General features: G+C 72.3%; 46 protein-coding genes, 1 tRNA gene and 1 riboswitch. Of the genes, 20 read left to right on the forward strand and 27 right to left on the reverse strand.

What is annotated here, in order from left to right; translation table 11 throughout:
* Positions 1 to 9: 9 nt before the first annotated feature.
* From ACWCPW_RS13010 to ACWCPW_RS13020, 3 genes are all read right to left on the reverse strand, one after another.
* Positions 10 to 987 (reverse strand): ribose-phosphate diphosphokinase, encoded by a 978-nt coding sequence (locus ACWCPW_RS13010; RefSeq protein WP_406298265.1) that lies wholly within the window; start codon positions 985 to 987, stop codon positions 10 to 12.
* A complete protein-coding gene (glmU, locus tag ACWCPW_RS13015) occupies positions 984 to 2,522 on the reverse strand; it encodes a bifunctional UDP-N-acetylglucosamine diphosphorylase/glucosamine-1-phosphate N-acetyltransferase GlmU (RefSeq protein ID WP_449761629.1) in 1,539 nt (512 codons plus the stop codon). The genes ACWCPW_RS13010 and glmU overlap by 4 nt, the downstream gene beginning before the upstream one ends.
* Positions 2,523 to 2,694: 172 nt before the next feature.
* A tRNA-Gln gene (locus tag ACWCPW_RS13020) sits at positions 2,695 to 2,767 on the reverse strand.
* Positions 2,768 to 3,111: 344 nt separating this feature from the next.
* On the opposite strand from ACWCPW_RS13020, the gene ACWCPW_RS13025 reads away from it, so the two are divergent.
* Positions 3,112 to 4,080, forward strand: a complete 969-nt coding sequence (locus tag ACWCPW_RS13025; protein ID WP_449761630.1) for an acyl-CoA desaturase — start codon at positions 3,112 to 3,114, stop codon at positions 4,078 to 4,080.
* 58 nt (positions 4,081 to 4,138) lie between these two features.
* On the forward strand, positions 4,139 to 4,741 hold the full coding sequence (locus ACWCPW_RS13030; protein WP_020554598.1) for a TetR/AcrR family transcriptional regulator: 603 nt from the start codon (positions 4,139 to 4,141) through the stop codon (positions 4,739 to 4,741).
* A gap of 176 nt (positions 4,742 to 4,917) precedes the next feature.
* On the opposite strand, the gene rocD is transcribed toward ACWCPW_RS13030, so the two are convergent.
* On the reverse strand, positions 4,918 to 6,186 hold the full coding sequence (rocD, locus tag ACWCPW_RS13035; protein ID WP_449761631.1) for an ornithine--oxo-acid transaminase: 1,269 nt from the start codon (positions 6,184 to 6,186) through the stop codon (positions 4,918 to 4,920).
* Positions 6,187 to 6,344: 158 nt separating this feature from the next.
* Positions 6,345 to 7,370 carry a dimethylarginine dimethylaminohydrolase family protein gene (locus ACWCPW_RS13040; protein WP_449761632.1) on the reverse strand — a complete coding sequence of 342 codons (1,026 nt, stop codon included), beginning with the start codon at positions 7,368 to 7,370 and terminating at the stop codon, positions 6,345 to 6,347.
* Positions 7,371 to 7,722: 352 nt separating this feature from the next.
* On the opposite strand from ACWCPW_RS13040, the gene trpS reads away from it, so the two are divergent.
* The 3 genes from trpS to ACWCPW_RS13055 all read left to right on the forward strand — a co-directional run bounded on the left by trpS (position 7,723) and on the right by ACWCPW_RS13055 (position 10,387).
* On the forward strand, positions 7,723 to 8,751 hold the full coding sequence (trpS, locus tag ACWCPW_RS13045) for a tryptophan--tRNA ligase (RefSeq protein ID WP_449761633.1): 1,029 nt from the start codon (positions 7,723 to 7,725) through the stop codon (positions 8,749 to 8,751).
* A 10-nt stretch (positions 8,752 to 8,761) separates the two neighbouring features.
* Positions 8,762 to 9,304: a 2'-5' RNA ligase family protein gene (locus ACWCPW_RS13050; RefSeq protein WP_406298259.1), complete on the forward strand. Its 543-nt coding sequence runs from the start codon at positions 8,762 to 8,764 to the stop codon at positions 9,302 to 9,304.
* 75 nt (positions 9,305 to 9,379) lie between these two features.
* Positions 9,380 to 10,387 (forward strand): YihY/virulence factor BrkB family protein, encoded by a 1,008-nt coding sequence (locus tag ACWCPW_RS13055; RefSeq protein WP_449761634.1) that lies wholly within the window; start codon positions 9,380 to 9,382, stop codon positions 10,385 to 10,387.
* Positions 10,388 to 10,488: 101 nt separating this feature from the next.
* On the opposite strand, the gene ACWCPW_RS13060 is transcribed toward ACWCPW_RS13055, so the two are convergent.
* Positions 10,489 to 11,571 carry a D-alanyl-D-alanine carboxypeptidase family protein gene (locus ACWCPW_RS13060; RefSeq protein WP_449761635.1) on the reverse strand — a complete coding sequence of 361 codons (1,083 nt, stop codon included), beginning with the start codon at positions 11,569 to 11,571 and terminating at the stop codon, positions 10,489 to 10,491.
* A gap of 236 nt (positions 11,572 to 11,807) precedes the next feature.
* Between ACWCPW_RS13060 and ACWCPW_RS13065 the strand changes: the two genes are divergently transcribed.
* Positions 11,808 to 12,041, forward strand: coding sequence for an SCO4848 family membrane protein (locus ACWCPW_RS13065; protein ID WP_449761636.1), 234 nt, complete (start codon positions 11,808 to 11,810; stop codon positions 12,039 to 12,041).
* Positions 12,038 to 13,297 carry a cytochrome P450 family protein gene (locus tag ACWCPW_RS13070; RefSeq protein WP_449761637.1) on the forward strand — a complete coding sequence of 420 codons (1,260 nt, stop codon included), beginning with the start codon at positions 12,038 to 12,040 and terminating at the stop codon, positions 13,295 to 13,297. The genes ACWCPW_RS13065 and ACWCPW_RS13070 overlap by 4 nt, the downstream gene beginning before the upstream one ends.
* Before the next feature lie 793 nt (positions 13,298 to 14,090).
* Here ACWCPW_RS13070 and ACWCPW_RS13075 read toward each other — a convergent pair.
* Complete coding sequence (locus ACWCPW_RS13075; protein ID WP_449761638.1) at positions 14,091 to 14,585, reverse strand: MarR family winged helix-turn-helix transcriptional regulator; 495 nt, start codon at positions 14,583 to 14,585, stop codon at positions 14,091 to 14,093.
* Between the two features lie 149 nt (positions 14,586 to 14,734).
* On the opposite strand from ACWCPW_RS13075, the gene ACWCPW_RS13080 reads away from it, so the two are divergent.
* The gene (locus ACWCPW_RS13080) at positions 14,735 to 15,709 is read left to right on the forward strand and encodes an ADP-ribosylglycohydrolase family protein (protein ID WP_449761639.1); all 975 of its coding nucleotides are present in this window, start codon (positions 14,735 to 14,737) and stop codon (positions 15,707 to 15,709) included.
* A gap of 149 nt (positions 15,710 to 15,858) precedes the next feature.
* Complete coding sequence (locus ACWCPW_RS13085; protein ID WP_449761640.1) at positions 15,859 to 16,335, forward strand: Lrp/AsnC family transcriptional regulator; 477 nt, start codon at positions 15,859 to 15,861, stop codon at positions 16,333 to 16,335.
* A gap of 71 nt (positions 16,336 to 16,406) precedes the next feature.
* Here the strand turns inward: ACWCPW_RS13085 and ACWCPW_RS13090 are convergent, their stop codons facing one another.
* Positions 16,407 to 17,396: a malate dehydrogenase gene (locus ACWCPW_RS13090; RefSeq protein ID WP_449761641.1), complete on the reverse strand. Its 990-nt coding sequence runs from the start codon at positions 17,394 to 17,396 to the stop codon at positions 16,407 to 16,409.
* Positions 17,397 to 17,627: 231 nt separating this feature from the next.
* Between ACWCPW_RS13090 and ACWCPW_RS13095 the strand changes: the two genes are divergently transcribed.
* A complete protein-coding gene (locus ACWCPW_RS13095; protein WP_449761642.1) occupies positions 17,628 to 19,001 on the forward strand; it encodes a glutamine synthetase in 1,374 nt (457 codons plus the stop codon).
* Positions 19,002 to 19,131: 130 nt separating this feature from the next.
* On the opposite strand, the gene ACWCPW_RS13100 is transcribed toward ACWCPW_RS13095, so the two are convergent.
* From ACWCPW_RS13100 to ACWCPW_RS13110, 3 genes are all read right to left on the reverse strand, one after another.
* Complete coding sequence (locus ACWCPW_RS13100) at positions 19,132 to 19,512, reverse strand: DUF3017 domain-containing protein (protein WP_449761643.1); 381 nt, start codon at positions 19,510 to 19,512, stop codon at positions 19,132 to 19,134.
* A 122-nt stretch (positions 19,513 to 19,634) separates the two neighbouring features.
* Complete coding sequence (locus tag ACWCPW_RS13105; RefSeq protein ID WP_449761644.1) at positions 19,635 to 20,492, reverse strand: bifunctional methylenetetrahydrofolate dehydrogenase/methenyltetrahydrofolate cyclohydrolase; 858 nt, start codon at positions 20,490 to 20,492, stop codon at positions 19,635 to 19,637.
* Entirely contained in the window at positions 20,489 to 22,678 is a 2,190-nt protein-coding gene (locus tag ACWCPW_RS13110; protein WP_449761645.1) for an FUSC family protein, read from the reverse strand. Before ACWCPW_RS13110 ends, ACWCPW_RS13105 begins: the two co-directional genes overlap by 4 nt.
* 236 nt (positions 22,679 to 22,914) lie before the next feature.
* Between ACWCPW_RS13110 and ACWCPW_RS13115 the strand changes: the two genes are divergently transcribed.
* Positions 22,915 to 23,571, forward strand: coding sequence for an RDD family protein (locus ACWCPW_RS13115; protein ID WP_449761646.1), 657 nt, complete (start codon positions 22,915 to 22,917; stop codon positions 23,569 to 23,571).
* 101 nt (positions 23,572 to 23,672) lie between these two features.
* Here ACWCPW_RS13115 and purH read toward each other — a convergent pair whose 3' ends face one another.
* Both purH and purN read right to left on the reverse strand, forming a co-directional pair.
* On the reverse strand, positions 23,673 to 25,262 hold the full coding sequence (gene purH, locus ACWCPW_RS13120; protein WP_449761647.1) for a bifunctional phosphoribosylaminoimidazolecarboxamide formyltransferase/IMP cyclohydrolase: 1,590 nt from the start codon (positions 25,260 to 25,262) through the stop codon (positions 23,673 to 23,675).
* Positions 25,259 to 25,903 (reverse strand): phosphoribosylglycinamide formyltransferase, encoded by a 645-nt coding sequence (gene purN / locus ACWCPW_RS13125; RefSeq protein ID WP_449761648.1) that lies wholly within the window; start codon positions 25,901 to 25,903, stop codon positions 25,259 to 25,261. Before purN ends, purH begins: the two co-directional genes overlap by 4 nt.
* Positions 25,904 to 26,225: 322 nt before the next feature.
* Here purN and ACWCPW_RS13130 point away from each other — a divergent pair, with 322 nt between their 5' ends.
* Positions 26,226 to 26,888: a hypothetical protein gene (locus tag ACWCPW_RS13130; protein ID WP_449761649.1), complete on the forward strand. Its 663-nt coding sequence runs from the start codon at positions 26,226 to 26,228 to the stop codon at positions 26,886 to 26,888.
* A 48-nt stretch (positions 26,889 to 26,936) separates the two neighbouring features.
* Here ACWCPW_RS13130 and ACWCPW_RS13135 read toward each other — a convergent pair whose 3' ends face one another.
* Positions 26,937 to 28,739 (reverse strand): cell division protein PerM, encoded by a 1,803-nt coding sequence (locus ACWCPW_RS13135; protein ID WP_449761778.1) that lies wholly within the window; start codon positions 28,737 to 28,739, stop codon positions 26,937 to 26,939.
* A gap of 139 nt (positions 28,740 to 28,878) precedes the next feature.
* Between ACWCPW_RS13135 and ACWCPW_RS13140 the strand changes: the two genes are divergently transcribed.
* On the forward strand, positions 28,879 to 30,039 hold the full coding sequence (locus ACWCPW_RS13140) for an RNA polymerase sigma factor (RefSeq protein WP_449761650.1): 1,161 nt from the start codon (positions 28,879 to 28,881) through the stop codon (positions 30,037 to 30,039).
* A 94-nt stretch (positions 30,040 to 30,133) separates the two neighbouring features.
* On the opposite strand, the gene sucD is transcribed toward ACWCPW_RS13140, so the two are convergent.
* From sucD to ACWCPW_RS13185, 9 genes are all read right to left on the reverse strand, one after another.
* Positions 30,134 to 31,018 (reverse strand): succinate--CoA ligase subunit alpha, encoded by an 885-nt coding sequence (sucD, locus tag ACWCPW_RS13145; RefSeq protein WP_126637535.1) that lies wholly within the window; start codon positions 31,016 to 31,018, stop codon positions 30,134 to 30,136.
* A gap of 16 nt (positions 31,019 to 31,034) precedes the next feature.
* The gene (gene sucC, locus ACWCPW_RS13150; protein WP_449761651.1) at positions 31,035 to 32,210 is read right to left on the reverse strand and encodes an ADP-forming succinate--CoA ligase subunit beta; all 1,176 of its coding nucleotides are present in this window, start codon (positions 32,208 to 32,210) and stop codon (positions 31,035 to 31,037) included.
* Between the two features lie 359 nt (positions 32,211 to 32,569).
* The gene (locus ACWCPW_RS13155) at positions 32,570 to 33,733 is read right to left on the reverse strand and encodes a VWA domain-containing protein (RefSeq protein ID WP_449761652.1); all 1,164 of its coding nucleotides are present in this window, start codon (positions 33,731 to 33,733) and stop codon (positions 32,570 to 32,572) included.
* Positions 33,730 to 36,027 (reverse strand): DUF5682 family protein, encoded by a 2,298-nt coding sequence (locus ACWCPW_RS13160; RefSeq protein WP_449761653.1) that lies wholly within the window; start codon positions 36,025 to 36,027, stop codon positions 33,730 to 33,732. Before ACWCPW_RS13160 ends, ACWCPW_RS13155 begins: the two co-directional genes overlap by 4 nt.
* A complete protein-coding gene (locus ACWCPW_RS13165; RefSeq protein WP_449761654.1) occupies positions 36,027 to 37,130 on the reverse strand; it encodes an ATP-binding protein in 1,104 nt (367 codons plus the stop codon). Before ACWCPW_RS13165 ends, ACWCPW_RS13160 begins: the two co-directional genes overlap by 1 nt.
* An 85-nt stretch (positions 37,131 to 37,215) precedes the next feature.
* Entirely contained in the window at positions 37,216 to 37,803 is a 588-nt protein-coding gene (locus tag ACWCPW_RS13170; RefSeq protein ID WP_449761655.1) for a Uma2 family endonuclease, read from the reverse strand.
* Between the two features lie 116 nt (positions 37,804 to 37,919).
* A complete protein-coding gene (locus ACWCPW_RS13175; RefSeq protein WP_449761656.1) occupies positions 37,920 to 39,398 on the reverse strand; it encodes a DUF5691 domain-containing protein in 1,479 nt (492 codons plus the stop codon).
* Positions 39,399 to 39,545: 147 nt separating this feature from the next.
* Positions 39,546 to 40,898 (reverse strand): SWIM zinc finger family protein, encoded by a 1,353-nt coding sequence (locus ACWCPW_RS13180; protein WP_449761657.1) that lies wholly within the window; start codon positions 40,896 to 40,898, stop codon positions 39,546 to 39,548.
* A gap of 89 nt (positions 40,899 to 40,987) precedes the next feature.
* Entirely contained in the window at positions 40,988 to 41,398 is a 411-nt protein-coding gene (locus ACWCPW_RS13185; protein ID WP_395869976.1) for a cobalamin B12-binding domain-containing protein, read from the reverse strand.
* A 275-nt stretch (positions 41,399 to 41,673) separates the two neighbouring features.
* Between ACWCPW_RS13185 and ACWCPW_RS13190 the strand changes: the two genes are divergently transcribed.
* From ACWCPW_RS13190 to ACWCPW_RS13200, 3 genes are all read left to right on the forward strand, one after another.
* On the forward strand, positions 41,674 to 42,543 hold the full coding sequence (locus ACWCPW_RS13190; protein ID WP_449761658.1) for an esterase/lipase family protein: 870 nt from the start codon (positions 41,674 to 41,676) through the stop codon (positions 42,541 to 42,543).
* Between the two features lie 89 nt (positions 42,544 to 42,632).
* On the forward strand, positions 42,633 to 44,327 hold the full coding sequence (locus ACWCPW_RS13195) for a peptidoglycan DD-metalloendopeptidase family protein (protein WP_449761659.1): 1,695 nt from the start codon (positions 42,633 to 42,635) through the stop codon (positions 44,325 to 44,327).
* 70 nt (positions 44,328 to 44,397) lie between these two features.
* Positions 44,398 to 45,315 (forward strand): glutathione S-transferase family protein, encoded by a 918-nt coding sequence (locus ACWCPW_RS13200; protein WP_449761660.1) that lies wholly within the window; start codon positions 44,398 to 44,400, stop codon positions 45,313 to 45,315.
* A 92-nt stretch (positions 45,316 to 45,407) separates the two neighbouring features.
* Here ACWCPW_RS13200 and ACWCPW_RS13205 read toward each other — a convergent pair whose 3' ends face one another.
* A complete protein-coding gene (locus ACWCPW_RS13205; protein ID WP_449761661.1) occupies positions 45,408 to 45,986 on the reverse strand; it encodes a hypothetical protein in 579 nt (192 codons plus the stop codon).
* A gap of 76 nt (positions 45,987 to 46,062) precedes the next feature.
* On the reverse strand, positions 46,063 to 47,340 hold the full coding sequence (locus ACWCPW_RS13210) for a PspC domain-containing protein (protein ID WP_449761662.1): 1,278 nt from the start codon (positions 47,338 to 47,340) through the stop codon (positions 46,063 to 46,065).
* A gap of 133 nt (positions 47,341 to 47,473) precedes the next feature.
* On the opposite strand from ACWCPW_RS13210, the gene ACWCPW_RS13215 reads away from it, so the two are divergent.
* Both ACWCPW_RS13215 and ACWCPW_RS13220 read left to right on the forward strand, forming a co-directional pair.
* Complete coding sequence (locus ACWCPW_RS13215) at positions 47,474 to 48,736, forward strand: ATP-binding protein (RefSeq protein WP_449761663.1); 1,263 nt, start codon at positions 47,474 to 47,476, stop codon at positions 48,734 to 48,736.
* Positions 48,733 to 49,410, forward strand: coding sequence for a LuxR C-terminal-related transcriptional regulator (locus tag ACWCPW_RS13220; RefSeq protein ID WP_449761664.1), 678 nt, complete (start codon positions 48,733 to 48,735; stop codon positions 49,408 to 49,410). The genes ACWCPW_RS13215 and ACWCPW_RS13220 overlap by 4 nt, the downstream gene beginning before the upstream one ends.
* A 94-nt stretch (positions 49,411 to 49,504) precedes the next feature.
* Here ACWCPW_RS13220 and ACWCPW_RS13225 read toward each other — a convergent pair whose 3' ends face one another.
* Positions 49,505 to 50,590: an NlpC/P60 family protein gene (locus ACWCPW_RS13225; protein ID WP_449761665.1), complete on the reverse strand. Its 1,086-nt coding sequence runs from the start codon at positions 50,588 to 50,590 to the stop codon at positions 49,505 to 49,507.
* Positions 50,591 to 50,599: 9 nt separating this feature from the next.
* Positions 50,600 to 50,737: riboswitch (cyclic di-AMP (ydaO/yuaA leader) on the reverse strand.
* Between the two features lie 345 nt (positions 50,738 to 51,082).
* Here ACWCPW_RS13225 and ACWCPW_RS13230 point away from each other — a divergent pair.
* Positions 51,083 to 51,439: a hypothetical protein gene (locus ACWCPW_RS13230; RefSeq protein ID WP_449761666.1), complete on the forward strand. Its 357-nt coding sequence runs from the start codon at positions 51,083 to 51,085 to the stop codon at positions 51,437 to 51,439.
* 50 nt (positions 51,440 to 51,489) lie between these two features.
* On the opposite strand, the gene ACWCPW_RS13235 is transcribed toward ACWCPW_RS13230, so the two are convergent.
* Positions 51,490 to 52,209, reverse strand: coding sequence for a PIG-L deacetylase family protein (locus tag ACWCPW_RS13235; RefSeq protein WP_449761667.1), 720 nt, complete (start codon positions 52,207 to 52,209; stop codon positions 51,490 to 51,492).
* Between the two features lie 158 nt (positions 52,210 to 52,367).
* Between ACWCPW_RS13235 and pcrA the strand changes: the two genes are divergently transcribed.
* Entirely contained in the window at positions 52,368 to 54,884 is a 2,517-nt protein-coding gene (pcrA, locus tag ACWCPW_RS13240; RefSeq protein ID WP_449761668.1) for a DNA helicase PcrA, read from the forward strand.
* Positions 54,885 to 54,944: the final 60 nt, after the last annotated feature.

Below are 54,944 nucleotides of genomic sequence, written 5' to 3' on the forward strand. Positions count from 1 at the left end.
TGCCGTGGGTCAGCTGTGGCCCTCGAAGAGGCTGGTGACCGAGCCGTCCTCGAAGACCTCGCGGATCGCCCGGCCGACCATCGGCGCGATCGACAGGACGGTCAGCTTGTCGAACTGACGCTCCTCCTCGATCGGCAGCGAATTGGTCACGATGACCTCGCTGATCCGCGAGTTCTTCAGCCGGTCCACGGCGGGGCCGGAGAGCACCGCGTGGGTGGCGGCCACGATCACGTCGGCGGCGCCGTTCTCGTACAGCGCGTCGGCGGCGGCGCAGATCGTGCCACCGGTGTCGATCATGTCGTCGACCAGCACACACGTACGGCCGGCGACGTCACCGACCACCTCGTGCACGGTGACCTCGTTGGCGATGTTGGGGTCGCGACGCTTGTGGATGATCGCCAGCGGCGCTCCGAGGCGGTCCGTCCACTGGTCGGCCACCCGCACGCGGCCGGCGTCCGGGGAGACCACCGTGAGCCGCTCGCGGTCCACCCGCTTGCCGACGTGGTCGGCCAGCAGCGGCAGCGCGAACAGGTGGTCCACCGGACCGTCGAAGAAGCCCTGGATCTGCGAGGTGTGCAGGTCCACGGCCATCAGCCGGTCGGCGCCGGCGGTCTTGAACAGGTCCGCCATCAGTCGGGCCGAGATCGGCTCGCGACCGCGGTGCTTCTTGTCCTGTCGGGCGTAGCCGTAGAACGGCACGATCACCGTGATGCGCTTGGCGGAGGCCCGCTTGAGCGCATCGATCATGATGAGCTGTTCCATGATCCACGTGTTGATCGGAGCCGTGTGGCTCTGGATCACGAACGCGTCGGCACCTCGTACGGAATCCTCGAAACGTACGTAGATCTCCCCGTTGGCGAACTCGAAGGCCTTGGTGGGAACGAGATCCGCACCGAGCTCCGAGGCCACCTCCTTCGCAAGTTCGGGGTGGGCCCTGCCCGTGAAGAGCATGAGCTTGCGCTCAGGCGTCACCTTGATCCCGCTCACAGCACCGTCTCCTTGCCATTCGCCTCGGCAGAACCGTCGTTCGGCCCGGCCGTTGTGTGCACGTCACCCGCGTCGCCCTGGCTCGACGCGAGCGCGCGTTCGGCGGCCTGCGCCGAGGCCGTTCCCGCGCGTTTGCGTGCGACCCACCCGTCGATGTTGCGCTGGCGCCCCCGCGCCACCGCCATCACACCGGGCGGGACATCTTCTGTGATCACCGATCCGGCGGCCGTGTAGGCACCGTCGCCGATCTCGATCGGGGCGACCAGCATGGTGTCGCTGCCCACTCGCACGTGGTCCCCGACCACCGTGTGGTGTTTGTTCACTCCGTCGTAGTTCACGAAGATCGTGGCCGCACCGATGTTGGTACCCACTCCGATGGTCGCATCCCCGACGTAGGTCAGATGCGGCACCTTGGATCCCTCGCCCACCACGGCGTTCTTCATCTCGACGAAACCGCCGGCCTTGGCCCCGCCCGCGAGCCGGGTGCCCGGCCGCAGGTAGGTGTACGGACCCACGGTCGCCTCGGGGCCGATCTCGGCGCCCTCGGTGGTGGCGTTGTACACGTGGGCCCGCTCGCCGACGACGGTGTCGCGCAGCGTGCAGTTGGGGCCCACCACGGCCCCGGCGGCGACGCTGGTGGTGCCGTGGAGCTGGGTGTTGGGGTGGATCACGGCGTCCGGCTCGAAGGTGACGTCCACGTCGACCCACGTGGTCGCGGGGTCGATCACGGTCACGCCGGAGCGCATCGCGGCGTCGAGCAGGCGGTCGTTGAACACCCGCCGTGCCTCGGCGAGCTGCACCCGGTCGTTGACGCCCAGGATCTCCCGGTGGTCCACGGCGGCCGCGGCGCCCACCCGGTGTCCGGCCTCGCGCAGCACGTGCAGGGTGTCGGTGAGGTACTCCTCGCCCTGGCTGTTGTGCGGGGTGATCCGGCCGAGCGCCTCGCGCAGCAGCTTGCCGTCGAACGCGTACACGCCGGAGTTGATCTCGGTGATCGCGCGCTGGGCGGCGGAGGCGTCCTTGTGCTCGACGATCGCGGTGACGGCGCCGCGCCCGTCGGGCGTGTTCTCCCGGACGATCCGGCCGTAGCCCGCCGGGTCCGGCACGACGGCGGAGAGCACGGTGACCGCGTTGCCCTCGCTCTCGTGCGTGTGGACCAGCGCGGCCAGGCTGTCCGAGGTGAGCAGCGGGGTGTCCCCGCACGTGACCAGGACCACTCCGTCCGGCACCCGGCCGGACTCGGCGAACCCGTCCAGGGCGACGCGCACGGCGTGGCCGGTGCCGTTCTGCTGTTCCTGGACCACCACCCGGGCGGTCGGGTCCAGCTCGGACAGATAGCTCGCGACCTGGTCGCGACCGTGGCCGACGACGACGATCAGGTCTTCGGGATCCAGCCGTCGCGCGGCCTCGACCACGTGCCCGACCATGGCCCTACCGGCCAGGGCGTGCAACACCTTCGGTGTGGTCTTGGAGCGCATGCGGGTGCCCTCACCCGCAGCGAGTACGACGACGGCAGCCGGGCGGATGGGGCTCACAGAGCAAGGCTCCTCGGCATCGCTGGCGGGGGATGCCCGACGACTCCGGAGGCCGACTCCGGAGAAACGAAATGACGGCACGACGAAGCCGAGCCGAACAAACCGGGCCCTACGAGGATAGCGCCGTCGGGAGAAGGCTCCACGCGCCGCTGCGGTCGGCACTGCCGAAAGGCTCCGCTACCAGGATTTGAACCTGGACCATGGGGACCAAAACCCCGTGTGCTGCCGAGTTACACCATAGCGGAATGAATCGGGCATTCCGCTTGGCAGGCGGGCTCATCCCGTTTTCACGGCACCTACTATGCCGGCCCCTCGACGCTTCGTGCGCGAATAACCCCCCGCCGACCCCATCGAACATCGCGGAAGCCGGCCGCGCGGCGGTCCCGAAAAGCCCGCCGGACGCCTCACGCATGCTCCCGGCCAGGCCGGGAAGCCGTCCGACACAAGGGTTTTGACCAAGGTGCCCGGAAAAATCGAAGGCCGTGCGGACACCTCACTTTCCGCTCATGACCTGCCATACTGGCGGAACTTACGGCCCCGTAGGTTACGTCGCCGTAGCATCGCCTGTCCCCGACCTGAGGGAATCCCTATGACCCCTTCCCCCGGCACCAGCGTGCTCGAAGCCGAACGGAAGCCCGCCGACGACGCGGCCCCGCGCGGCACGCTCGGCGGCGAGCGCAAGCACTTCGCCGAACAGATCGCACTGGCGCTCTTCATCGGCATCCCGTTCCTCGCGTTGGTGGCAGCGGTGCCGGCGGCATGGGGTTGGGGGCTGTCCTGGCACGACGTGGTGATCGGCGTGGTGATGTACGCCATCACCGGCCACGGGATCACGATCGGGTTCCATCGCTACTTCACCCACGGGTCGTTCAAGGCCAAGCGCCCGGTCCGGATCGCGCTCGCGATCGCGGGCAACATGGCCGTGCAGGGTCCGCTGGTGCGGTGGGTCGCCGACCACCGCAAGCACCACAAGTTCTCCGACAAGGAGGGCGACCCGCACTCGCCGTGGCGCTACGGCACCAGCGTCGGCGCGCTGGCCAAGGGCCTGTGGTGGGCGCACATGGGGTGGCTGTTCGACGTCGAGCAGACCTCGCAGGAGAAGTACGCGCCCGACCTGCTCAAGGACCGCGACATGATTCGCGTCTCCCGCCAGTTCCCGCTCTGGGTCGCCGTGTCTCTGGGGGCTCCGGCGCTGGTCGGCGGCCTGTGGGCGTGGTCGTGGCAGGGCGCGGTGACCGCCTTCTTCTGGGCCGGGCTGGTCCGGGTCGGGCTGCTGCACCACGTGACCTGGTCGATCAACTCGATCTGCCACGCGGTCGGCGACCACCCGTTCAAATCGCGCGACCGCTCGGGCAACGTGTGGTGGCTGGCGATCCCCTCGATGGGCGAGTCCTGGCACAACCTGCACCACGCGGATCAGACCAGCGCACGGCACGGCGTACTGCGTGGCCAGCTCGACAGCAGCGCCCGAGCGATCCGCTGGATGGAGAAGCTCGGCTGGGTCTGGGACGTGCGTTGGCCGGACCGGGAACGGGTCGCGGCACGCCGCGCGGCATGATGGGGCAGTGACCGAGAGCAGCAGGCGGAGTGCACCGCGCGGCGGCGGTCGTGTGCGCATGACCGGGAAAGAGCGACGGGAGCAGTTGATCGACATCGGTCGAACACTGTTCGCGGAGCGTGGCTACGACGCGACGAGTGTCGAGGAGATCGCCCACAAGGCGGGCGTCTCGAAGCCGGTGGTCTACGAACACTTCGGGGGCAAGGAAGGCCTGTACGCGGTCGTCGTGGACCGCGAGACCAGCGCGTTGTTGGACATGGTGACGAGCGCACTGACCGGCGGGCACCCCAGGGAACTGCTGGAGCAGGCCGCCTTCGCCCTCCTCGACTACATCGACCAGAACACGGACGGCTTCCGGATCCTGGTCCGGGACTCGCCGGTGGCCCAGTCCACCGGCACGTTCGCGTCGCTGATCAGCGACATCGCCTCGCAGGTCGAGGACGTGCTCGGGCTGGAGTTCAAGTCGCGCGGCTACGACCCGAAGCTCGCTCCGATGTACGCCCAGATGCTGGTCGGCATGGTCGCCCTGACCGGCCAGTGGTGGCTCGACGTCCGTCGCCCGAAGAAGGCGGACGTGGCCGCGCACCTGGTCAACCTGGCCTGGAACGGCCTCTCCGGCATCGAACCGAAGCCGAGACTGGTCGGCCGCCGCAGCTCGTGAGGACGATCTCGACGAACCCGTGAGGGGCCGGCCCGGCGGGCCGGCCCCTCACGGCCGTCACCGACCGTTCCGGTCGGGCCGGAACGGCGGATTCGGCCGATCCATCCGCCGCCGACCCGACATGCCGGCGGCCCCGACGCCCTCGCTCCGGAGCCGTCCTCGCCCGGAGCGCCGTGCTAGGCCAGCACCGCCCTCAGTTGCTCCAGGGACCACTCCAGGTCCTCCTCGGAGATGACCAACGGCGGGGCGATCCGGATCGTCTGGCCGTGGGTGTCCTTGACCAGGACGCCGCGGTCCATCAAGGCCTGGGAGATCTCGCGGGCGGTGCCGAAGGCCGGGTCGATGTCGACGCCGGCCCACAGGCCGCGACCGCGCACGGCGATCACCGAGTGGCCGAGCAGCGCGCCGAGTTCGCGGTGCAGGTGGTCGCCGAGGTCGGCGGAGCGCTGCTGGAACTCGCCCGAGCGCAGGATCTCCAGCACCTCCAGGCCCACCGCGCAGGCCAGTGGATTCCCGCCGAAGGTCGATCCGTGCTCGCCCGGCGCGAAGACCCCGAGCACCGCGCGCGAGGACACCACGGCCGAGATCGGCACGATGCCGCCGCCGAGCGCCTTGCCCAGGACGTACATGTCCGGCACCACGGCCTCGTGCTCGCACGCGAACGTGCGGCCGGTGCGGCCGAGCCCGGACTGGATCTCGTCCGCGATGAACAGCACGTCGCGCTCCCGGGTGATCCGGCGCACATCGGCCAGGTAGCCGAGCGGCGGGACCAGCACACCCGCCTCGCCCTGGATCGGCTCGATCAGCACCGCCACCGTGTCGTCGGTGATCGCCGCGCGCAGCGCCTCCGTGTCGCCGTAGGGCACCACGTCGAAGCCCGGGGTGTACGGGCCGAAGTGCCGGCGCGCCTCCTCGTCCGTGGAGAAGCTCACGATCGTGGTGGTGCGGCCGTGGAAGTTGCCGGCCGCGACGACGATCCTGGCCTGCCCGTCCGGCACGCCCTTGACCTCGTAGCCCCATTTGCGCGCGGTCTTGACCGCGGTCTCGACCGCCTCCGCGCCGGTGTTCATCACCAGCACCATCTCCATGCCGGCAAGCTGCGCGAGCTGCTCGCAGAACGGCGCGAACCGGTCGTTGTGGAACGCCCGGCTGGTGAGCGTGACCCGCTCCAACTGCCGCTTGGCCGCGTCGATCAAACGCGCGTTGCCGTGCCCGAAGTTGAGCGCGGAATACCCGGCCAGCATGTCCAGGTAGCGCCGCCCCTCGACATCGGTCATCCACGCACCGTGCGCCTGTGCGATCACGATCGGCAGCGGGTGGTAGTTGTGCGCGCTGAAGTCCTCGGCCAGCTCGATCAGTCGAGTGCTCTCGGCCCCGGGGCCGGCCGGGCGGCCGACACCGGTCTTGTTCTCGGAGGTGGGGACGGGCGAGTGCTGCGTGCTCATGACGTCCTTTCGCAACGGTGGAGATCGGTACGCGAACGATGGGGAGATCGATACGGCGACGGAGGACGGTACGAAGACGAAGAAATCCCGCAACAACGGCAAGATGTGCGAAACATACCCGGGCGGGCACATACGGGATACCCCGCGGGCACGCGTGGTCAACGGCCGGCGCGCAACTCCAGCACGCAACTGCGCACGCTCGCCCCGTGGGCCGCGAATGCCGACATGTCCAGTTCGATCGTACGGAATCCCCGGCCCGCGAGTCGGGCGGCCAGCGCCGGTGTCGTGTCGCCCAGCACCACACTGCGCCCGTCGGAGACCGCGTCCAGGCCGAGCGCGAGCGCGTCCGCCTCGTCGACCTCGATGCGTTCCGGGAAGACCCGGGCCAGTCGGCGCTGCGCGGTCGCGGTGAACGCCCCCGGGTAGTACGCCGCGGTGTGCTCGCCGAGCACGGTCAGCGCCGAGCCGAGCCGGGTGAAGCGCGGGTCGGCGAGTTCGAGCGCGAGCAGCGGCAGGCCGAAGAACGCCTGCGCCTCGGCATGCGCGGCCGGCTCCGTGAGCGGTCCCGCCGCGGCCAGCAGCCGCGGGCCGGCCGGGATCAAATCGCTCTCGCCCTCGTGCGCGAACACCGGTTCCAGACCCGCCCCGAATCCGTGCCGGTCGAACCACTCCAGGTAGGCCGGCGTCTCGGCGGAGCGGTCCGCCGAGCGCGGACGCGCGCCCAGCACCCGGCCGCCCACCACGGTCGCGGCCCGCCCGGCGAACACCATGCCGGGCAATCCCGGCCGACCCGCGACCAGGCTGACCCGGTGCCCCAGCGCGATCAGCGTCCCGCGCAACCGCTCCCACTGGCCCATCGCGGTCGTGGTCCGCGCCGCGAACCCGGTCTCGCCCGCGGGCACCCGCGCGTCCGACGCGGTCGCCTCCGACGCGGTCGCCTCCGACGAGACCACCGGCCCCCGCGAGCCGCGAAGCGCCTCCGCGCCCGGCACCGCCGCCGCGCTCGTGCGGGTGTCCAAGAACACCGGCGGGCACATCACGTAGTGCCGCGGCTCCGCGGCGCGCGGCGCGACGAACCCTCGGCGGCGCTGCCGGGGCAGCCGGCCCCGCTCGACTCCGGGCGATATGCGCTCCGACCGCAGGACGGAGCGGCCCGATCGACCGCAGCACGAGGTGAGGCGCACGCGATATCCCCTTCTCGCGGACGGCGGCGGCACCCGGGCGCGCGGGATTTCCGCGACCCACGTCGATGTGCCGTGCCGTCGGTGTAGCCGTGCTGGACGGCAGGCCGGTGCATGGCGGCAGGCCGAGAGCCGCACCCGGTCGTCACCGTGGATGTGCGGTCGACGACCCTCTGTATCGGCCCTGAACAGCCTAGGTCGCGCCCGAAGGGCGAGTAAAGGCGCCTGTGTTGTCCACTCCCGCACGATTGTTGCGTGTTCCCCGGGGCGCTCGCGCGCTTTGTTGTGCGCCCGGCGCGGGGGTCGCGTGGCTCCCCTGACCGGATCCGCCTCACACGCCTGAGAGAATGACGTCATGGCATCGACGCGTCCCCGTGTTCTGTCCGGAATCCAGCCCACCGCGGATTCGTTCCACCTGGGCAACTACCTGGGTGCGATCCGGCAGTGGGTGCCGCTCCAGGACAGCCACGATGCCTTCTACTGTGTGGTCGACCTGCACGCGATCACGGTTCCGCAGGACCCGAAGGAATTGCGCGAGCGCACCCGGGTCTCGGCCGCACAACTGCTCGCGGCCGGCCTCGACGCCGAGCGCTGCACCCTGTTCGTCCAGAGCCACGTGCCCGAGCACGCGCAGCTCGCCTGGATCATGAACTGCGTGACCGGCTTCGGCGAGGCCGCGCGGATGACCCAGTTCAAGGACAAGTCCGCGAAGCAGGGCAGCGACCGCACCACGGTCGGCCTGTTCACCTACCCGGTGCTCCAGGTCGCGGACATCCTGCTCTACCAGGCGGACGCGGTCCCGGTCGGCGAGGACCAGCGCCAGCACCTGGAGCTGACCCGCGACGTCGCGCAGCGCTTCAACACGACCTTCGGGGAGACGTATGTCATCCCCAAGCCGTTCATCGTCAAGGAGACAGCCAAGATCGTCGACCTCCAGGACCCGACGATCAAGATGAGCAAGTCGGCCTCGGCGCCCAAGGGCATCGTCAATCTGCTCGACGACGCCAAGGTCAGCGCCAAGAAGATCCGCAGCGCGGTCACCGACACCGGCACCGAGGTGCGCTTCGACGAGACCGACAAGCCGGGCGTGTCCAACCTGCTCACCATCCACTCGGCGCTGTCCGGCACCTCGATCGCCGCGTTGGAGGAGCGATTCGCGGGCAGGGGCTACGGCGACCTGAAGAAGGAGGTGGCCGAGGTGCTCGTCGAGTTCGTGACGCCCTTCCAGGAGCGTGTGCGCACGTACCTGGACGACCCGGGCGAGTTGGACGTGCTGCTCGCGCGAGGTGCCGAGAAGGCCCGCGCGGTGGCGTCCGAGACGCTGGCCAGAACCTACGACCGTGTCGGCTTCCTGCCTCCGGTGACCGGCCGGATGGGAGTCTGAGGCGCAACACATGGCGAAGCGCACCATCGGGGTATCGATCGCGATCCCCGAGCCCTACGGCAGCGAGCTCCAGGCTCGCCGCGCCGGGTTCGGAGATCCGCTGGCGAACGCCATCCCGACCCACGTGACCCTCCTGCCGCCCACCGAGGTGGCCGACGAGGCGATGGCCGAGGTCGAGGAACATCTACGCGCGGTCGCCGCCGGCGAGGCCCCGTTCGACATACACCTGCGCAGCACCGGTACCTTCCGGCCCACCTCGCCGGTGGTGTTCGTCCAGGTCGCGCGCGGCATCCCGGAGTGCGAGCGGATCGAGGCCGCGGTGCGGTCCGGGCCGCTGGAGCGCGAGTTGCACTTCCCGTACCACCCGCACGTGACCATCGCGCACCACCTGCCGGACCATATGCTCGACCTGGCCTTCGCGGAACTCGTCGACTACGACGCGGTCTTCCCGATCTGGGGCTTCAGCCTGTACGAGCACGGCGCCGACGGGGTGTGGCGTCCGCAACGTGACTTCGCGTTCGGCCAATCGTTGCCAGGTCCCCTGCCCGTGTGACGCCGTCTCGGCCACGCGGGACGTCACAGAGTGGAGTCGCGTGTGGGCCGGGCGTCGGTTGGGCAGCAGTCAGCCGTGGCGATCAAGGAACGGCTGGGCAGGATCCCGATCATCGGCCCCACGTGGCGGGCGTATTCGCGTTACGGCGACCGGCAGGGCAATCGGCTGGCCGCGGCGGTGACCTACTACGGGTTCCTGTCGCTGTTCCCGCTGATCACGCTGGCGGCGGCGGTGGTGGCCGCCGCGCTCGACCCCTCCCAGGTCCAGCGCCTGCAGAACAAGATCTCCGAGCAGATCCCCGGCATCGCGGACAAGCTCGACCTGGACGCGCTGGTGCGCAACGCCGGCGCGGTCGGGGCGATCGGCGGCGCGGTGCTGCTCGTGTCGGGGACCGGGTGGGTGGACGCGACCCGCTCGTCCATCCGGGCACTCTGGGACGTGGACGAGGAACCCGGCAACGTGGTCGTGCGCAAGATCGCCGACGTGGGGGTGCTGATCGGCCTGGGGCTGGCGCTCGCGCTGTCGGTGGGCGCGTCCACGTTCGCGACCATCGTGATCCGGGAGGTCTCCGACTCGATCGGGCTCGAACACCAGCCGGTGGGCCGGATCCTGCTCCAGATCGCCGCGTTCGCGGTCGCGGTCGGCGCGAGTGTGGTGCTGTTCCTGTATCTGCTGGTCGGCATGCCCCGGCTGACCATGGGCCGGTCGGTCGCGCTCAAGGGCGCGCTGATCGGCGCGATCGGCTTCGAACTGCTGAAGCTGCTGATGTCCTCGTACATCGCGGGCGTCGCGGGCAAGAGCGCGTACGGCGCGTTCGGGGTGCCGGTCGCGCTGCTCCTGTGGATCTACTTCGTGACCCGGCTGCTGCTGTTCTGCGCGGCGTGGACGGCCAACGCGCAAGAGGCCGCGGAGGCCGAGGAGAACGTCGAGGCCGCCGCCGGGAAGGCCGCGGCCGAACCGCCGTTGGAGCTGTCCCGCTACGGCGCGAAGCACTCGCACCCGGCCCGCGCCTACGGCCTGGCGATCGCCGGCACCGCCGCACTCGGCATCCTGCTCGAGCGCTTCACCCGAAACCGCCCCTGAACCCACCGCCCGGCCCGCCAGGCGTTCGAGGCCGCCTTTGCTCCCGGACCGAGCACTATCGGCCCGGGAAGGCCTTCGAGGCCGACCCAGGCCACCACCACCTACGGCAAATCCTCGAACCGAACTCCCGAATCCCCCTCGCGCCGCCGAAGGGCGAACAACACGCCGCCCCCCAGCACGAGTGCCGCCGGCACCCCTATGCCCGCCCACAGCCCCCAGGCGAACCCGCCGTCGTCCGACGAGGACGCCGCCTGCGTGGTCTTGGCATCGCCCGACTTGGCATCGGTCGACTTCGAGTCCTTGTCCTTCTTGTCACCCTTGTCGCCCGGGCTCGACAACGGGTCGACCAGCGCGCCGATCGGCTTCGCCTGGGCCAGCGCGGCGAAGCCCCAGTCGAGCAACTTGCCGGTGTCCTCGTAGGTCTTGCCCTTGCCCTCGACGTGCATGAGGCTCACCAGCAGGGTCTTCCCGTCGCGCTGCGCACCGCCGACGAACGTGTTGCCGGCGTTGGTGGTGAAGCCGTTCTTGACGCCGATCATGCCGGGATACTGGCCGAGCATCGTATTGGTGTTCTGGATCTGGAACTTGGCCCCCGCCACGCCCGGGAAGTCGGCGACCCTGGTGCTCGCGTAGGAGCGGAAGTCGTTGTTCTTGAGCCCCTCGCGGGCGAACAGCGCGAGGTCGTACGCGCTGGAGACCTGCCCGGGCGCGTCGTAGCCGTCCGGCGAGACCACGTTCGTGTCGCCCGCCCGGAGTTGCCTGGCCCGCTCGTTCATCTGCTGCACCGTCACGGCCACGCCGCCGTTCATCGCGCACAACACGTGCACCGCGTCGTTGCCCGAACGCAGGAACACGCCGCGCCACAGGTCCTCGACCTTGTAGGTCTCGTTCTCCTTTATCCCGACCAGGCTGCTGCCCTCGCCGAGGTTGCGCAGGTCGGCGGGCGTCACCTGGTAGGTGGTGTTCCGATCGATCTTGGGCAGCACGGTGTCGGCGAACAACATCTTGAGCGTGCTGGCCGGCGGCAGCTTCCAGTGCGGATTCTTCGCCGCCAGGATCTTGCCGCTGTCCGCGTCCGCGACCACCCACGCCCAGCCCTCGACGGCGGGCAACGGGGGTGCGCCCGGCGGCAGATCGCTCTGTACGCCCGGCTGGGCCAGCCGTGGGCCGCCGAGATCGGACATCGGTGACGGCGGTTGTGGTTCCGGGGTGCTCCCGGCGGCCCGAGCGGCCGGGGCAAGACCCAACGTGAAAACGAGCGCGGCAGCACAGAACACGGCCGGCTTGCGAGAAGCCCGGAACCAATCAGACATGTGATGAGCGTACTGGCGGCCCCCGGCTGCGGTTCGTCGACCGCGCCGCCGCATACTGAACCGGGACAAATTTGCTGAGGTTTTGACCGAGGAACGGGTGCTTCACGTTGAGGATCGGCCGAGGTGTTTCCACCTGTCTGGTGTTGTTCGGGATCTGGAGTTGGATCCTGTGGCCGAACTTCCTCAAGAACATCTGGGCGGACGACCGGTCCTGGAACGACGGCGCGACCGCGTTCTTCCTGATCCACCTGGCGCTGACGATCGTCTCGTTCGTGGCGGGCAACGCGATCGGCTGGCTCGGCGTCAAGGGCCTGCGCGCGGCGCGGACCCCGCAGCCGTGACCGACGACCCCACGGGCTGCCCGGCGCACGCGGTGCCGGCCGGACCCGAGTTGTTCTCCCGGGAATTCATCGCCGACCCCTACCCGGCGTACGCGCACCTGCGCGAGTACGCGCCCGTGCGGCGCACCACGCTGCCCAGCGGGGTCGAGGCCTGGTTGGTCACCCGGTACGCGGACGCCAAGCAGGCCCTCGCCGACCAGCGCCTGAGCAAGGACCCCCGACGCTCGGAGGCGGCCTGGAAGCAGGGCAAGGTCGGGGTGCCCGGCGAACAGCGCTCCGGCGTCGGCGCGCACCTGCTCAACCTCGACCCGCCGGACCACACCCGGCTGCGCCGACTGGTGTCCAAGGCGTTCACCCCGCGTCGGGCCGAGGAGTTCCGACCCCGGATCCAGGCCCTGACGGACCGGCTGCTCGACGACTTCGCCCGTACCGGCGAGGCCGACCTGATCCACGACTTCGCGTTCCCGCTGCCGATCTACGCGATCTGCGACCTGCTCGGAGTGCCCGAGGAGGATCAGGCGGACTTCCGGACCTGGGCCGGGATGATGATCCGGCACGGCTCCGGGCCGCGCGGCGGGGTGGCCCGGGCGGTGCGGCACATGCGTACGTACCTCGCCGAGTTGATCCACCGCAAGCGCGCGACGCTCACCGACGCGGACGACGACCTGATCTCGGGGCTGATCCGGGCGAGCGACCACGGCGAACACCTGACCGAGGACGAGGCCGCCGCGATGGCCTTCATCCTGCTCTTCGCCGGCTTCGAGACCACGGTCAACCTGATCGGCAACGGCCTGCTGACGCTGCTCACGCACGACGCCGAGCGGCTCGCGGTCCAGGCCGACCCCGCGCTGCTCGCGCCCACCGTCGAGGAACTGCTGCGCTACGACGGGCCGGTCGAGGTGGCCACGTGGCGCTTCAGCACCACCGAGGTGGAGATCGGCGGGACGCTCATCCCGGCGGGTGAACCGGTGCTCGTCGTACTCGCGGCGGCCGACCGGGACCCGCGCCGGTTCGCCGAGCCCGATCTGCTCGATCCGGCACGCGCGGACAACCAGCACCTCGCGTTCGGGCACGGCATCCACTACTGCATCGGCGCGCCGCTGGCCCGGCTCGAGGGCCAGATCGCGATCGGCACGCTGCTGGATCGGCTGCCGGACGTGCGGCTCGCGTTGCCGAAGGACGAACTGCGCTGGCGGGGTGGGCTGATCATGCGCGGGTTGCAGCGGCTGCCGGTGACGTTCACGCCGGAGGCGTAGTCGGGGACCTGGGAGATGTAGTGGAGGCGTAGTCGACATCGCCTCCGCCGCAGGTACGGACGACAGCGACGGCGGGCCGGTGGATCGTCATCCACCGGCCCGCCGTCGTGCGTGATCCCGGCTGCCTTTCTCCCCGAATCGCCCCCTGCGCGCGCTTCCCCGCCCGCTTCCCCGCCCTGTTCCCTCCCACTTTTCCGCCCCGGTTGTCCCCGCCCCGGTTCCCCCGCCCCACTTCCCCGGTTCCCCGCCCCGCTTCCCCTGCTGCCCCCCACGTCTCCCGCTGTTTCCCGCACCCCCACGCCCCCGGCGCGTCACTCCTCGACAGCCGCGTTCCGACCCGCTCCGGCGTTACTTCCCCAAGACGCCTTCGCGGATCGTGTGCGGAGTCGCTCCCCCTGACGAAGCCCCTCCCGACTCCTCCGCCCCCGAGCCCGACCCCCCGAGCCCGACCCCGAGCCCGACCCCCCGGCCGGACCCCCGAGTCCGACCCCGAGCCGAGCCCCCGGCCCGAGCCCCGGTCGACCGGGTCTAGTCGTGCCCGGTCAGTGCGGCGAGTTCGGCGGGAGTGGGTCGGTCGGTCCGGTCGGACGCGGAACGCCGCTCACGACGCGTACCGCCGACCGGGCGAATGATGGACGTCATGCGCTGCTCCTGTTCCCCGAGGCGAACCCTTGCGGTCCGCTTCCCAACAGGGACTTGTCTACAGGGAGCCGTTCCCGACACACAACGGGTCCTTGACACATTTGATCACCAAGAGTGAATCAAGGCCATGAAATGGTCAAAGAGGTTTGTTTCAGGAGTGGTTGTCGAACGGCGCGACGAGAGAACGCAAAAGCCCGGCCAGGGCCGCCTGTTGCTCGATCGTGAGACCGGCCAGGATGGCCCGCTCCTGGTCGAGCAGCTCGGCCATCGCCGCGTCGACGCGATCGCGGCCGTCGTCGGTCAGCCGGACCAGCACGCCGCGCCGATCGTCGGGATCGGGCAGCCGCAACACCAGGCCCTTGGCGGCGAGGCGGTCGATGCGATTGGTCATCGTCCCGGAGGTCACCAGGGTCTGGGTGAGCAGTTGGCCGGGCGAGAGCTGATACGGCGCGCCGTCGCGACGCAACGCGGAGAGCACGTCGAACTCCCACGGTTCGAGGTCGCGCGCGGAGAACGCGGTACGCCGGGCGCGGTCCAGGTGGCGCGCCAGTCGGGTGACCCGGCTCAGTACTTCGAGGGGTTCGACGTCGAGGTCCGGGCGCTCCCGCTTCCACGCCGCGACAAGCCGGTCGACCTCGTCTTTCATGAACTCATTCTAGCGAGTCGTTCGACACCGAGCCTCTTGATGTCGAGATAAGACTGAGCAATATCCGACACTTTTCTCCCGGAAGCGAGCGGCTTCGGGCGCGTCGGAAATGCCTGGTCCGGGTCGAGGCCGGCTGACAGGCTGAGCGTATGGACCGTACCCGACGCGTCGCCGACGCGGCACGCGCACTGCATGGCCTGGCCCTGGGGGACGCCTTCGGCGAACAGTGGTTCGTCGTCAGGCGCGGGCACTCCGACCTGACCGAACGTCAGGCGCGCCGGATCGCTCCGGACGCCGAGTTCTGGCAGTGGACGGACGACACCGCGATGGCGCTGTCCGTGCTGCGCGTCCTGCACCTGTGCGACGACGTGGATCAGGACGCGCTGGCCGCGCACTTCGCCGCGTCGTACGAGGCCGACCCGCGTCGCGGCTACGGCGCCTCGATGCACGGCGTGCTGCGCGCGATCCGCGAGGGTGAGCCGTGGCGCGAGGTGACACGCCGTCAATTCGAGGGCCAAGGGTCGTGGGGCAACGGCACCGCGATGCGGGTCGCGCCGTTGGGCGCGTGGCACGCGGACGCGGGACTCGCCCACGTCGCGGTCGAGGCCGAGCGCTCCGCCGCGACCACGCACGCCCACCCGGAGGCGGCGGCGGGCGCGATCGCGGTGGCGATCGCGGCGGCCCTGGCCACCCGGGGACGCCACGAACCGGCTCCCGGTCCGGTCGAGTTCCTGACCGAGGTGGCCGAGCACACGCCGGAGAGCGATGTGGCCTCGGGCATCCGGACCGCGTCCCGGCTGCCGGCCACGTCCTCGATCCCGCACGCGGTGGGCGTGCTGGGCAACGGCTCCCGGATGAGCGCACCCGACACGGTCCCGTTCGCGTTGTGGACGGCGGCACGCCACCTCGACGCGCTCCAGGACGCCCTGTGGGACACCGCGCGGGGCATGGGCGACGTGGACACCACGTGCGCGATCACGGCCGGCGTGGTCGCGGCGCGCACCGGCCTGCGCGACATCCCGCACACCTGGCTCGCCGCCCGCGAACCACTCCCGACCTGGGTCGACACCGGCGGCATACGCCCGGAGAACCGCCACCGCCCCCGGACGGCCCCGGCGCCGTAAGGCCGGCGAACCGGCCACGAGGACCGACCCGACCGACCCGACCGACCCGACCGGCCCGGCCGACGTCGACCCGCACGTCGACCCGCCCCAATTCGGGCAGTGCGAGCAAACCCGTCCGTAACCTCGCCGTTCGGGGTGACGATGGAGGCGTGCGACTGGACGGCCTGGACAAACGGATCGTGGCTCACCTCGTCCGCGACGCCCGGGCGAGCTTCGCCGGGATCGGGGCCGAGGTCGGCCTGTCGGCGCCCGCGGTCAAGCGCCGGGTGGACCGACTGCGCGAAGCCGGCGTGATTCGCGGCTTCCACGCCCGGGTGGATCCGCACGCGTTGGGCTGGACCACCGAGGCGCTCGTGCAGATCTCCTGCGCGCCGCGCACCTCTCCCGCGCAATTGCTCGTCTGTCTGCGCCGGCATCCCGAGGTGATCGGCGCGGACAGCGTGGCCGGCGACATGGACGCGGTGTTCCGGATCACCGCCACCGACGTACGGCACCTGGAGGAGGTGCTGGACCGGCTCCGGGACGAGCCCCTGGTGCTCGGCACCCGCAGCACGATCGTGCTCAGCAGGCTCCTGGAACACACCAAGGGCGGGCCGCTCGGCCCGCCCTTGGTCACCACCGACTAGCCGTCACCGGGAATCGGCGAACGGCTCCCGACCCGGGTTCGGCTCGGGGTCCGCTCGGATTCGGCTCGGGTTCAGATCAGGCCCAGCTCGCGCACCGCGTCGCGCTCCTCGGCCAGTTCCCGCACCGAGGCGTCGATCCGGCCGCGGGAGAACTCGTTGATGTCCAGGCCCTGGACGATCTCCCACTTGCCGTCCTTGCAGACCACCGGGAAGGACGAGATGAGGCCCTCGGGCACGCCGTAGGAGCCGTCCGAGACGACACCCATCGAGGTCCAGTCGCCGTCGGCGGTGCCGTTGACCCAGGTGTGCACGTGGTCGATCGCCGCGTTGGCCGCGGACGCCGCCGAGGACGCGCCGCGCGCCTCGATGATCGCCGCGCCGCGCTTGGCGACGGTCGGGATGAAGGTGTCCGCGAGCCAGGTCTGGTCGTCGACCACCTCGGCGGCGTTCTTGCCCGCGATCTGCGCGTGGAAGACGTCCGGGTACTGGGTGGCCGAGTGGTTGCCCCAGATGGTCAGCTTCGCGATGTCGGTGACCGCGACGCCGGTCTTCTTCGCGAGCTGGGTCAGCGCGCGGTTGTGGTCCAGGCGGGTCATCGCGGTGAAGCGCTCGGCCGGTACGTCCGGCGCGTGCCGCTGCGCGATCAGCGCGTTGGTGTTGGCCGGGTTGCCGACCACGAGCACCTTGATGTCGGACGCGGCACCGGCGTTGATCGCCTCGCCCTGCGGCTTGAAGATGCCGCCGTTGGCGGCCAGCAGGTCGCCGCGCTCCATGCCCGCGGTGCGCGGACGGGCGCCGACGAGCAGGGCCACGTTGGCGCCCGCGAAACCGTCGGTGGGGTTGTCGAAGATGTCGATCCCGTCGAGCAGCGGGAACGCGCAGTCGTCGAGTTCCATCGCGGTGCCCTCGGCGGCCTTGACCGCCTGCGGAATCTCCAGAAGGCGCAGGCGCACCGGGGTGTCGGGGCCGAGCAGGTGACCGGAGGCGATGCGGAACAGCAACGCGTAGCCGATCTGACCGGCCGCGCCCGTGACGGTGACGTTGACGGGGGTACGGGACATTGCGCGCGGGTCTCCTCTGCTGCGGCGGGATCCGACGCCGATGGCAGTCCGCCGGTAGCTCGGCATCGAGATACTTTTCGCCGCCACATTACTCCCGCCCCGGGGCGGCTCGGCCAACCACCGGTGTGAGGTTCGCCCCGAAGCCTATTGCACCGCCCGGTTTTCGTTTCCGGGGACCCGGCCGATAGGTTCGTGACTCACCGCAGCCACCCACACCCGGAGGGTGACCACATGCATCTGTCGGACCTCCCCGAGACGACCCGCGTGCCCACCCCCGGCCGGCTCGAGCCGCCGGTGCGGCCCGCCGCGCTCGAGACGATCGACGCGGTCGTGCTCGGCTGGGTCGACAACGCCGGCATCACCCGGGTCAAGGCGATCCCCTACTCGCGCCTGGACGCGGTCGCCACGCACGGCGTGGGCTTCTCCCCCGTGTTCGACGTCTTCCTCGCCGACGACTCGATCACCGCCGGCTCGCTGGTCGGCGGCCCGGCCGGCGATCTGCGGCTGATCCCCGACCTGGCGGCGCTGCGCCCGCTGGCCGCGCAGCCGGGCTGGGCCTGGGCGCCGGGTGACCGGTACACCCAGGACGGCGTGCCCTACCCGGGCTGCCAGCGTGCCTTCGCCCGGCGGATGACCGCGCGCGCCGGGCTGCGCGGGTTGTCGCTGCGGATGGGCTTCGAGGTCGAGTGGATCACCGGCACCGAGGGCCCGGACGGCTCCTTCGTCCCCGCGTTCCACAAGGCCGCGTACGGGATGACCCGGATGGTTCGGGTATCCGATCAACTGCGCGAGCTGATCCGCGCGCTCGCCGCCCAGGACGTGAGCGTGTTGCAGGTGCATCCGGAGTACGCGGCGGGCCAGTTGGAGGTCTCCGTCGCACCGGAGGACCCGGTCGGCGCGGCGGACACCACGGTGCTGGTGCGCGAGACGATCCGCGCGGTCGCCGCCCGGCACGGACACGCGGTCTCGTTCGCACCGTGCGTGCTGCCCGGCGAGGTCGGCAACGGCGCGCACCTGCACTTCTCGCCGTGGCGCGACGGGACGAACCTGTGCCACGGCGGCGAGGGACCGCGGGGGCTGACCCGCGAGGGTGAGGCGTTCCTGGCCGGGGTGCTCCGCGAGTTGCCCGCGCTGCTGGCGATCGGCGCCCCGGGCGCGGCCGGCCACCTGCGTCTGGTCCCGGACCGCTGGGCGGGCGCGTACCGCTGCTGGGGCCTGGAGAACCGGGAGGCGGCGCTGCGCCTGATCACCGGGATGGCGGGCGAGCGGCAACACACCGCGAACGCCGAACTCAAGTGCTTCGACGCGACGGCCAATCCCTACCTGGTGGTGGGCACGGTGATCGCGGCCGGGCTGGCCGGCGTCGAGGACGAGCTGCGGCTCCCGGTGGAGGTGGCGGGCAACCCGTCGGCCGCCGCCGGCGTGCCCCGCCTGCCGGAGTCGCCGGCCGCCGCGCTGGAGGCGCTGGAGGCGAGCGCGGTGCTGCGCGAGGCGCTCGGCGAGACCCTGTTCGACGCGATCACGGCGGTCCGCCGCGCCGAGATCGCCCGCTCGGCCGGGATGACCCCGAGCGAGATCGCGGCCGACGCGCGCCGGCTGTACTGACCCGCCCGCTGCCCACCGGCACGTCGAGGAGTCGCCCCCTCGACGCGCCGGGCGGACGCCGACGATGCCCGGGACGGGTCCGCGATCCCCCGTCGGGCGACCGAGGGCACCGAGAACGCCGAGGACGCCGCTAGGAGCCGGTGCGCTTGGGCACCCACGGCAGGTCGACGAGCGGATCGGGGATGCTCAGCCCGAGCAGCAGCACCGCGACGCCGAAGAACAGCAGCACGCCCACGTCCGTGAACCGGCTGCGGACCGCCAGCACGCCCACGTCGGCGACGAACAGCCGCAGTATCGCCGCGATCAGGAAGGTGCCGGCGATCAGGATCGCGGCGATCCGGAAGCCGTTCAGCGCGGCGGTCACCAGCGCGGCGAGCAGGCAGCCGAAGACCACCATCGCGGGCCACTCCCGCAACGGCCCCGGTCCGGCCGGCGAGGCACCGCCCTCGGGCGGGTAGGTGCCCGGCTCCTTCCTCCTGCCGTCCTTGCGTCGCCCCCGAGCGGTTGCCACAGGTCCCACCTCTCCTCATCTCGCCGGCGGCGGATCCGCGCCGGGCCCGGATGCGGCGGGCACGCGTCGCGGGCCCGTGCCCACGCCCGCGCGGCCCCCGCCCCGGGTCCGGCACGGTCCGATCACAGGCTCGTGACCTGCCGCTCGGCGGCCTCGATGACGTTGGTGAGCAACATCGCGCGGGTCATCGGACCCACCCCGCCGGGCATCGGGGCGACCCACGCGGCCTTCTCGTACGCCTCCGGGTGCACGTCGCCGACCAGGCCCTGCTCGGTGCGGGTGATACCCACGTCGAGCAGCACCGCGCCGGGCTTGACCATGTCGCCGCTGATCAGTCCGGGCACCCCGGCCGCGGCGATGACGATGTCCGCCTGGAGCACGTGGAACGGCAGTTCCTCGGTGCCGGTGTGGCACAGGGTCACCGTGGCGTTCTCGGTGCGGCGGGTGAGCAGCAGGCCGATCGGACGGCCGACGGTGACGCCTCGGCCGATCACGCACACCTCGGCGCCGTTGATCTCGATGTCGTGCCGGCGGAGCAGTTCGACGATGCCGCGCGGGGTGCACGGCAGCGGCGCCTCCTGGCCCAGCACCAGCCTGCCCAGGTTCATCGGGTGCAGGCCGTCGGCGTCCTTGTCCGGGTCCATCAGCTCCAGGACCCGGTTGGCGTCCAGGTGCTTGGGCAGCGGGAGCTGGACGATGTAGCCGGTACAGGCCGGGTCCGCGTTGAGCTCGCGCACCACGTCCTCGACCTGCTCCTGCGTCGCGTCCGCGGGCAGGTTGCGCTGGATGCTCGCGATGCCCACCTGGGCGCAGTCGCGGTGCTTGCCGCGCACGTACGAGTGGCTGCCGGGGTCGTCGCCCACGAGCACGGTGCCCAGACCCGGCGTGATGCCTCGGGCCTTCAGGGCCTCGGCCCGTACGGCCAGTTCGGCTTTGATGGCGGTGGCGGTGGCCTTGCCGTCGAGGATCTGCGCCTTCAAGTTCTGTCTCCTGGTCCACGGTTCCGGGCCGGTCGTTGAGATTGTCCCGTATCCGAGCCGGCCGCGCGGCGGGCCCCGTACAGAAGGCGTGCCGGCGGGGCCAGGATGCGCTGCTGGACGAACTCGGGCAGTTGCCACGTCGGCACCGGCTCGTTCGCCCGGGCGATCGCCTGGGCCAGCCGCTTGAGGTGTTGACGCGGCACCGGATGCCCCCACAGGTCCGGCAGTTCGGGCGGCGTCGGGGGACGGCGCTCCTCGGCGGCCGAGGCCAGTTCGTTGAGATAGGCGTCCAGGCGGGCCAGGTCGTCCTCGGGAATGGGTTCGGGCGGCGTACTGCGGTAGGTCTCGGGCGCGGTCATCAGCCGGTAGCCGAGCCGCTGGGCGGTCACGATCGCGGGCCACAGCCGTTCGGCGTCCAGTCGGCGGCCGGTGAACTCGCCCAGGGCGGCCTCGTACACGCTCCACAGGTCGAGCAGTTCGCGGCGGGCCGCCCGGCGGGTGCTGCCCCACGCGCGATCGTCCACGATCTGCCCGGTGACCGTGGCCCGCAGCAGCAGCCCCTCGGCGCGGATGGTCCGGCCCAGTTGTCGCGGCAGTCTGGTCGCGGACGCGCGCGGCCACAACACCAGGCTCGCGGTCAGGCCGACGGCCAGGCCCAGCACGGTGTCGATCAGGCGCGTGGCGGCCAGGTCGCCCACGTGCGCGCCGGGTTGGCCGGCGGCGGCCAGGAAGAGGCCGACGGGGGTCACGCACGCCGCGGCCACGGCGAGGTTGCGGGCGATCACCGTCTGCGTCGCGCCGAACAGCAGCGCGACCGCGATCACCACCAGCCATTGGTTGGGCATCAGGTCGTGGAAGAACAGCGCGATCACCGCGACGCCCACCAGCGTGCCGATCGCCCGCTGCAACACGCGGCCGAAGTCGAGCACGACATTGCCGCCCTGGAGCGCGGCACCCGCCGCGATGGCCACCCACACCGGGTGCACCACCGGCAACAACGCGGCGGCCAGCGTCGCCGAACCCACCCCGAGCCCGGTACGCAGCGCGGTCGGCGGGACCAGCGACGCGCGGTCGAACGCGGCGCGCATGCGCTCGCCGGCGGTGGGCCGCCGGCCGGGGATGATCTCGCCCTCCTTGACCGCCGGTTGACCGGCCGCCGCGGCGGCGGCCTTGAGCACGGTGCGCAGGAGGCGTTCCGCGGCGGTCTCGGTGTCGGCGAGCACCGCGGGCATGACCGGGACCAGCTTGGGCCGGCCGACCGCACCGGCCAGCGCCCGCACGGTGTCCGGGATCTCCGGCGGCAGCGGCCGGGTGCGCTCGACCGCGAGCAGTTGCGCGGCCTGGAACAGGTCGAGCGCACGCCGACACAGCACCCGCAGCCGACGTGCCTCACCGGTACGCCGGTTGCGCTTGGTGTCCGCGCGCAACACGGTCACCCACGCGCTGTGCACCGTCTCGGACGCACGGTGTCGGGCGGCGTCGCTGGGCTGGTCGCCGATCGCGGCGAAGAAGTCGGCGAGCGCCTCGAAACAGGCCGCGAGCGCCATGTGCTCCGGGTGGCGCGGGCGCGCCAGCCAGCCGGACATCGACACCAGCCACGCGCCGGCCGCGCCCGCGAGCACCAGCCCGGCCCGTTCGGGGACCATGTCGGGCTGGTGCGGCAGGAACGCGCCCATCGCGCAGACCAGGGTGAACATGTAGCCGCCCGGGCGGTCCACCTGCAACGCGCCGCACAGGAAGGTGGCGACGGTGGCGACCAGGGTGATCACCGGGACGTACAGGAGCGCGGTGCCGGCCGCGAGCGAGCCCAGGGTCAGCGACAGGGCCAGTCCCAGGCCGACCAGCGCGAGGGTGATCGCCCGGCGGGCGTACGGCTCCTTGGCGGCGTACAGGACGGTGTAGCCGCCGAGCGCGGCGAAGGTGGCCTGGCCCAGGCCCAGGGTCGCGGTGACGATCGCGAACGGGATGCCCACGCCGAGCGCGGCGCGTGCCCCGGACGCCCAGGTGAAGCCCTTGCCGGTGAGGGTGACCAGCGGCTTGATCTGATTCTGCGGACCCAGCTCGGGCGGGTGCACCGCCGGGAACGGCGGCAGCGTCGGCGGATCGGACGAGGTCGCCGAGGGCCCCGGCGGCAACGCGAGTGGTGCGCGTTTCGGCTGGGGTCCGGGTGTCGCCTGATCCTGCATCCTCCTATGCAACGCACCTTTCGGGCGGAATGCCAAGTCCCCCACCATGACCCCGGTCACGGCACTCGCCGCGGACCTACCGCGCGCCAACCGCCGAGGTGTAGGGTGCCGCCTCCAGCAGGCTCCGGGCGGTGGGGGCGACATCGCGGCCCGCTTCGGCGTTCGCGTGTCGACGAAACCCGGGACCATCGGCGCCGCGTATCGCGTGTACGCGCGTTCTCAGGGGAGAGTTCCGCATGTCCCAACCTCCGGGTCCGTACGGCCCGCCGTCCGGCTACGGCGCCGAGGGCCAAGGCCAGGGCTACGGTCAGCCCGCCTATGGCCAGCCGGCTTACGGTCAGCCGAGCTACGGTCAACCGGGCTATGCCCAGCCGGGCTACGGTCAGCCCGGTTACGGTCCACCCGCCGGCTACGGCCCGCCGCCGAACATCGGCGAATGGTGCGCGAGCTGGGGTCGTCGGGCGGGCGGGCTGCTGATCGACGCGCTCGTCAGCCTGCCGGTCTCGATACCTTATATCGGCGGCTACATCTGGTTCATGGACAAGACCACGGTCACCGAGAACCTCGACGGCAGCGAGACGACCGAGTACGACGGCGGTGCCGGTCCGGTCCTCCTGATCGTCATCGGCGGCCTGATCTCGCTGGCCTTCCAACTCTGGCAGTTGTACCGCCAGGGCAAGACCGGGCAGACAATCGGCAAGCGCGCCGTGGGCATCAAGGTGCTGCGCGAGAGCGACGGGATGCCGACCGGCTTCGGTATGGCGTTCGTTCGCGGGCTCGCCCACTTCCTGGACACGATCGCGTGCTTCCTGGGCTGGCTGTGGCCGCTGTGGGACGACAAGAAGCAGACGTTCGCGGACAAGGTCTGCTCGACGGTCGTGGTCAAGGTCTGAGCACCACCCTCATCACACGCGCGAGGCGCGACCCCGCCAGGGTCGCGCCTCGCGTGCCTTCACCGCGACCCGGTCACCCGGGTCGCGGTGAAGCGGTGGGATCAGTGGAAGAAGTGCCGGGTCCCGGTGAGGTACATGGTGATCCCGGCCGCGCGCGCCGCCTCGACCACCTCTTCGTCGCGCACCGACCCGCCGGGCTGGACCACCGCGCGCACACCGCCCGCGATCAGCACCTCCAGGCCGTCGGCGAACGGGAAGAACGCGTCGGACGCGGCGACCGAGCCGGCCGCCCGCTCGCCCGCTCGCGTGACCGCCAGCTTGGCCGAGTCGACCCGGTTGACCTGGCCCATGCCCACGCCCACGGTCGCGCCGCCGGACGCGAGCAGGATCGCGTTGGACTTGACCGCGCGCACCGCGCGCCAGGCGAACACCAGATCGCGCAGCGTCTCGGCGTCGGCGGGCTCGCCGGTGGCGAGCGTCCAGGCGGCGGCGTCGTCGCCGGGCGCCTGGTAGCGGTCCGCGTTCTGCAGCAGCAGGCCGCCGTCGATCTGGCGGAACTCGGCGGGCGTGCGCGGCGCCTCGGGGGCGCGCAGCACCCGGATGTTCTTCTTGCGGGCGAGCACCTCGACCGCGCCGTCCTCGTAGTCCGGCGCGACGATCACTTCGGTGAAGATCCCCGCGACCTGCTCGGCCATCGCGACGCTCACCGGTCGGTTGACCGCGATCACGCCGCCGTAGGCGGACACCGGGTCGCTCGCGTGTGCCCTCAGGTGCGCCTCGGCGACGTCCTCGCCGATCGCGATCCCGCACGGGTTGGCGTGCTTGATGATCGCCACGCACGGCTGCTCGTGGTCGTACGCGGCACGCCGGGCCGCGTCGGTGTCCATGTAGTTGTTGTAGGACATCTCCTTGCCGTGGAACTGCTCGGCGCCCGCGAGGCCGCCGGTGCCGTCCACGTACAGGGCCGCCGCCTGGTGCGGGTTCTCGCCGTAGCGGAGCACGTTCTCCCGCCGGCGGACCGAGCCGAGGAAGGCCGGGAACGGCTCGTCGTCGGCGGGCGCGTAGTCGGCCGAGAACCAGGACGCGACCGCGACGTCGTACGCGGCGGTGTGCCCGAAGGCCTCGCCCGCGAGCCGCTTGCGCTGCGCCAGGTCGAAGCCGCCCGCCTCGAGCGCGGCCAGCACGTCCGCGTAGCGGTCCGGGCTGGTCACCACCGCGACGGAGGGGTGGTTCTTGGCCGCGGCGCGGACCATCGACGGGCCGCCGATGTCGATCTGCTCGACGCACTCGTCCGGGGTCGCGCCCGACTCGACGGTCTGCGTGAACGGGTACAGGTTGACCACGACCAGGTCGAACGGCCGTACGTCCAGCTCCTCGAGCTGCGCGCGGTGCGACTCCAGGCGCAGGTCGGCCAGGATGCCGGCGTGCACGCGCGGGTGCAGGGTCTTGACCCGGCCGTCCAGACACTCCGGGAAGCCGGTCAGTTCCTCGACCTTGGTCACCGGCACGCCCGAGGCGGCGATCCGCCCGGCGGTGGAGCCGGTGGAGACCAGCTCGACGCCGGCCGCGTGCAGGCCCTGGGCCAGTTCCTCCAGGCCGCTCTTGTCGTACACGCTGATCAACGCGCGACGGATCGGGCGGCGTGCCTCGTCCTCGGTGGCGGGAGTGGGGGTGGGGGCGGCGGAAGTCATGCGGGGATCCGGACCTTTCTTCCTTCGATGCGGTAGCCCTCGCGGGCCAGCCGGCCCACGACCTCGACGAGCAGGGTGCGCTCGACAGTCTTGATGCGCTCGTGCAACGCGTCGCCGCCGTCGGCGTGATCGCCGTCCTCGACCGTGACGACGCCCTGAGCGATGATCGGCCCGGTGTCCACGCCGGCGTCCACGAGGTGGACCGTGCAGCCGGTCACCTTGGCGCCGTACGCGAGCGCGTCCCGGACGCCGTGCGCGCCGGGGAACGAGGGCAACAGTGCGGGGTGGGTGTTGACGGTGCGTCCCTCGAAGCGGGCCAGGAAGCGCGGGCCCAGGATCTTCATGAAGCCGGCCGACACCACCAGATCGGGTTCGTACCCGGCGACCGCCTCGGCCAGCGCGGCGTCCCAGCCCGCCCGGTCCCGGTGGTCGGCGACGCGTTCGACGAAGGTGGGCACGCCCGCCCGCTCGGCCCGGGCCAGCCCCGCGATGCCGTCGCGGTCGGCGCCCACGGCCACCACGCTCGCGCCGTACGCGGGATCCGCGCACGCGTCGAGCAGGGCCTGGAGGTTGGTGCCGGAGCCGGAGACGAGGACGACGAGCCGGGCCGGCCCGGGGGTGCGCGGGGCGTGAACGGCCACTGCTTTCAGGCTCTTTCCGGAAGGAAGGGCGGGAGAGGCACCACAGGGATTCGGGCTCTCGCCGGGATCTCGTACGGGGCCGGCGGGCGTTCCCCGACAGGAGGCGGGAACACGGAGCGACGCCCGTACGTCGGCAACGATAGCGTCAGGGGGTAGGCAGTACCGAACCGGCGGGGTGGGACGGCATCGGCGGACCCGGCGGCATCCGCCCTACGGGCCCTTGGGGCCACTTGGGCGCCGCCGCCCGGCTACGGTGCACCCCGCACACGTACGATCCTGGGAAGGGAATCCCGCGATCCGGCACGACGAGGGCAGGCAGAGGATGAGTACCGGCAACGAGACCGACGAGCGGGATCCCTACGCCCCGCCGCCGGAGGGTACGCCCGATCGCCCGCCGGCCGCCCCGTGGAACGTGCCCGGCAACGGGCGAGGGGACGGCGGCAACGGGGGCGATCGGCACGGTCGCGAGGACCGGCCGCAGCGGGCTCCGCGCGAACCGCGCGAACAGCCCGACCCGAAGGACATCCGGGTCCGCAACGGCCGACTGGCGCTGTGGTCGGGGGTGTGGGCGGTGTTCTTCGCGCTGTTCCTGCCGTCCGACCTGGGACTGGTGCTCGGCGTGGTGCTGGGCGTGGTCGCACTGGTGCTCGGCATCCGCACGGTGCGCGGAACGAAGCCGGCCACGGCCGGACCGCGGATCGAGGAGGGTCCCGGCGGCACCGCCCGGCACCCGGGGCACGCCCCGGGCGGGCCGGCGCATCGGCCGCGCGTTCGCCGACCGGCGGGCGCCCGCTCCGGCGCCGCGCTCGCGGGTCTGGTCACCGGCGCGATCGCGGTGGTCTACGTGCTGGGCGTGTGGACGTTCGAGGCGGTCAACAAGGACTACTACGACTGCATGGACAGCGCGCTCACCAAGACCGGCGAGCAGCGCTGCCTGGACAAGCTGCCCGAGCGCTACCACTGGGTCGTGGACGGCACGTTCTAGGCACCGCGCTCTCTCGGCGGTACCCGGCTTCGCTGGACACGCCCGGGGCTAGGACCGGCCGGTGGTTCCGAGGGCCGTCTCCGTTTCGGCGGGGACGGCCTTCGGGCTTTCCCGACCGCGCCACCAGGTCGCGGCCAGTGCGGTCGGGGCGGCGATCAGCGCGATCTCGACGGTCAGCGCGGCGGCGGTGCGCCACACGTTCGGGCCCAGGTCGGCGAGGTTGGCCAGGCCGGCGGTGCCGGAGGCGAGCCGGGCCGAGGCGAGGGTGAGCAGGCCGACGCCCAGGCCCGCGCCGGCGGCGTGCGAGGTGACCGCGAGCCAGGCCCGGGGCGGCTCGGCGCGGGCCGCGAAGAAGCCCGCCGCGACGCCCGCGAGCAGCGGGAGCACCGCGGGCGCCCACGCGGTGGAGGGCACCGTGGCCGGGCCGGGCAACGCGGCCAGCAGCGGCAGCGTGGGCAGCGTGCCCAGGGTGCTGCCGGTGGGCGCGATGGTGGTGGCCGCGCCGAGCGCGAACCCGGTGCCGGCCGCGTAGGACACCGCCCACACGATCGCGTTGGGCACCAGCGCGGCGCACAGTACGGCCAGCGCCGCGAAGCCGACCGGGTCGCGGGTGGTCAGCGCCAGCGCGACCCGGACCTGGCCCGCGTGCGCGAACAGGCACGCGAGCACCAGGAGCGCCCCGCCCGCCGCGAGCACCGCGGCCGAGGCCAGGCCGGCCCGGACGGCGGGCACCCGGACCAGCGCGGGCCCGAACGCGCCGAGCACCCCCGCCGCCAGGACCCCGAGCGCGGCCGGCGCGACCGTGTCGAACACGGGCCGCACGCTCGCCGTACCGACGCCGACGGCGACCGCGTACAGCAGGCCGGTGTACACCAGCACCTGGGACGCGAGCACGATCGCGGTCCCGGCCAGGCCGTCCGCGAGCCGCCGGCCGATCCGGCACAACACCCAGATCAGCGGCACGGTCAGACCCAGCGGGGCCAGCCGCAGCGGTACCACGGTCACGATCGGATCGACCGATCCGGTCGCCCGATGGCTGATCTCGACGAACTCGAAGCCCACGTGGTGCGCGGCGAGCCAGATGCCGCCGATCACCCGCAGCAGCGCCTGCGGGTGATCGAAGCCGCCCGAGGTGGCGCCGCACGTGGCCACGATCAGCACGAGCACCGCCACGCCGCCGAGCCCGGCCCCGACCGCGAGCAGCGCCGACACCACGCCTCGGGCCAGCGCCTGCGCGATCCGGGCGGTGTCGGGACGGCGGCCCGCGAAGGCGATCACGGCGGGCAGGCCCGGCAGGGCGGCCAGGACCGCCGCCGGCGAGCGACCGGGCACCGGTGGGCCCCACGGGCGATCGGCGCGCGACTCGGGCCCGCCGGGGGTCTCGACGGGGCTCGGCACCGGCAGCGCGGCGGGCGGGCGGTCCGGCTTGGGCGGGGCGACGATCGGCGGAGTCTCGGGACGAGGCGGGGCGGGGAGCGCCTCGGAGGGCTCGGAGGGCTCGGAGGGCTCGGTGGCCGCGGCTTCGGCGGACTCGACGGCCTCGGTGGACTCCGAGTGCTCGTCCGCGGGTTCGGAGGACTCGGCCGGGCGCTCCGGATCTCCCGGGCCTCCCGGGCCTCCCGGGGCCACCCGATCCACCTGCTCCGGCGGCCCGGACAATCCCGGTGTCTCGGCGGTCTCCGGGGGATCGACGACCGACCCGGGTTCCGCCTCCGGCAACGACCCGGGCGACTCCCCCAGAGCTTGGGGTGGGGACATCTCGGGGGTGGCCGGAAGGCGCTCGACGCCGGCCCGCGGGGTGGGCCCGGCCACCGTCCAGGGCACCGACGGGCCGCGTTCGCTTTCCGGCATTTCGGTCACAAGGTCATGCTGCCAACGCGGGTCGGATCCACGCCGCATATGGCCCCCGAGCGCGGCAAGACACCCCATTTGCTCGATTCAGGTCATTTAATCTGCATTATCAATCGCCCCTTGGGTACCTCATGCCCCTATGGGCATCGACGACGAGCGGAACACCTCCCGCGAGCGTGCCCCGGGCTGCGACGCCCTGCACGCGGCGATCGCATCCGACATCGCGCGCTACGCGTACCTGTTGACCGCGAGCCCCACCCGGGCCGCACGCGTGACCCGGCGCGCCTTCGCGCTGGTCTGGCGCGACCTGCCCGACGTCGCGAACACCCCGGCCGACGCCGGCCGCGTACGCACCCTCGCCGGCGACCTCGCGCTCGGCCACCGGTTCCTGTTGCGGCGCGCGATGTGGCGACTCGTACCGCATCCGGACCACACCGGCCGGGTCGTCCCGCACGCGGACGACGACGCGCGTCGCGAGCAGGACATCGCGCTCCTGCGTGCGCTCCAGCGGGTGCCCGGGCACCGTCGGCGGGTCTTCGTGCTGCGTCACCTGTTCGGGATGTCGCCGGAGCAGGTCGCGATCGAGACCGAGGCGACCACGGAGTCGACCCGGATGCGGCTCGTGCACGCGCACGAGGATCTGGCCGAGCTGGTCCCGGCGCTGACCGGACCGTCGCCGAACTGCCAGGAGGCGCACGACTTCCTGAGCACGATCACGTGCGACCTCGCGGCACGGTACGAACCGCGCGTGCCCGGGCCGCACGCGGCCAGGCGGCGCTGCAGGACCCGGACCTCGGTGCTGGTCGCGGTGGTCGCGGCGGCGGTCCTCGCACTCGTGATCACGTCGCTGCCCCGGCTGCTCGATCCGGCCACCTCGCGGGACTCGCGGGGCGGCTACCGGGTCGACCCGATCACCGGTCCCGAGGCGGCCCGACGCCTGCCACCGGTACCCGGCGAGGCGGAGGCCCCACCGGCGCCGGCCGCCGCCCCGCCCGCACCGGCCGCCGCTCCGCCGGCGCCGGAGGCGACCCCCCCGCCTGCCGCACCCGAGCCCGCGGAACCCGAGCCGGCACCCGCGGCGGAGCCGGCGGAGAGGACCGCCGCCCCGGAGCCGATCACGCCGCTGGTCCGGCCGGTGGTGCCCACCGTGCACCGAACGTTCGGGCCGACCCCGACCGGGGTGTTCACCCTCGCGTCGGCTGCCCCGAGCGCGCGGGAGACGATCCTGGCCCCGGAGAGCACGTTCGTGCTCGACACGAGCTGCGTGGACAACGGTCTGCGGCGCACGCCCCCGCACTGACCGGACCCCGACCGGGCCGGAGGAAACCACGACGCCCCGCGAACCGCCTGGAAAGCGGTTCGCGGGGCGTCGTCGGCCACGGGCGACCGGTGGGTCAGCCCGCCATGATCTCGCGCATCAGGCGCGCCGTCTCGGACGGCGTCTTGCCGACCTTGACGCCGACGGCCTCGAGCGCGTCCTGCTTGGCCTGCGCGGTGCCCGAGGAGCCCGAGACGATGGCGCCGGCGTGGCCCATGGTCTTGCCCTCGGGGGCGGTGAAGCCCGCGACGTAGCCGACGACCGGCTTGGTGATGTGCTCGGCGATGTAGGCCGCGGCACGCTCCTCGGCGTCGCCGCCGATCTCGCCGATCATCACGATCGCGTCGGTGTCCGGGTCGTCCTGGAACGCCTGGAGGCAGTCGATGTGCGTGGTGCCGATGATCGGGTCGCCACCGATGCCGACGGCGGTCGAGAAGCCGATGTCGGCCAGCTCGTACATCATCTGGTAGGTCAGGGTGCCCGACTTGGACACCAGACCGATCCGGCCCGGCTTGGTGATGCTGGCCGGGATGATGCCCGCGTTGGACTGACCCGGGGTGATCAGGCCGGGACAGTTCGGGCCGATGATCCGGGTCTTGTTGCCCTTGGCGCCGGCGAGCGCCCAGAACTGCGCGGTGTCGTGCACCGGCACGCCCTCGGTGATGACCACCGCGAGGCCGATCCCGGCCTCGATGGCCTCGACCACGGCGTCCTTGGTGAACTTCGGCGGCACGAAGACCACCGTGACGTCCGCGCCGGTGGCCTCCATGGCCTCGGCCACGGTGCCGAATACCGGTACCTCGGTGCCGTCCACGTCGACCGTGGTGCCGGCCTTGCGCGGGTTCACGCCACCGACGATGTTCGTCCCGGAGGCGAGCATCCGGTGGGTGTGCTTCATCCCCTCGGAGCCGGTCATGCCCTGGACGATGACCTTGCTGTCCTTGGTCAGGAAGATAGCCATGCTGGGTCGGTCTCCCTTACTTCGCGGCAGCGAGCTCGGCGGCCCGCTCGGCCGCGCCATCCATGGTGTCCACCTGCTGGACCAGCGGGTGGTTCGCGTCGGTCAGGATCTGCCGACCCAGCTCCGCGTTGTTCCCGTCCAGACGCACGACGAGCGGCTTGGTGACCGCCTCGCCCTTCTGCTCGAGCAGTTCGAGCGCCTGCACAATGCCGTTCGCGACCGCGTCGCACGCGGTGATGCCGCCGAAGACGTTGACGAACACCGACTTGACGTCGGTGTCGCCCAGGATGATCTCCAGGCCGTTCGCCATCACCTCGGCGGACGCGCCGCCGCCGATGTCGAGGAAGTTGGCCGGCTTCACGCCGCCGTGGTTCTCCCCGGCGTACGCGACCACGTCGAGCGTGGACATGACCAGGCCCGCGCCGTTGCCGATGATGCCGACCGAGCCGTCGAGCTTGACGTAGTTGAGGCCCTTGGCCTTGGCCGCCGCCTCCAGCGGGTCGGCCGCGTCCTTGTCCTCGAGCGCCGCGTGGTCGGGGTGCCGGAAGTCGGCGTTCTCGTCCAGCGAGACCTTGCCGTCCAGCGCGATGATCTTGCCCTCTTCGGACTTGATCAGCGGGTTGACCTCGACGAGCGTGGCGTCCTCTTCGACGAAGACGGTCCACAGCGTCCGCAGGGTCGCGACGATCTGGTCGTGCAGCTCGGCCGGGAACTTCGCCGCCTCGACGATCTCGCGGGCCTTGGCCTCGGTCACGCCCTCGATCGCGTCGACCGGGATCTTCGCGAGCGCGTCCGGGTTCTCCTCGGCGACGACCTCGATCTCGACGCCACCCTCGACCGACGCCATCGCGAGGAAGGTGCGGTTGGTGCGGTCGAGCAGGAACGAGACGTAGTACTCGTCCACCGGCTTGGCCAGCCCGGCCAGCATGACCTTCTTGACGATGTGGCCCTTGATGTCGAGGCCGAGGATCTGCTCGGTCTTCTCGACGACCTCGTCGGTGCTGAACGCCAGCTTGACGCCACCGGCCTTGCCGCGGCCACCGACCTTCACCTGCGCCTTGACGACGGCCTTGCCGCCCATGCGCTCGGCGGCGGCCCGTGCCTCCTCCGGCGTGAAGACGACTTCACCGGGCAGAACCGGCACACCGTGCTTAGCGAAGAGATCCCTCGCCTGGTACTCGAACAGGTCCACGCGGGTCCGTCCTTGTGATCGCGATCGGATATGCGGAACATGCGCAGCCGCGTCCGTCGTCGCGCAGGGTCCGGCAGGCTCGCCCCCAGACTCTGGTGGACGGCGTCCGCACGCGTAGCTGATCCGCCTGGCAGGTTATCGGGCAGGAGCGCGGGCCCCGAATCAGGGTCTTGATCACACTCCGCGAGCAAACCTCGAACCCGACCCCGCCGAGTGTCGAGATCCGCCCGTTTACGCCTGTTCCACCGTGACACAGAGAACACACCGAAACGGACCGTGATCGCGGCAATGTGTCCCATCCCACGCCGAAGCCCTGTTGCCCTCGTCTCGGGAACCGGCGGGACACGTCGGCCCGGACGCTACGGCTCCGGGACGGGGAGCGGCAGGCCCTGGATCGCCGCCGCCATCACCTCCGGGAACAGGTCGGGGGTGCACGCGAAGGCGGGGCTGCCGAGCGCGGCCAGGGCCGCCGCGTTGGTGTGGTCGTAGGCCGGGGCGCCCTCGTCGGAGAGGGCGAGCAGGGTGACGAACGAGGTGCCGGCCGCCTGCATGGCCGCCGCGCGACGCAACATCTCGTCGCGGACGCCGCCCTCGTACAGGTCGCTGATCAGTACGACGACCGTCTCCGCGGGGCGGGTGATCAGGGACTGGCAGTAGGCCAGCGCGCGGTTGATGTCGGTGCCGCCGCCGAGTTGGGTGCCGAACAGCACGTCCACCGGGTCGTCCAGGTGCCCGGTGAGGTCGACCACGTTCGTGTCGAAGACGACCAGCGAGGTCTCGAGCGAGCGCATCGAGCCCAGCACCGCGCCGAACACCGACGCGTAGACCACCGACGCCGCCATCGAGCCGGACTGGTCGACGCACAGGATCACGTCCTTGCGCACGCCGTGCCGCTGCCGGCCGTAGCCGACCAGGCGCTCCGGCACGATAGTGCGGTGCTCGGCCTGGTAGTGCTTGAGGTTGGCCTTGATCGTGGCGTTCCAGTCGATGTCGTGGTGTCGCGGCCGGTTGATCCGGGTCGCCCGGTCCAGCGCGCCCTGGACCAGGCTCGTGGTGCGCTGCGCGACCCGGCGCTCCAGGTCGTCGACGACGGTGCGGACCACCGCGCGGGCGGCCTCCTTGGTGGCCTCGGGCATCAGCTTGTTGAGCGCGAGCAGCGTGCCGACCAGGTGCACGTCCGGTTCGACGGCGGCCAGCATCTCCGGTTCCAGGAGCAGTCGGGTCAGGTCGAGCCGCTCGATCGCGTCCCGCTGCAGGATCTGTACGACGCCCGCCGGGAAGTGTTCGCGGATGTCGCCGAGCCAGCGGGCCACCGACGGCGCGGAGGCGCCCAGGCCGGCGGCGCGTGGGCCGGTGCCGCGCCTGCTGCCGCGCGGGGCCGGGTTTCCCGGGTGGTAGAGCGCGGCCAGGGCCCGGTCGATCCGGGTGTCCTCGCCGGTCAGGCCGTAGCCGGTGCCGTCCGCGTCGCCGCCCAGCACCAGGCGCCAGCGGCGCAGTCGCTCGTCGCTCGTGCTCTCGCTCATCGGGTGGCCGCCTCTCGGCGTTCGAGGCCGAGGATCTCGGCCAGCAACGGCAGTACGGCGTCGGCGCGCGCGGTGTCGAACAGGTCGGCGGTCGCGGCCTGTACGGCCGCGTGCGCGGGGGTGCGGACCCGCTCGCCCAGCATCCGCCGCTCGGCCGCGGCGAAGGTGGTGAAGGTGCGTCGCAGCAGCGGCAGGATCTCGGTGAACAGGTCGTCGGGGGTGCCGGTGATCCACTCGTCGACCAGCGCGAGCAGGCGTTCGTCGTGCACGAGCAGCATGCCGCCGCCGGCCAGGAAGCCCTCGATCCAGGCAGCCGATTCGCGATGCGGGACGCCTCGGGTCAGTGCCCGGGCCAGGCGCGGGGCGGCCGCCTCCGGGTCGAGCCGGCCCAGGTCCAGGAGCAGCCGGGTGGCTCGGCCGGTGAGCAGGCCGGGCAGGTTCTCCCGGTCGGCGAGCCGGTGAAGGGTGGCGTACCACTCGTACTGCTGCTCGTCGGGCAGCAGTTGCACGGCGGCGTGCACGTCGTCCAGGCGTCGGCGCATGGCCTTGGCGCCGTCCTCGTCCAGGCCCGCGCACGCGGGCGGCAGCCCGACGCAGATCCGGACCACCAGGCCGGCCACCACGGTGCCCAGCGCGGAGGTGTCGGTGCCGCGTACGTCGCCGTAGCGCAGCGCGCGCACCAGGCCCGGCAGCGCCTCGGCGAGTCGGCTCACGTCGGTGTCCAACGCGGCGCGTCGGTCCAGCACGCGCATGATCAGCGGCAGCGCGCCGGGCAGGTCGGCTCGCAGGCAGCGCTCGGCGACGTCGGTCACCTCGGCGAGCGATTCGGCCCGGATCGCCAGGTCGGCCGTGCGGGCCGCCGCGGCGGCGACCACGGTGGTCCCCCACACGCCCGCCTCGGCGACCCGGATCGCCAACTCCGGTTGCCAGTCCAGGCGCCAGGTCTCGCGAAAGGTCCCCTTGCCCTCCCGGGCCCGGGTCGGCACGCCCCACGGCACGTCCAGCAGCGCGAGTCGGTTGAGCAGTCGGCTGCGGTCGGCGTGCGAGGGTTTGCGCAGGTCGAGTTCGAGTTCGCGGGGCGAGGGCTCGGGCCGCAGCCGCAGTCGGCGCTGTTCGCGGGACAGGTCGCGCTGGAGCGGTACGGCGGGCACCGCGTCGGGCACCTCGCCGATCACGTCGCCCACCACGAGCGCGTCGTGGACCAGCGCGAGCGGCCCGGTGACGCCGTCGCACATCACCGCGCGGACCGCCTCGATCGTCTCGTCCAGGCCGGCCAGCGGCCGATCGCGCAGCGCGGCCAGCGCGCTCGCGTGCCGGGTGGCCTCGATCACGTGCGCCGAGGACACCGGGTGGCCCGCGTCGCGCAACAGCGACGCGATCCGCACGAACCAGCGTGGCAGCAGCTCGCGTTCGTCGGTGCTCGCGTACAGGTGTCGGTACCACCCGGGCGAGGCGACGCCCGCTCCGTAGCCGGAGCTCTGCGCGAGTCGGCGGTGCGTCCACGGCACCCACGTGCTCTCCACCTTGACCTTGGCCCGGTGCGGCGCGAGCAGCGCGCGGTCGGCGGCGGCCGAGACGGGCGCGGCGAGCGCGGGCAGGTGCCACGCGCCGCACACCACGGCGATCCGGCGATGTCCGGCACGGCGCGCGGACCGCACGCACTGGCGCATGTACGCCTCGCGCAGCCGCTCGACGTCGGGCTCGGCCCCGGAGACGGGGGCGGCCGCGGGTTCGTCCTCGCGCAGCGCGGCCATCGCGTCGGCGAGCGCCGCGAACGGGGTCAGCGCGTCCCCGCCGGTGGGCAGCCGGTGCTCGATCACGTCCTCCCACCAGCGCTCCGGGTCGTCCTGGCCGGCCAGTCGGGCCAGCTCCGCGATCGGGTCGACGCGCGGCGGCGCGGGCGCGGCCTCGGTGTCCTCGGGCGGGTCGTCGGCCGCGCGTTCGCGGCGGGCCCGGTCGAGCGTGAAGGACACCGCGACCGGCAGGTCGATGAACCGGACCGGTACGCCGTGTGCGCCGGCGTGGCGGATGGCCACCCACTCGGGGCTGAAGTCGGCGTAGGGCCAAAAGCCCGCCTGCGCCGGATCGTCGACGGCGTGTGCGAGCAGCGCGACCGGCGGTCGCATGTCGGGGTCGGCGGCGAAGGACAGCAGCACGTCCGCCTCGGGCGGGCCCTCGATCAGCACGATGTCCGGCTCGACCTGCGCGAGCGCCGCGGCGACGGCCCGGGCCGAACCGGGGCCGTGGTGCCGGACGCCGAGCAGGATCGGCGGTTCGGGCGCGCGGGTGGGCATCAGGCACGGTCCGCGTCGCGGCAGGCCCGGTAGAAGTCCTGCCAGTCGGCCCGCGGCCGCACGGCCGTCTCCAGGTACTCGCGCCAGACCAGGGTGTCCGCGGCCGGGTCCTTGACCACCGCGCCCACGATGCCCGCGGCCACGTCCGCCGAGCGCAGCACGCCGTCGCCGAAGTGCGCGGCCAGCGCGAGGCCGCCGGTCACCACCGAGATCGCCTCGGCGGTGGACAGCGTCCCGGACGGGGTCTTCAGCTTGGTCCGGCCGTCCTCGGTCAGGCCGCCGCGCAGTTCGCGGAACACCGTGACCACGCGCCGCAGTTCGGCCTCGGCGGCGGCCACCGGCGGCAGGTCGAGCGAGGAGCCGAGCTGGGCCACCCGGCGGCTGACGATGTCCACCTCGGCGTCGGCGGTCGCGGGCAACGGGAGGACCACGGTGTTGAATCGGCGGCGCAGCGCGGACGAGAGCTCGTTGACGCCCCGGTCGCGGTCGTTGGCGGTGGCGATCAGGTTGAACCCGCGCACGGCCTGGACCTCGTCGTTCAACTCCGGTACCGGCAGGGTCTTCTCGGACAGGATGGTGATCAGCGAGTCCTGTACGTCGGCCGGGATGCGGGTGAGTTCCTCGACCCGGGCGACCAGCCCGCGGCTCATCGCGCGCATCACCGGGCCGGCCACCATCGCTTCGCGGCTGGGCCCGTGCGCGAGCAGTTGTGCGTAGTTCCAGCCGTAGCGAATGGCCTCCTCGGGCGTGCCCGCGGTGCCCTGGACCAGCAGCGTGGAGTCGCCGCACACCGCGGCGGCCAGGTGCTCGGACACCCACGTCTTGGCCGTGCCCGGCACGCCGAGCAGCAGCAGCGCGCGGTCGGTGGCCAGCGTGGTGACGGCGACCTCGACGATCCGCCGGGGGCCGATGTACTTGGGCGAGATCACCGTGCCGTCCGCGAGCGTGCCGCCCAGCAGGTAGGTGGCCACCGCCCACGGCGAAAGCTTCCAGCGCGGCGGCCGGGGCCGCTCGTCGGCGGCGGCGAGCGCGGCCAGTTCGTCGGCGAACGCGTCCTCGGCGTGCGCCCGCAGGACACTGTGCTCAACCGGTGCGGCGGACATGGTCACAGCGCTCCCCCAGGGCTCGAACAAACCCGAACAGACCCCATCCTGCCGCCCGGGTCCGACACTTTCGGGGCCGCCGATCTCACAGGTGGTCGAGCAGGAACCCGGTCTCGACGGTCGCGTCGAACGGCTCGGGCAGGCGCACCGCGGCGCCCGCCCGCACTCGCTCGGTGAACGTGTAGCGCCCGTCGACCGGCTCGAAGTGCACGATCACCTCCTGCTTGTGCCGATCCACGATCAGCATCACCGGCACCTCGGCTCGTGCGTACTCGCCGGGCTTCTCCCGCACGTCGACGCGGCGCGTGCTGTCCGAGGTCACCTCGACGAACATCCAGACCCCGGACGCGGACAACGCGTGGCCGTCCCGGAACTCGGCCTTCTTTCGGGGATCGAGGACGACGAGGTCGGGTGTGCGCTCGGTGCCGACGCCCACCACGAAGGCAACGCCCTCCAGCACCAGGATCTCGGCCGGAAGCGAGGGTTCGAGCAGATGGCGCAGGCCCGTGAGGATCCGGGCATGCTCCCAGTCCGGCGACGCCTGCATGACCAGGCCGGCCGGAGACGCCTCCCACCGCACGCTCTCGGGAAACTCGCCGGAGTCGCGCAGCATCCGCAGGGCGGTGAGGCGCAGGTTCGCGAGTGGGTCGATCTGATCCGCGTCGTCGGTCACCCGCCCATCCTCTCGCGGCGAGGTCCGCCGAGGACGGGACGACGGGCGGTCCACCCGGACGGATGATTCGGCCGCCCGGTCGACCACCGGGCGTCCGGGCCGAGGGCGCCCGAGGTTCAGCCGCCCAGGAGTTCCGCGCGCATCGTGGCCCGGTAGCGCAGGGTGTCGGCCAGGGCGCGGAAGGCCTTGGGCCATTCGCCCTCTCCCTCGGCCAGGTGCTCCACCCGGTCGATCGTGGCCGGGTCCAGGCCGCGGCCGGCCACGTCGCGGGCGCCGCTGAAGCTCCAGGGGTAGCCGCCGCCCTCGGCCGCGCTCGCGAGCGCGTCCAGGACCGCGTCGCCCAGCGCGGCCGGCCATGGCGCCGGGCAGTTGGTCAGCAGTTGCAGGGCCTCGGAGAGCCCGTGCGCGGCGATGTGCCGGGCCACGTGTTCGGCGCACTCGGCCGCCGGCAGCACCGTCAGCAGCCGGGTGGGCGCGCCGCGCCCGGCCAGCGCCCGGGCCCAGGCGACGTCCCGCTGGAGCACGGCCGCGCGGGCCCAGCCCTCCCGGACGTCCTCCACGAAGCGGCGCGGCAGCGTGCGGGCCACGATCTCCTCGGGACTCGCCCCGAACACCTCCCGCCACACCCCGAGCGGCGTGGCCGCGACGATCTCGCCCAGCCACCACGAGTGGTCCTCGCGCCCGGTCGGCGAGGTCTCCGCGATGCCGTCCCGCCGCATCGCCTCGTCGCACTCGCTCGGCGGCACCACCAGCACCCGACCCGCGCCGCCGGGCCGCAGGCAGGCCAGCGCCCGCTCACGCATCCGGGCCACGAAGGCCGAACCGGGCAGTTCGGTGAGCAACCGCGCGGCGGCCACCCGCACCACCTTGGCCCGATCGTCCAGGGCCTGTTCCAGGAACGCCTCGTCGCCGCCCGACAACTTGGTCCGCAGCGCCGCCACCAGCACCGCGCGGTCCTCGGCCGGCTCGGCGTGCCACACCTGGGCCAACAACGCCCGGGCCGCGTCCGGATCGCCGCCGCGCAACACCTCGAACGCCGCGAGCCGCTCGCCGAACCGGCCGTGCCGCCACTGCTCGACCGGATCCTCGACGGCACCGGCCGCGATCCGGGTCAGCCACACCCACTCCGGGTTGAGCCCGGCCAGCCAGCGTCCCCGCGGTCCGGCCAGGTCGGCCACGGTCTCGCGCAGATCGGTCCGCGAGCGGGCGGCGGTCAACAGGGCCGGCAGTTCGGATTCGGGCGCGCGCAGTCCGGCCGCGCGGGCCAGCGCGAGCCACTCGGGCAGGAAGTCCATCCCGTCGCCCTCGAGCAGGATCCGCAGCCGTGCCCGGGCCGGCTCCGGCACGGCCGGCCGGGGGTCCACCTCGGTGCACGGAGCCGGCGGCGCACCCGCGGGGGCTCGCCGGCCCGCGCGCCGATGCACCATCACGATCGCGGCCAGGTCGAGCAGCCGTACCGCCTCGTCCGCCCGGTCCACCCGCGCGGCCAGCGTGCCCAGCGCGTCCCGTGCGGGCAGGTCCGCGGCCGGTCGCCGTCCGGTGCCCACCAATGCCGCCGACACCAGGTCGTCCCACACCGGATCCGCCACCCGCATCCGAACTCCCCTTCCGCACACGACGATCGGCACGCCGACCGACACACCGCCGATGGTCTTTCGGGCCCTCCCGGGCCGATCTCGCCCGCCCGGGCGCCGCCGTCCGCCGAGGCGCCGCCACGGGCCCGGGCCGGGCGGCGCGACCGGCTACAACTGCACGGCCCGGCCCTCGTGCCACGCGGTCACCGGGACGAATCCGCGCGCGCCGTACTCGCCGAACACGGTCAGCCCGGCGCCGCCGGACATCGCGGACAGCCGCCACAGCGCCTGTTCGCCGGTCCGCGCGCGGTCCACCGGCAGCCAGAAGCCGTCCGCCCCCGCGATCCGCCAGCCCATCGGCTCCGGCACCGCGACCACGTCGGCCAGTACCACCGGCCAGGCCTCCAGCCACGGTTCGCTGCGCAGCGCCTCGGCGTAGCCCAGGGTGGCCTCCTCCGGCCCGACCCCCGCGGGCTCCGCGCCCTCCAACGACGTGCCGCTCCGCTCGCCCAACGCCGCCCGCAGCGGCACCGCGTCGTCGTGGAAGGCGGCGTCGGCCTCGATCGATCGGCCCACCGGCAGCGCCAGTTGCGGCGCGCGGCCCTGCGGCCCGAAGGCCAGCACCAGCGCCGGCCGACCGGACTCCGTACCGCGCAGCCAGATCCGACGCTCCGTCAGATTGCCGTCCACGCTGTCCCGGCTGCCCAGCACCAGCCAGCGATCCCGCACCACCGTGCCCGCCTCCCGGGCCTTGCGCAGCACGTCCTCCGCGTCCACGGTCCAGCCGATCCGCGCCCGCAGCCCGGCCGCCAGGGACGGGTCCAGGTCGTCGGCGTGTTCGTGGGCGCGCAGCAGCAGCCACAACTCGGCGTAGTCCTCGAGCAGTCGGCCGGGCCAGCCCTCCGCCCCGGACGCCGGTATCGCGCCGGCCGCGCGCAACCGGGCCGCCAACCCCGGCGCCTTGGCGTCGACCATGCGCTCGGCGATGCCGTCCCACATGGCGTATCCCTCACGCTCGGTGCCCGCCAGGCCCTGATGGACCCGGTCGGCCAGCCAGCGGCGCAACCGCTCGGCCCCCTCGGCCACCTGCGCCGCGCGCTGTTCGGCCCGCCGGCGGGCCGCCGCGGGGTCGGCCGGCGCGGATCCGGCCGACGCGGCCTTCCCGGCCCGCTCCCGCCGCCCGGTCACCCACACCTCCGCCCAGTCCGGGGCGCTCGCGTCGGCGGGCACCGCCGTCGGGTCGGCCGCCCACAGGAGCAGCAGCCCGAGCACGTGCTTGCACGGGAACTTGCGGCTGGGACACGAGCATTGCGACGCGGGTCCGCTCGGGTCGACCACCGTGCGGTAGGGCGTCGACCCGCTTCCCGCGCACACACCCCACACCGCGCCGCCCCCGCCGGCGAAGGTCGTGGCACCCGCGGCCGACCACGGGCGTGGTGTCGCCAGCTTGCTCCCGGCCTCGCGTGACGCCGCGTCGGGAGCGAGAGCCAGCACCTGTTCCGCGGTCCACCGTTCCAGCATGACGGTCACGGTACGGGCCCGCACCGACACGTGTGCACGAGCCGGCCGAACCCGACCACCGGTTGTCCCGATCCGGGCGAAGTGCCCGGTCAGGCAGGCGTGGTCGCCACGTGCGCGCGCACCCAGTCGACGATGTCGGTGGTCGGTGCGCCCGGCGTGAAGACCGCCGCGACGCCGATCCGCTCGAGTTCCGGGACGTCCTCCTCCGGGATGATCCCGCCGCCGAAGACCAGGATGTCCTCCGCCTCGCGCTCCTTGAGCAACTCGATGACCTTGGCGAACAGCGTCATGTGCGCGCCGGAGAGCACGGAGAGGCCGATCGCGTCGGCGTCCTCCTGGATGGCCGTCTCCACGATCTGGACCGGGGTCTGGTGCAGTCCGGTGTAGACCACCTCGAAGCCCGCGTCGCGCAGCGCGCGGGCGACCACCTTGACGCCGCGATCGTGCCCGTCCAGTCCGGGCTTGGCCACCACGATCCTGATCGGTCCGGGAACACCCATCACTGCCTCCATCATGTACCTCGCGAAGCCCTCGCCCGGAGCGTAACCCCCGACCGGGGCGGGCCGCCCGGGGCGGTCCCCGGGACGATCACCCGCCGGATGAAGTCCCTTTGGCGGCACTGACGCTGAATGACCGTCATGTAGATGAACCCGCCGTTTCGTCCGCGTGTCGTCGGGGATACCCACCAGTAGGCGGTTCGCGACCGTCGGTAGGCGCCTCGCGACCGCGCCACACCCGCCGGGCCCGCCCCGCGTCGCCACCCGGGAGGCCCGCAATGGCGCTCGCGTCCCCCTCTCCCGACCGCCGCGCCCCCGCGCTGCCGCCCGCCGCGATCCTGCGCGGCGCGGCGCGCGAGGTCGCGCTGATCGCCGGACACCTCGCCCGCTACCCCGGCGGCCTGCTCCCGACCCGCCCGACCGCCCGTCGCGGGACCGACGGGCGCGGCGACCCCGCGCCGATCGGGGCCGGCGAGCGGCTCCCGGTGGTGCTCGTGCACGGGCTGGCCGACAACCGTTCGATCTTCGGCCCGCTGCGCGGGTCGCTGCTGCGCGCGGGCGCGAACGTGCACGCGGTCAACCACAATCCGGTCGGCGGCGACGTGGCGGGCAAGGCGGCGTTGCTGGGCCGGTACATCGAGCGGGTGTGCGCGCGTGACGGCGCGACCGGTGTGCATGTGATCGGCCACAGCCTCGGTGGCCTGATCGCCCGCTACCACGCCCAGTTGCTCGGCGGCGACGCGCTGGTGCGCACCGTGGTGACCCTGGGCACCCCGCACCGCGGCACCCGCACCGCGCGGTTGCTCAGCGCGCACCCGCTGGTCCGGGAACTGCTCCCGGACAGCCCGCCGATCGCCGCGCTGGCCGGGCCGGCGCCCGGTTGCGCGACGCGTTTCGTGGCCTACTGGGGCGACCTGGACCCGTTCGTACTGCCGTTGTGGTCGGGCGCGATCGACCACCCGGACCTGGACGCGGTCAACGTCCTGGTTCCCGGCGCCGGGCATGTCACGCTGACCGTGCACGCGCCCGTGTTGGCACAGATCACCCGATTGCTCGGCACCGTGCGCCCGATCGGGTACGACGCCGTGCCGACGGCCGCCCGACCGGCTTCGACGCCGCCGGACCTCGTCACCCGCTCGGCGGCCTGACCTGCGGTTCTCATCGCGAGGATTGTCCTGCGAACGTCAAGAGCACTACAGTCCGATTCCGACCAGCCCCCGAAACGAAGGCGACGTAGGTGACGGACGTTCGCTATCCGAGCGAGGATCAGCAGGGTCGCTACGTTCCGGACGCCGAGGGTGCGTACTCCCCCTACGGTCCGTCCGGCTCGTTCCAGGGCGGCTACGACCAGGGATACGGCCAGACCTCCGGGTACGACGCGAGCGCGTACCCGGCCGGTACGAACGGCGGTTACCCGGCGGTCGACTCCTCGGGCGGCTGGGGCGCGCAGGCTCCGTCGTACGACGGTTACGACGCGACGGCGACGTACGCCGGCACGAACCACGACCCCGCCGGCGGCACGCCCGGCTACGACGGCTCGGCCCACGGCTCCTCGGGCTACGACGCGTCCGGGTACCAACCCGCCTACGACGCCTCGGGATACACCTCGGCGCCGGGCTACGACGCGTACGGCCGGGCGATCCCGGGCGGGTCGTCGGACGGGTACGACAGCGGCGCGCACGCCGCCGTCTCGGGCGGCTACGACGCCGTGACCGGCTACGACGCCTCGGGCACGTACGGCTACGCCGCGGTCCCGGACAGCGGCGGGTACGCCGCCTACGGCGTGCAGACGCAGACCCAGACCTGGGCGGTCGCCGACACCGCGGTCCAGGACGCGCCGGCCGCGCCGTACGTCGACCCGTCCTGGGACAACGGCTCGAACACCGGTATGTGGTACGCCGCTTCGGACACCGCCGCGTGGGAGTCCGACACCTGGTTCTCCCCCGTCCCGGTGCGCGACGACGCCGACATGTGGTCCGGTGGCAACCGCTCGACGACGGACCTGTTCGACGACGGCACGACGCCCGCGCCGATCGAGCCCGCCTTCGACCTCGGTGACCACGGCGACAGCGTGCCGGCCCGCACCGACAACGAGGCCGAGCCGGACGACGACGCGGCCGACGAGCCGGTGGAGCGGAGCCGGCGACAGGACCGGCCGGCCGCGGACGCGCGGCCGAAGAAGAGCCCGGCCAAGGCCGCGGTCAAGCGCAAACGCGCGCTCCCGCTCACCGCCGGCGCGCCGCTCGCGGTGATGGGTGCCGCGGCGATGGCCGTCGCCGCGATCGGCGGCCTGCACACCGCGGGTGCCGAGACCAAGGACGCGGACCCGGTGGCGGGCGGCGAGGATCTGCCGCTGATGTCGCCGATGGACAAGCAACTGGTGGATCTCCAGGTCGGCGCCGAGGACTTCGCCGAGCGCGCCAGCCGCGCGCAGACCCGGATCTCGCTCCAGGAGCGCCAGGACGAGACCCGGCGGGCCCAGGAGGAGGCTCAGCGGGCCCAGGAAGCCGAGCGCCAGCGCAAGGAGTCCCTGAGGCCCAAGTACTTCCTCCCGGTCACTCAGCGCGGCCTCAGCGCCTATTTCGGCTCGTCCGGCTCGCGCTGGGCGCACACCCACACCGGCATCGACTTCCCGGTGGACCTGGGCACCTCGGTGTTCGCGGTGATGGACGGCGTGGTGCGCACCGAGGTGAACTCGGCCTACGGCAACATGGTGATCCTGACCGCCAAGGACGGCACCGAGTTCTGGTACTGCCACCTGACTCGCGCCAAGATCCGCTCCGGCCCGGTCAAGGCGGGCGACGTGATCGCCTACAGCGGCGACACCGGCAACAGCACCGGCCCGCACCTGCACTTCGAGGTGCGCCCGGGCGGCGGCGCCCCGATCAACCCGCTCCCCTGGCTCCGCGCGAACGGCCTCGACCCGACCTGACGGCGGGCACCTCGGACCGGCGTCGGCTCGCCGACCCCCGGTCCGGGCCCCGGCGATCTACCGTGGACGCATGACCACTTCCGAGCCGCAGTTCGCGGCCGAGACGGGAAAGCGCGGGGAGTTCGTCCGGCAGGCCAATCGGTTCACCGGACGTCCCGACCCGGAGGCCGGCCGATACCAGCTGGTCGTGTCGTTGGCGTGTCCCTGGGCGCACCGGGCGGTGATCGTGCGGCGCCTGCTCGGGTTGGAGGACGCGCTCGGGATGTCCGTGGTGGACCCGATCCGGGACGAGACCGGCTGGCGGTTCACCAATCACCCCGACGGGCGCGACCCGGTCACCGGGCTGGCCTTCCTGGCCGACGCCTACCGGGCCGGTGACCCGACCTACGCCGGCCGGGTGACCGTGCCCGCGATCATCGACCTGCGCACCGGGCAGGTGGTCACCAACGACTACCCGCAGATCACCCTGGACCTCTCCACCCGCTGGACCGCGCTGCACCGCGCCGGCGCGCCGGACCTGTACCCGCGGCCGCTGCGCGCGGAGATCGACGCGATCAACGCGGACGTCTTCCGGGACGTCAACAACGGCGTGTACCGCTGCGGGTTCGCCACCACGCAGGAGGCCTACGAGGCCGCGTTCGACGCGCTGTTCGCCCGCCTGGACGCGCTGGAGAAGCGGCTGGCCGGGCGGCGCTACCTGGTCGGCGAGACGATCACCGAGGCGGACATCCGGCTGTTCACCACGCTGGTCCGCTTCGACGCGGTCTACCACGGGCACTTCAAGACCAACCTGCGCAAGCTGACCGAGTATCCGGTCCTGTGGGCCTACGCCCGCGACCTGTTCCAGACCGAGGGCTTCGGCGACACGGTCGACTTCGACCACATCAAGCGGCACTACTACGTCACCCACGACATGATCAACCCGACCGGCGTCGTGCCCAAGGGGCCGGACGCGGCGCTGTGGCTCACGCCGCACGGACGCGGCTGAGCACGGGCACAAGGACACACACGGACACACGGACACGACGCGTGCCGCGGGTGGGCCGTCGGCCCACCCGCGGCACGCCCACCCTCCGGCGCCTACTTGGTCAGGTCCACGGTCGGCGGCTCCGGGTCGGGACGGTCGTCCTCGCTGCCGGCCCCGCCCTCGGCGTCGCCCGCCGCCTCGGCCGCGTGTCCGGTCTCGGCCACGTCGTCGGCGTACGGCTCGGCGACGTCCTCGCTCACATCGTGGACCGCGAGCGAAGCGGTCGACCCGAGCGCGGCCGTCGGCTCGGGCACAGCCGTCGATTCGGGCGAAGCCGTCGGCTCGAGCGAAGCCGTCGAGTCGAACGACGTAGTCGAGTCGAACGACGCGGTCGGCTCCGACGAGGTCCCCGGCTCGAACGGTGCGACCGACTCCGGCGAAGTCGCGGAAGCCATCGGGCGCATCGGCGGCATCGGCGCCGCCACCGGCGCCGGCCCGCCCTTGGGCAGCAGCGCCCACAGCGCCCCCGCCAGGCCGGCCAGCCCCACCCCGATCGCCGCGGTGGCCAGGACCCACGGCGGGCTCACCGACACGGCGCCGGTCGCCCGCAGCAGGTAGGCGACCGCGATGCCGGTGAAGACCACGCCCGCGATCAGGGCCATCGGGTCGAAGCGGTACCTGTCGAGCCTCATCGGAAATCGCCCTCCATCCGGGTCGTGGTGCGCTGTCGGGTCCTGCGGCCGTCGACCGGGTCGACCGTCGGCGCGCTCATCGGGGCTCCCGGCCGTCGTCGCCGTTCAGCAGTTCGACCTCGCCCAGGCCGACCTTCAGGTCGAGCGTGATCGTCCCGCGCCCCGGCCCCGCCTCCGGAGCCGTGGTCTCCGCGCGCCGGGGACGATAGCCTTCGTCCCGACCCGCCGGCGTGCGCACCTGGCCGACGTCGGCGCCGCCCCGGAAGACCACCGTGACGTCCTTGGGCACCCAGACCTGGATCTGCCCGGCGCCGATCCGGGCCTTGACCGTCGCGCTGCCGCCGGCCCCGAGGTCGAGCCGACGCAGGTCGATGTCCATCGTGCCCATGCCCAACTCGTACGAGGTCGGCAGGGCCGAGACCGAGGTGGGCGTGTAGGTGCGCTCACCCGACGGGCCGGTCAGCGGCACGGTGATCGCGGTGACCGCGGCGAGCAGGCCGGTGAGCACCACCGCGGGCACGATCAGCAGCCGGGCCCGGCCGAACCAGGAGCCCGCGAGCAGGCCCAGGCCGACGATGCCGAGCAGGGTCGCGAGCGCGACGGTGAACGTCACGTCCGCGGCCCCCGTGTGGTCCAGGACCCACAGCAGACCGCCGGCGGCGGTGGCCGCGGACAGCGTGGCCAGTCGCAGCCACGAGCGCGGGCGCTTGGGCCGCACCGGCTCCGGAGCCGACGCGGGCCGGTTCTCCTGCGCGGCCCCCGAACCCGGCACCTGCCACCACATCGGCGGCCCGGGCACCGTCGCGCCGTCCGGCCCGGCGTCCACCTGGGTGGGAGCCGGCGCCATCGCCGCGACCCCGGCCGTGCGGACGGCGGCCTCGTGCTTCCTCTTCGTATCGGACCACACCATGAACAACACCACGGCGGTGATCATCAGCAACGGAACGGACGGGCCGAAGCCCGAGTCCAGGTAGGTGAAGAACAAGGCGACCCCCATGACGGCGACCACGGCGGCGGCCGATGCCCCGTAGTCGAACTTCCCGGAGAGGATCCGCCGCAGCAGCGGCTGCTCCTCGCCCCGAGCCGGGATCAACAGCCAGCCCAGGCTGTACACCAGTACGCCCACCCCGCCGAAGAGCGACAGCACCGCGAACACGATGCGGAAGATCACGGGGTCGAGGCCGAAGTGCTCGCCGAGGCCGCCACACACGCCCGAGACCATCCGGTCCTCGGTGCTGCGCAGGAGCTGCGGGCGAATCGTCGTCGTGGGCGCCGCGGACGACCCCGCAGGGCCGCCCGGGACGTCGCCGGCCCGGTCGCCGGCCGAGATACCGGGTTTCATGTCGTCGTTCATGGGTCCATCGTGGCGTTCCCACCGCGCCGTTCCCATCGGGCTCCGCCCTGGCCCACCCCTGGTTCGACCCTGAGGGCGAATCAGGGTCGGGCCCTGATGCGTCGGGGCTTGCCGGCGTGTGACGATCGGTCGTGTGACCGCCGTCCACCCCCCGCCCGCCGCGCCCGTCCGGCCCGCGCCCTCGACCCCCCGGCTCCGCCGCGCCGCCTCCCACCGGTTCGCCGGCGGCGTCGCGCGCGGTCTGTCCGAGCACCTCGGTGTCGAGGTGCTGCTGCTGCGGGTCGCCTTCGTCGCGCTCGCGTTCTTCGCGGGTCTGGGGATCGCGCTCTACGCGGCCTTTTGGATCTTCGTACCGCAGGGCGCGGGGGCCACCACCCCGCCGCCGCGCGAACGCGGTCGGGAGCGGCACCAGGCGCTCGCCCTGATCGTCGTGCTGATCGCCGCGACCATGCTCACCGGCGTGGGCGCGACCACCAGCGGAAGCAAGGTCGGGGACTGGATCTGGCCGTTGCTGGTGGCCGGTCCCGGGGTGATCCTGCTGTGGCGCCAGGCGGACGAGTCGCAGCGCAACCGGTGGTTCTCGCTCGACGGGCGCAGCCGGGTGGCCGGCGCGCTGCGCACCTTCGTCGGCGCCACGCTGGTGCTGGCCGGTCTGGTGTTCTTCTCGTTCGGCCGGGGCGGCCTCGGCGACGCGCTGGTCGCGATGCGCGGCGCCGGGCTGCTCCTGGTCGGGCTGCTGGTCATCTTCGGCCCGTATCTGCTGCGGCAGACCCGCGAGCTCGGCGCCGAGCGTCGGGCCCGGATCCGGGCCCAGGAACGGGCCGAGGTGGCCGCGCACGTGCACGACTCGGTGCTGCACACGCTGACCCTGATCCAGCGTCAGGTCGACGACCCGCGCGAGGTGGCCCGGCTGGCCCGCGCGCAGGAGCGCGAGTTGCGCGCGTGGTTGTACCGCCCCGACGGCGAGGAACCGGATCGCACCTTCGCCGCCGCGCTGCGCTCGACCGCCGCCGAGGTCGAGGACGCGCACGGCGTGTCGATCGAGGTGGTGTCCGTGGGCGACTGCCCGGTGGACGACAAACTGGCCGCCCTGCTGGCCGCCGCGCGCGAGGCGATGGTCAACGCGGCGAAGTACGCGGGCGGCGCGGCGATCTCGGTGTTCGGCGAGGCCGACGAGGACATGGTCACCGTCTTCGTCCGCGACCGCGGACCCGGCTTCGACCCGGACGCGGTGCCCGCCGACCGGCTCGGTGTGCGAGAGTCCGTTCTCGGGCGCATGCGCCGCAACGGGGGCGCCGCGAACATCCGCAGCGAACCCGGCGAGGGCACCGAGGTCGAGCTGGAGATGCGCCGAGCCGAGGCCGGCCGGGCCGCTGTGGGAAGGACGAACACGTGAACGCCACCGAGACGAGCACCGAGCACCCCGAGGACGCGCCCCGTACCCGGGTGGTCCTGGTCGACGACCACCGGATGTTCCGGACCGGCGTGCGCGCCGAGATCGGCGAGGCGGTCGAGGTGGTCGGCGAGGCCGACGACGTCGCGAGCGCGGTGGCCGTGGTCACCGAGACCCGTCCCGAGGTGGTCCTGCTCGACGTGCACCTGCCCGGCGGCGGCGGGGTCGAGGTGCTGCGCCGGTGCGCGTCGTTGATCCCGGCCGTGCGCTTTTTGGCGCTTTCCGTCTCGGACGCGGCCGAGGACGTGATCGGGGTGATCCGCGGCGGCGCCCGGGGGTATGTGACCAAGTCGATCACCGGCGACGAGTTGATCCGCGCGATCGGCCGGGTCGGCGAGGGCGACGCGGTGTTCTCGCCGCGTCTGGCGGGCTTCGTGCTGGACGCGTTCGCGGCCACCGACGTGCCGCCGATCGACGAGGACCTGGACCGGCTCACCCAGCGCGAGCGCGAGGTGCTGCGGCTGATCGCGCGCGGCTACGCGTACAAGGAGATCGCCCGGCGGCTGGTCATCTCGGTCAAGACGGTGGAGACCCATGTGTCCGCCGTACTGCGCAAGTTGCAGCTTTCCAACCGGCACGAACTGACCCGCTGGGCGACCGACCGTCGGCTGGTCTGACCCGGACCGCGGCACCCGGCACACACGACGGCGCCCGTCCTCGGAACGAATCCGAGGACGGGCGCCGTCGAGGTGTCGCCGGTGTCCGGTGGGCCTAGCCGGGTCGAATGGCCGCGAGGAACGGCATCGAGTCCAGCGGCGCCTTGGTCACGGTCTTGCCCGGGCGCGGGGCGTGCACGATCTGGCCGTTGCCGATGTACATGCCCACGTGCCGGTTGTCCGAGTAGAAGAACACCAGGTCGCCCGGCTGGAGGGCGCTCTTGGCGATCTTGGGACCGTCGTTGATCTGGGTCCAGGTGGTGCGGCTGAGCGAGACGTTCGCCGCCTTCCAGGACGCCTGGGTCAGGCCCGAGCAGTCGTACGAGCCGGGGCCCTCGGCGCCGGAGACGTACGGCTTGCCGATCTGCGCCAACGCGAAGCTGATCGCGGCCTGGGCCCGACCGGAGGCCGGGATGTTGGTCGCCGGCGGCGGTGTGTCCGGCTTGTCCCGCGAACTGCGGTCCGGCGTACGCGAGGTGTCGTTCGCGTGCTCGTCCGAGTCGAGGACTTCCTTCTTCTGCTGCTCGGTGAGCGTGTTCAGCAGCCGCTGGGCCTCGGAGAGCTTGGCCTGGATGTCGGCCTTGTTCTTGTTCAGCTCGGTGCGCAGCTTCTCCAGTTCCGCGAGCTGCGAGGAGGCCTCGGTGCGGTCCTGCTGGAGAACTCGGGCCTGCGCCGCGATCTGCTTCAGCTTCGCGGCCTGCTGGCCGTCGAGCTGGGACATCATCTGCGACTTCTGCAGGTAACCCTCGGGGTCGCCGCTGAGCGCGAGCGAGAGCGACGGCGGCAGGCCGCCGCTGCGGTACTGGTTCGCCGCCAGGACACCGATCTGGTCGCGCAGGGCGTTCAGCGCGGTCTGTTCCTCGGTGATCCGGGCCTGCGTCTGGTTCGCGGTGCCCTGCTGCTTGGTGATCTGCTCCTCGACGCCGTTGGCGGCGTCGGTGGCCTTGACCACGTCGCTGTGCAACTGGTTGACGCGTTCCTTGGTCTGCTGGAACGACTGCGCGGGATCCGCGCTCGCGGTGCCGGCGAAGGTCATCACGCCGGTCATCGTCGCGGCGGCCGTGACGACGGTCGCTGCGGTACGCACGGCGGTGCGCGGCTTGGGCTTGCGGTGCTGCCCGGGTCGACGTTGGGACGCCACTGGTGGCGGGTCTCCTTCCTCGGCCGCCTACCGGGTTAGCTGACGGGTTCGGGCGGAAGAAGGCGCCCTACGGTGCCGGAGCACCGATTCACCCCAGGGACTGCGAGGGTCCCCGGTTCCGGCTTCTCGTCGCGACGACGATGGTCACCCACCGTCACCGAAACGCGTCCCCGAATTCGGCGGAGGCGATCGTGTCGACCGGGTGGCCGACGTCGAGCCGATCGCCTGTCGCAGAACACTAGCCACAGGCGTGTCAAGGTCATCACCATTGGCCTCTGCATTACCAAAACTTTACCAATGTCGCCGTTTCCTTCTCCCCGTATCACGGGAAAAGCGCCCGGATTCCCGAAAGTCGATCTTGGGCCGTTTTGGCGAGCATTGCCGGCGTATGACCAGCCGGAAGGTCCCTTATCGGGTGCCGGCTAAGCTGCGACCCGCAACGACGGCGGCGTCCCGGGCGCCGCGCGAGGAGCCGACGAGGAGTTGTACGACGTGGATGTTCTGCGCCAGATCCTGCTGGTCTTGCACATCGTGGGCATCGCGTCCCTGCTCGGCGGCGTTCTCACCCAGATGTCCGGGCTGCGCGCCGGCGACGTGCGGATCGTGCCCGCGATGACGCACGGTGCGCTGACCATGCTCGTCACCGGCCTGGCGCTGGTCGGGGTGGTCCAGGCGGGCCTGGACCGGGACGTGGACAACGCCAAGATCGGCACCAAGCTGGTGATCCTGCTGGCGATCCTGCTGCTGGTCTGGGGCAACCGCGCCGCGGACCGGGTCTCCCCCAAGGTCCTCGGCGCGATCGGCCTGCTGACCGTGGCGAACATCGCCATCGCCGTGATGTGGACCTGAGCCGGCGCCGAACCCGCCGGCCCACCTCCCGGGCGGGTCGCCGACGCGCCCTAGCGGGTGTCCACCACCCGGAACACCTCGGCCATCCGCCCCGCGCCCAGCCCGAATCGCAGGGCATTGCGACCGAGCATGCGGGTGACCTCCTCACGCAGCCCGGACAGGTGACTCGTCTGACTCGCGTGCGACAACAACGCCGCCATCTTGCGCTCGAACACCGCGCTCACCTCGACCGCGTGGTCCGGGTCCCCTGTCGGCGACAACCACGTCTCCGGCACGGTCCACTCCTCCAGTCCCTCCGCGTCCAGCAGCTCGGGGTGCGCGAACGGATTCCGGGCGTCCGGATAGATCGCCCGCATCGCCGCCTCGCCCGCCTCCAGATGATCCGGATGGCTGGGCGCGAGCCGCGACCAGTCCCGCTCGGGGCTGGGGATCACCATGCGCTGCGGCCGCACCTGCCGAATCACCCGGGTGATGTCGCGGCGCAGCTCGAAGGTCGCGGCCAACCGCCCGTCCGGGTAGCCGAGCCAGTAGAGCCGCTTCACCCCCACGTGCGCCGCCGCCGCGGTCTGCTCGGCCCGCCGGATCCCGCCGATCTCGGATCGCGGCACCGCCGGGTCGAAGCCGCCCGCGTCCCCGTCGGTGACCAGGCAGTAGCTCACCTCGATGCCGGCCTCGGTCCAGGTCGCCACCGTCCCCGCCGCCCCGTAGTCGATGTCGTCCGGATGCGCGGCCAGCACCAGCACCCGTTCCACGTCACGATCGTCCAGCACGATGTACTCCCTTGATCGGATCGATCCCCGACCGGTGATCCACCGATCCCGATCGACGTGATGCCGGCGGCGAAAATCCCGTCGTCGGCGCAATGATCTCCGCTCTGTACAAAGGGCCGAGCACGACTCGCTTGTTACCCACCTAGACTCGGGGAACGATGAGCAGCCTCTTCGACGACATCCCCCTGCCCGGTTTCGAGACCGCGGCCAAGAAGTCCCCCACGAGCCCCGCGGACGACATTCCGCTGCCGCCCGAGCCGGACGAGAACCACGTGTACGGCCTTCCGGAGGACTATCCGGACGACCTGTACGAAGGGCAGTACGCACCGCCGCCCGAGCCGCGCGACGCCTACTACCGCAACGGCGCGCCGCGCCCGGTGGTGGATCCGACCCGGCTGCTGGACGGGATGAACCCGCAGCAGCGCGCCGCGGTCGTGCACGAGGGCTCTCCGCTGCTCATCGTGGCCGGCGCGGGCTCCGGCAAGACGCGCGTGCTGACCCACCGGATCGCGTACCTGCTCGCGGCCCGGGACGTGCACCCCGGCGAGATCCTGGCGATCACATTCACCAACAAGGCCGCCGCCGAGATGCGCGAACGGGTCGAGGCGCTGGTCGGGCCGCGCACCCGGGCCATGTGGGTGTCCACCTTCCACTCGGCGTGCGTACGCATCCTGCGGCAGCAGTACAAGAAGCTCGGCATGAGCTCGTCGTTCTCCATCTACGACTCGGCCGACCAGCAGCGGCTGATGGCGATGGTCTGCCGCGACCTGGACCTGGACCCGAAGAAGTTCCCGCCGCGCAAGTTCAACGCGCAGGTCTCCAACCTCAAGAACGAGCTGGTCGACCACGAGGACTTCGCGGCGAAGGCGATCAACGAGACCGAGCGCATACTCGCTCAGGCGTACACGATGTACCAGGAGCGACTGCGCCAGGCCAACGCGCTGGACTTCGACGACCTGATCATGACCACGGTGCATCTGCTCCAGGCGTTCCCGGACGTCGCGGAGCACTACCGGCGGCGTTTTCGGCACGTGCTGGTCGACGAGTACCAGGACACCAACCACGCGCAGTACACGCTGGTGCGCGAACTGGTCGGCGGCGCGGCGGGCAGCGGGCCCCGGCGCACGGTCGACGGCGACCTGGTGAACCCGGCCGAGGCGGGCCTGGCCGAGATCGAACCGGCCGAGCTGTGCGTGGTGGGTGACGCGGACCAGTCGATCTACGCGTTCCGCGGCGCGACCATCCGCAACATCCTCGACTTCGAGGCCGACTACCCCGACGCCACGACGATCCTGCTGGAGCAGAACTACCGCTCGACGCAGACCATCCTCAGCGCGGCCAACGCGGTGATCGAGCGCAACAGCAATCGGCGTGCGAAGAACCTGTGGACGGACGCCGGCGAGGGCACCCCCATCGTCGGGTACGTCGCCGACGACGAGCACGACGAGGCCCAGTTCGTCGCGGACGAGGTGGACCGGCTCACCGACGCGGGCAAGACCAAGCCGGGCCAGGTCGCGGTGTTCTACCGGACCAACGCCCAGTCCCGCGTGTTCGAGGAAGTCTTCATCCGGGTCGGGCTGCCGTACAAGGTCGTCGGCGGTGTGCGCTTCTACGAGCGCCGCGAGGTCCGGGACGTGCTCGCCTACCTGCGGCTGCTGGCCAACCCGGACGACACCGTCTCGCTGCGGCGGATCCTGAACGTGCCCAAGCGCGGCATCGGCGACCGGGCCGAGGCGTGCCTGGAGGTGCTCGCCACCCGCGACCGGATCCCGTTCGCCCAGGCGCTGCGCCGCGCCGAGGACGCGCCGGGTCTGGCCAAGCGGTCCGCCAACGCGGTCAAGGGCTTCGTGCAACTGCTCGACGACCTCACCGCGGTCGTGGACGGCGGCGCGGGTCCCGCGACCGTGTTGGAGGCGATCCTGGAACAGACCGGCTACCTGGCCGAGTTGCAGGCGTCCAGTGACCCGCAGGACGAGACCCGGATCGAGAACCTCCAGGAACTCGCGGCGGTGGCACTGGAGTTCGAGCAGGCCCAGGCCCAGGAGGGCGGCGCCGGCACGTTGGCCGACTTCCTGGAGCGGGTCTCCCTGGTGGCGGACTCGGACCAGATCCCCACCGACGGGGAGGATGGCGGCGTGGTCACGCTGATGACCCTGCACACCGCCAAGGGCCTGGAGTTCCCCACGGTGTTCCTGACCGGCCTGGAGGACGGCGTCTTCCCGCACATGCGCTCGCTGGGCGACGCGAAGGAACTGGAGGAGGAGCGCCGACTGGCCTACGTCGGCATCACCCGCGCCCGGGAGCGGCTGCACGTCACACTCGCGAAGACGCGCAGCGCGTGGGGCGCGCCGTCGTACAACCCGCCGTCGCGCTTCCTGGGCGAGTTGCCCGAGAAGCTGGTCGACTGGCGCGGCACGTCCCCGTCGGCGGCCAAGGCGCTGTCCGCGACCAAGTCGACGGTCGGCTCGCGCGGCGGCTTCGGCAAGGGCGCGCAGATCAAGGAACGGCCGATCGTCGCGCTGTCCCCCGGCGACCGGGTCACCCACGACAAGTTCGGTCTGGGCACCGTGGTCTCCACCGCCGAGACCGGCGACAAGGCCAAGGCCACGATCGACTTCGGCGCGGGCGGCGAGAAGACCCTGCTGCTGCGCTACGCGCCGGTGCAGAAGTTGTAGCGCGCGAACCTCGTCGCACGAACGCGGGCGGGCCGGGCCGAGTGAATCGGCCCGGCCCGC

The organism is Embleya sp. NPDC001921 (assembly GCF_053594475.1).

Bases quoted from the DNA above. Each gene is read 5' to 3' on its own strand.
- ACWCPW_RS13155 (WP_449761652.1), bottom strand. From the start codon at position 33,733: ATGAGCGAGAGCACGAGCGACGAGCGACTGCGCCGCTGGCGCCTGGTG.
- ACWCPW_RS13185 (WP_395869976.1), bottom strand. From the start codon at position 41,398: ATGGGTGTTCCCGGACCGATCAGGATCGTGGTGGCCAAGCCCGGACTG.
- ACWCPW_RS13205 (WP_449761661.1), bottom strand. From the start codon at position 45,986: ATGAGGCTCGACAGGTACCGCTTCGACCCGATGGCCCTGATCGCGGGC.
- ACWCPW_RS13160 (WP_449761653.1), bottom strand. From the start codon at position 36,027: ATGCCCACCCGCGCGCCCGAACCGCCGATCCTGCTCGGCGTCCGGCAC.
- ACWCPW_RS13025 (WP_449761630.1), top strand. From the start codon at position 3,112: ATGACCCCTTCCCCCGGCACCAGCGTGCTCGAAGCCGAACGGAAGCCC.
- ACWCPW_RS13180 (WP_449761657.1), bottom strand. From the start codon at position 40,898: ATGCTGGAACGGTGGACCGCGGAACAGGTGCTGGCTCTCGCTCCCGAC.
- ACWCPW_RS13200 (WP_449761660.1), top strand. From the start codon at position 44,398: ATGACCACTTCCGAGCCGCAGTTCGCGGCCGAGACGGGAAAGCGCGGG.
- ACWCPW_RS13090 (WP_449761641.1), bottom strand. From the start codon at position 17,396: ATGTCCCGTACCCCCGTCAACGTCACCGTCACGGGCGCGGCCGGTCAG.
- ACWCPW_RS13060 (WP_449761635.1), bottom strand. From the start codon at position 11,571: ATGTCCGATCTCGGCGGCCCACGGCTGGCCCAGCCGGGCGTACAGAGC.
- rocD (WP_449761631.1), bottom strand. From the start codon at position 6,186: ATGAGCACGCAGCACTCGCCCGTCCCCACCTCCGAGAACAAGACCGGT.
- ACWCPW_RS13110 (WP_449761645.1), bottom strand. From the start codon at position 22,678: ATGCAGGATCAGGCGACACCCGGACCCCAGCCGAAACGCGCACCACTC.
- ACWCPW_RS13095 (WP_449761642.1), top strand. From the start codon at position 17,628: ATGCATCTGTCGGACCTCCCCGAGACGACCCGCGTGCCCACCCCCGGC.
- ACWCPW_RS13210 (WP_449761662.1), bottom strand. From the start codon at position 47,340: ATGAACGACGACATGAAACCCGGTATCTCGGCCGGCGACCGGGCCGGC.
- sucD (WP_126637535.1), bottom strand. From the start codon at position 31,018: ATGGCTATCTTCCTGACCAAGGACAGCAAGGTCATCGTCCAGGGCATG.
- ACWCPW_RS13175 (WP_449761656.1), bottom strand. From the start codon at position 39,398: ATGCGGGTGGCGGATCCGGTGTGGGACGACCTGGTGTCGGCGGCATTG.
- pcrA (WP_449761668.1), top strand. From the start codon at position 52,368: ATGAGCAGCCTCTTCGACGACATCCCCCTGCCCGGTTTCGAGACCGCG.
- ACWCPW_RS13075 (WP_449761638.1), bottom strand. From the start codon at position 14,585: ATGAAAGACGAGGTCGACCGGCTTGTCGCGGCGTGGAAGCGGGAGCGC.
- purH (WP_449761647.1), bottom strand. From the start codon at position 25,262: ATGACTTCCGCCGCCCCCACCCCCACTCCCGCCACCGAGGACGAGGCA.
- ACWCPW_RS13030 (WP_020554598.1), top strand. From the start codon at position 4,139: ATGACCGGGAAAGAGCGACGGGAGCAGTTGATCGACATCGGTCGAACA.
- ACWCPW_RS13050 (WP_406298259.1), top strand. From the start codon at position 8,762: ATGGCGAAGCGCACCATCGGGGTATCGATCGCGATCCCCGAGCCCTAC.
- ACWCPW_RS13115 (WP_449761646.1), top strand. From the start codon at position 22,915: ATGTCCCAACCTCCGGGTCCGTACGGCCCGCCGTCCGGCTACGGCGCC.
- ACWCPW_RS13190 (WP_449761658.1), top strand. From the start codon at position 41,674: ATGGCGCTCGCGTCCCCCTCTCCCGACCGCCGCGCCCCCGCGCTGCCG.
- ACWCPW_RS13140 (WP_449761650.1), top strand. From the start codon at position 28,879: ATGGGCATCGACGACGAGCGGAACACCTCCCGCGAGCGTGCCCCGGGC.
- ACWCPW_RS13080 (WP_449761639.1), top strand. From the start codon at position 14,735: ATGGACCGTACCCGACGCGTCGCCGACGCGGCACGCGCACTGCATGGC.
- trpS (WP_449761633.1), top strand. From the start codon at position 7,723: ATGGCATCGACGCGTCCCCGTGTTCTGTCCGGAATCCAGCCCACCGCG.
- ACWCPW_RS13135 (WP_449761778.1), bottom strand. From the start codon at position 28,739: ATGCCGGAAAGCGAACGCGGCCCGTCGGTGCCCTGGACGGTGGCCGGG.
- ACWCPW_RS13130 (WP_449761649.1), top strand. From the start codon at position 26,226: ATGAGTACCGGCAACGAGACCGACGAGCGGGATCCCTACGCCCCGCCG.
- ACWCPW_RS13165 (WP_449761654.1), bottom strand. From the start codon at position 37,130: ATGTCCGCCGCACCGGTTGAGCACAGTGTCCTGCGGGCGCACGCCGAG.